Genomic DNA, 57,671 nt, shown 5'->3' with positions numbered 1-57,671 from the left:
CCATGTGGTTCCGGCAAAAAATACAAGCAGTGCCACGGCCGTCTGGCCTGATAAAAAAGGAGCCTTCGGGCTCCTTTTTTTTGCTGACGATTTAGCGTGTTATCGCCATGAGTTTCTCTTCATTTAGGCGCACGCCATGATACGGCAGCGTGACCAGTAAACCATCCGGTAAGCCAGCTCGCTTCAACAGCGCCCGGCTTTGGAACAGTAGCTGATGGTAATTGTTATCGCTGATGCTCGGATAGCTCTCATTCCAAACGGTGGCAATAATCTGACGCTTCGAGGTAATCCGCAGCAACAGACAGGAGAAGAATCGTTTTTGCGCTTCATTCAACGAAATAACTTTGTGTTCAGGCCACCATGTTAAGGTGTTCTTTGCGCTGTCTAACGTCAGGATGTCATGAAATACCAGATGGCGTAGGGCATGTAATTGTTCCGGCGTAGTTTGCGCCAGAAACGTTGTTTCTTTGAATTCCATAGGTAGTCGGGTTTAACAGAAGAAAGTGCTGCGAGTATTCCCAACATTCCCGGTTGCGATCCTTACGACATGTCTTAATCACTGGCTTTTGTAGGGCGTGGGACGTCACTTTCCTCTCAACGGTTAACATCACTCGATGTCTGATTTACACTCAGCGCTCATTTTATTAAAAAAGCGGAATCCAGCTTATGAAACACCTGCAGGTTGCGGTGGGCATCATTCGCAATACAGAACGTCAAATCTTCCTTGCCCAGCGTGCGGCAAGCTCCTATATGGCGAATAAGTGGGAGTTTCCCGGCGGAAAAATTGAACAAGATGAATCTGCCGAGCAGGCGCTCAAGCGTGAGCTGATGGAAGAAACCGGTATTGAAGTCACGTCGGCAAGCGCGATTGGTCAGGCCGATCACAGTTATGAAGATCTGCGCGTTACGCTGCATTTCTTCCTGGTTGAAGGCTGGAACGGCGAACCTTATGGTCGTGAAGGTCAGCCACAGCGTTGGGTGGAACAGCAGGATTTGGTCGCGGATGAATTTCCGCCTGCGAACCATGAATTGATCAGCCGATTAGTGGCTGGCGAGATTTAAGTGAAGGGGCGCTAAGCCCCTTACTTTTTACTGCTGTTCTTCGCTCCAGTCATCGCTGTCCATCTGGTCACCGCTGCTGGGAATACGTTTCTCTTCTGCTGCCCATTCACCTAAATCAATCAGCTGGCAACGTTTGCTGCAGAATGGCCGCCACGGGCTCAACTCATCCCAAATCACATCGCGACGACAATTGGGGCAAGGTACGGTAATTATCTCTTCCGGCATAACTTCCTCTAACAACAAGCTAATTCAAAATTCAGTCGGGCTGGTACTTCTCCGCGTTCGCTGTCTAATGGCAGGAAACGAATCGCATAACGGCTTTTGTGACCCGAGACTTGTGGGTACAGCGCATCTTCCAGAGTTAATTGCAGGCGCAGTAAATCGGATCCTTCGGCGTTATCCTGATAAAAACCGTTGAGGCTGGTTTGATGACGAAATATGCCAGACTGACGCACCAAATCGAGGATCATCGTCAAACTATTACGCAGCGGATTCAGTGATGCCAGCCAGCCATTCACCTGAACATCTCGCACCGCTTGCTCCTGATGCAGCCAGATGTGCAGGCTGGGTAGATCGAAACTGCAGCAGCCGCCGGGAATGCTCAAACGCTGACGTACCAGAGCAACCAGGCGATCTTCACGTAACTGTTGGCCCATGCGCGGTGCCGCCATGAGTTCGCTTGAGCATTGCTTCAGCTGCTGACGCAGATCATTCACGCGCAGTTCATCAATGCCTGGCACATCCAGCCAGGCGCGTAATTTTTGTTGCTGGCGCTCCAGTTCTTTTAACAATTCAGTGCGCATATCTCCGCGCTCAAAAATATCCAGTAAATCGCTAAGAATACGGAAAACGCCGAGTGCTGATACCGAACCGTTAACCGGCACCGTTTCATGCAGCTGATCAATCAGATATTCGACGCGCAGCAAGGTGCGCATCTTCTCATTCAATGGGTGTTCAAACAGAACAATTGTGCTCATGATGTTAATCCTTTCCGGTTGCTGCCAGGCGTAGATAGCGCTGGTGAAGCTCAGCAACGCGCGGTAGCACCTGTTCAGGCGTACCACTGTTATCAATGATGTCATCCGCACAGGCCCGACGCTGTTCGCGACTAGCCTGTGCGGCAAGAATATTTTTCGCCTGACTTAGCGAAATACCATCTCGCTGTTGGGTGCGTTGCAACTGCGTGGCGGTATCCACATCCACGACCAACACGCGATCGGCCTGATGCTGTAAGCCGTTTTCGACCAACAGCGGCACCACCCAAAGCACATAAGGTGAGGTGGCCAATAATTTTAATTGTTGCGTGCGGGCGTTGATGAGTGGATGAAGCAACTGATTGAGCCAGTTTTTCTCTTGTGGCTGTTGGAAAATAATTTCACGAAGCCGCGCACGATAGAGCGTGCCTTCTGCCGTCAAAATGGTATCTCCATGACGCTGAGCAATCGCCTTTAGAGCAGGCGTTCCGGGCTCAACAACTTCTCTGGCAATGACGTCAGCGTCAATAATATCAACGCCTAGCGCTGCGAAAGCGTTGGCAATAGTGGTTTTACCACTGCCAATGCCGCCGGTGAGCGCAACGGTATAAGGCATAGCGTTCTCGCAAAATTTATATCGTGAGCGGCGATTAACCACAGCAAGATGAGAGCATGATCACAATCAATTTTCTCAGCTAAATTTAAGGGATTGTAGCCTAAATAAAGTGAAATTCGCAGTCTTGTCGCGGAACGAATGGCGCGTATGATAACGACACTGGAGCCGTGAGCGCTACCCGAACCGCGGTTCGTCGTCACTAACCAGGATAATCAGCTATGCGCATTGAAGAAGATCTAAAACTGGGCTTTAAAGATGTTTTGATCCGCCCAAAACGTTCCACTTTGAAAAGCCGTTCCGAGGTTGAGCTGGAACGCACCTTCACCTTTAAACACTCAGGCTTGAACTGGAGTGGCATACCGATTATTGCCGCCAACATGGATACCGTCGGTACTTTCACGATGGCTGAAGCCCTGGCGAGTTTTAACGTACTGACCGCAGTGCATAAACATTACAGCGTGCAAGAGTGGCAGGCGTTTGTGCAGCGCGCGCCAGCGGCGGTGCTGAGTCATGTGATGGTCTCATCCGGTACCTCAGAATCAGATTTCACGAAGTTATCCGCCATTCTGGCGTTATCACCGCAGCTCAACTTTATCTGTATCGACGTTGCTAACGGCTACTCTGAGCACTTCGTTCAGTTCCTGCTGCGCGTGCGTGAAAGCTTCCCTGGTAAAACCATCTGCGCAGGCAACGTGGTTACCGGTGAAATGGTGGAAGAACTGATTTTGTCTGGCGCAGACATCGTCAAAGTGGGTATTGGCCCCGGCTCAGTGTGCACTACACGCGTGAAGACCGGCGTTGGTTATCCTCAGCTTTCTGCCGTTATCGAGTGCGCAGATGCGGCACACGGTTTAGGCGGACAGATCGTCAGCGACGGCGGCTGCTCGGTTCCAGGTGACATTGCCAAAGCTTTCGGGGGCGGTGCAGATTTCACCATGCTCGGCGGCATGCTTGCGGCACATGACGAGTGTGAAGGAACCATCGTCGAAGAACAGGGTGAGAAATTTATGCTGTTCTACGGCATGAGCTCCGAATCGGCGATGAAACGCCACGTTGGCGGTGTTGCGCAATACCGTGCGGCGGAAGGCAAAACCGTGCGGTTGCCAGTGCGCGGCCCGGTTGAGGAGACGGTTAAAGATATCCTTGGCGGTTTACGCTCAGCCTGTACCTACGTCGGTGCAGAACGATTGAAAGAGTTGACGAAACGCACCACCTTTATCCGCGTCGCTGAACAAGAGAACCGTGTGTTCACTCGCTGATCTCAGACAACGGGCGCGCATCGAGCGTGCCCGTCATCGAATGGCATCACCAAGACCAAATACCGGCAGATACATTGCAATCACTAAAGTGCCAACTATCCCGCCGATTACCACCATCATCATCGGTTCCAGCGATGCCGCCAGAGCATCAGCGCGCGCTAATGTTTGCGCCTCATGCCACTCCGCCAGCCGTGCCAGCATCACATCTAATGCACCCGCTTCTTCACCCACTCGGATGAGTTGGGCACAAAGAGGTGTAAACAGCAGATGCTGTTGCAGCGCCTGATGCAGCGGCGCACCCGCAGCAATGTGCTGCTGCAACTGAACGATGGCATCGCGCCACAATCGCGATACCAAGGTCACTTCAACCGCCTGCAGGCTTTGCAACAAGGTCAAACCGGATTGTTGTGTAAGTTGCAGGATGGCGTATATCTGGCTGAGCTGCCCGCCGCGCCACAGCGGAGATAACAGTGGCATACGCAGTAACCATTGATGTACGCGCTTTTGCCACGGTACCGAACGTCGATAAGTCTGCTGCACAATCATCAGTAATACGGCACCTACCAGCGACAGCGGCAGCGCGGCCTTCTGCAGCAGTTCTGACAGCGACATCACCGCAGCAGTAAAAGCGGGCAGCGGCGCATCAAAACTGGCATAGACAGAGACAAATTCTGGCAAAACAAACAGCAGCATGCCAGCACTGACCGCGAGCGCTACCAGCAAGATAAACAGGGGATAGCGCAGCGCCTTCACCACTTTTTGCCGTAAGTATTGCTGCTTGCTTTGCTGCTGCGCCAGCTGGCGACAGCACTCGTCGAGTTGGCCGGTTAATTCACCCACTTGCATCAAAGCGGGAAACAGCGGGGGAAAGATTTGCGGCCACTCCTGCAAGGCTTGCGAGAAGGGCTCACCGGCGATGACGCGGCGCTGCAATCCTTTCAGTAATACCCGCCAACCGGCATGAGGATGGCCTTCTGCCAGCAGAATCAGACTTTCCGCCAGCGGTAAGCCGGCCTTGAGCAGCGTCGCCAGTTGCCGCACCAAATCGATTTTTTGCTGCCACTTCCAGTCGCGCGAACGCCAGCATTTTCCACGCTGCCAGTTCACCGGCAGCATGCCGCGATCGGAGAGTTGATTGAGCAACGCATCCTGGCTGGCATTAAGTGATTCGCCCTCCTGCAGCACACCCATGGTATCAAGAGCCTGCCAGCGGAAATGATAGAGATTAGCCATCGCCCAGTCCCACCACGCGCTGCATCTCTTCAAAAGAAGTATCGCCGCGACTTACTGCTTCCAGCCCCGCAGCTAGCAATGTTTTCATTCCCTGTTCATTTGCCAGCGTTAGCAGATGTTCCAGCGGCATATCTGCCGAGATAGCATTCTGCAATTTGCTGGTTAGCGGCAAGACTTCAAACAGTGCCAGCCGCCCGTAATAGCCGGAGAAGCAGTGATCACAGCCCGGCGCTCGCCAGGTTTGCAGTGTGCCCGGCCAGAGTTCGGCCGGCAGATGGGCGATGGCTTGTCCCGGCTGACGGCAATGCACGCACAAGCGTCTGACCAGACGCTGCGCCACCACCAACTGCAAAGCGGGGCCCAGCAGATAACCGGGAATATCCATCTGGCGCAGGCGCGTCAGGGTTTCAGCAGTCGAGTTAGTATGCAGTGTGGAAAGCACCAGATGGCCGGTCTGCGCTGCTTTAACGGCGATGCTGGCCGTCTCGGCATCACGGATTTCCCCCACCATAATCACATCGGGATCCTGGCGCAGTAGTGCGCGCAGCACACGATTGAAATCGAGCCCGCTACGCGGCTGGATCTGCGTTTGATTAATACCATCCAGCGGGATCTCAACCGGATCTTCCACGCTACAAACGTTCTTCTCTGGCACATTAAGCGCGCTTAACCCGCTATAGAGCGTGAAGGTTTTACCGCTGCCGGTCGGTCCGGTGACCAGAATCAAACCCTGCGGTTTCGCTAGCGCGTTTTTCAGTAAACGCAGCTGTGCTGCGGGCATGCCGAGTTTATCGAGGGTGATGGCGCTGTTTTCACTTTGTAGCAGCCGCACCACGGCTTTTTCGCCCTGGCTTACCGGTAGCGTTGAGAGACGAAACGCCGCCAGTTTGTCCTCTATTTCCAGCGTAAACTGTCCGTCCTGCGGCAGACGCCGTTCGGCGATATCCAATCCTCCGAGAATTTTTAGGCGCGCCAGAATCGCAGCGGGTTGTGCTTCAGAAGGCTGCGGTAGTTTGTGCAACACGCCATCGATGCGCAGACGCACCCGCAGTCCATGGCGCTGCGGTTCAAAATGCACATCTGAGGCGCGCCGCTGAATGGCCTGGCGCAAAATCTGATCGACCGCGTTAATCGCTGACTCAGCGCTGGCCTGTTCACGTGGTGCTGCAGCGGCATCCGGCTCGTGCAGCAACTGCTCAAGCCGTGCCGCAGGCCAGCACTCGACCTCCACCTTGCACTGGCTGGCGAACTGTAGCGCTTCCAGCAGCAGCGGATCGGGTGTGTCGGCTACCGCTACGCGCAGTAGTGTGGCGTCATGGTGCAGAATCACCGCCTGATAACGGGCGCACAACGTGTGCAGCGCACTATTAGGGTTGTCCATCAGTTGGCATCCTTGTCGGCAAAGCGAAACTGCTCGAGGCAGCTATCGCGCAGGCTGCTGTTATCGCTGGTACAAGTGCGTTGCCAGCTCAACGTGCCATCCGTTGCGCTCCAAATCGGCAGCATTTCAACCGTTAATCCGCTGAGACTTTCCTGGCCGGTCAGGTTGATGGTTCCGTTGACCACGCTCAGCGTTGCCACATAGCGCGAACCTTTGGCCACCGGAATGCCGCGTTCTCCTGCCTGACACTGCGCCGGTCCGCCGCGCTCAATGGCACAGAGTTCTACTGCTGTTTTGTACGGCACCATGGTTTGCAGCATGTCGGTGAGCGCTGCGCGTTGCAGGTAGTTTTGATAAGCCGGTAAACCGATGGCGCTGAGAATGGCGACGATGCCAATCACAATCATTAATTCGATAAGGGTAAAACCGCGTTGTCTGTCCATAGTGAGGCTCCTTGTTGTGGAGCCGCTACGGTAGAAAAGGGCGAGGGAAAGCGGAAGTCATGGCTGCGCGAGGCTGGAAAGCATCGCGCAGAGAATCGTCAGATTTACAGCGGAGATAACAGCATTTTGGAAGCCAGCTCGCATATTTGCCGCACTAACACGCGTCAGAACGGGGCATTAAAGCTCGCGGAAACGCATCGACAGATCCAGCGCACGTACATGTTTGGTCAGCGCACCAACAGAGACATAATCAACGCCGGTCTGGACAATTTGTGGCAGCGTGGTTTCGGTTATGTTGCCAGAGACTTCCAGCAGCGCGCGTTTGTGGGTTAGCGCAACCGCTGCATGCATCATCTCAAGGCTGAAGTTGTCGAGCATGATGATGTCCGCTCCGGCATCGATGGCATCCTGCAGTTCCGTCAGCGATTCAACTTCAACTTCTACCGGCACATCCGGCGACAGCCACAGCGCTTTTTCTACGGCGTTACGCACCGAGCCGCTGGCGATAATGTGGTTTTCTTTAATCAGGAAAGCATCCGACAGGCCTAAACGGTGGTTATTACCGCCACCGCACAGCACCGCATATTTCAGCGCGGTACGCAGGCCTGGCAAGGTCTTGCGTGTATCAAGCAACTGGGTTTCGCTGCCCGCCAGCAGGGCGACATAACGGCTAACCTCGGTGGCCACGCCAGAGAGCGTCTGCACGAAGTTGAGTGCGGTGCGTTCTGCGGTTAACAGCAGGCGCGCCGGGCCGGTAAGCTCGAACAGCAGCTGATCGGCAACCAGCGCTTGTCCATCTTCTACATGCCAGTTAAGAGTGACTTTATTACCGAGCTGGATAAAAACTTCCTCTACCCAGCGTTTACCACAAAAAACACCGGCTTCACGAGTGATGACTTTTGCCACCGCCTGCTTTTCTGCCGGCAGCAGCAACGCGGTGATATCGCGATCCGCATCCGCTTCGCCGCCTAAATCCTCCTGAAGCGCACGGGCAACGGCTTCCGGGATATCCTGTTCTATACGTTTAATCAGTTCCTGACGGCGATGATCGGGATCGTAACGACGCGTTGCCATGGTTTTGCCACTCCACAAGACGAAATTTCGTGCGCTCACCTTAGCCTGATTTATCGACCATTGCCAGTTGCTGGTGGTGAAATGTTTAGTATCCTGAACTCGGCCGCATCGGCGCATTAAGTCGCAAGTCTGCTGGGTGAAACATGTTATTCTCAGCCTGATTTTGCTTAGGATTTAACAGCATGAAACTGGAAGAGGGCTGGATTACCAGCGCGCGTAAAGTACCTTCACCACACTTCAATCAGCGTCCAAATGATGAAGTGCCCTCGCTGTTGGTGATTCACAACATCAGCTTACCGCCCGGTGAGTTTGGCGGGCCGTGGATTGATCGCTTATTTACCGGCACGTTGCCTGCCGATGCGCATCCCTATTTTGCGGACATCGCCCATTTACGCGTGGCGGCGCACTGTTTAATCCGTCGCGACGGCGAGCTGGTGCAATACGTCTCTTTCGATCAGCGCGCCTGGCACGCCGGCGTGTCGCAGTTTGAAGGACGTGAAAGCTGCAACGATTTTTCCATGGGCATTGAACTGGAAGGCACTGATACGCTGCCCTATACCGATGCCCAGTACGCGACTTTGCAACAGGTGACTCAACTCCTGCTGCAGCACTATCCGTTGACGCCTGCGCGCATCACCGGCCATAGCGATATCGCACCAGAGCGGAAAACCGATCCCGGTTCCTCTTTTGACTGGTTGCGCTATAAAGAATCCATCAGGCAGGAGAATCCCTGAGACAGCAGGAGCGGGTATGACGTTGTTTAGCTTGTTATTGGTTTTAGGTTGGGAACGCCTGTTTAAGTTGGGTGAGCATTGGCAACTGGACCATCGGCTGGAGCCGCTGTTTCGTGGCCGCCAGCGTTTTTCCCTGCTGCGCACGCTGATGATGACAGTGATAGCGATGCTGATCGTCTGGCTGGTGGTGTGGAGCCTGAAAGGCATCTTGTTTGGCGTGGCGCAACTGCTGTTCTGGATTTTGGTGGGATTGCTGTGTATCGGCGCGGGTTCGGTGCGACTGCACTATCACAGCTATCTCAAGGCCGCGAGCCATGACGATGAAGCGGCGCATCAGGCGATGGCGGCTGAACTGACGCTGATTCACGGCGTGCCGGTTGAGTGCAGCGAGCGCGAGTTCCTGCGTGAACTGCAGAACGCGCTGATTTGGATTAACTTCCGCTTCTATCTTGCGCCGCTGTTCTGGTTTGTGGTCGGTGGACCTTACGGCCCGGTGCTGCTGGTGGGTTATGCGTTTCTGCGAGCCTGGCAGAGCTGGCTGGCTAAGCATCAGACGCCGCTGGCGCGCTCGCAGTCTGGCGTTGATCGTCTGCTGCACGTTTTGGACTGGATCCCCGTGCGTTTGGCCGGCGTGGCTTACGCGTTGCTCGGCCACGGCGAACGTGCGCTGCCAGCGTGGTTTGCCGCGCTGGGCGATCTGCATCGCCCGCAATATCAGGTGCTGACCAGCCTGGCGCAGTTCTCGCTGGCGCGCGATCCGCACATGGATAAAGTTGAAACGCCACGTGTTGCAGTGGCGTTGGCGAAACGTATTTCTCTGGTGCTGGTGGTGGTGGTCGCGCTGTTGACGATCTACGGCACGCTGGTGTGATCGGCTGGCGGCACGCCAAAATCCGGTGTGCCGTCTTCACGCCAGTCGAAATATTTCAAGCGCGTATGGCGATTCGGATCCCACAGCGGATCGCCCTCAATTTCGGTGTAATTGCGTGCGTGATACACCAGCACCGCTCTTCCCGCTTCATCCACCGTAAAGCTGTTGTGTCCCGGCCCGTACTGCTGATTATCCCAGCTAGTGGCAAATACCGGTCGCGCGGATTTACGCCAGGCGTTGATGTTGAGCGGATCGGCCAACACATCAATGCTTAATATCCCCAGACAGTAATTTTCATCGGTCGCGCTGGCGGAATAGGTGACAAACAGCTGGTCGCCATGCTGAATCACCGCCGGTCCTTCATTAACGCTAAATCCTGCGCACTCCCATTCATACTCTGGTCGGCTCAGCATCAGCGGGGCGCTTTTTAGCGTCCACGGATTGAGCAACTCGGCAAGATACAGGTTAGAGTTTCCGGGAATCGCCGGATCTTTTTGCGCCCACAGATACCAGTGTTTACCTTGATGGTGGAAGTAGGTGGCGTCCAGTGAGAAGGAGTCGATGGGCGTATGTACGCGGCGGCAGGGCTGCCAGTTACCGCTCAGCGGATCGGCATCATTACACACCAGCGCATACATGCGGTGCTGGAAAAGGCCATCTTTTATCGCCCGCGTCGGTGCGGCGGCGAAATAGATCACCCATTGCCCGTTGATGTGATGCAGTTCTGGCGCCCAGATCAGCGCGCTAAACGGGCCGGTATCCGGTTTGTGCCACACCGTTACCGCTTCTGCCTCAATCAGGCCAGCCAGCGTTGAGGCATAGCGAATCTCCAGTCGGTCATATTCCGGCACCGAGGCGATAAAATAGTAGCCATCGGCATGGCGCAGAATAAAGGGATCGGCGCGTTGCGTAATAAAAGGATTGGGCCAGCTCATTTGATCTCTCCGGGTTGCGCAGTCGCAGAGGACGCGATAGGGGATTCGTGGTGTGAATGGGCACGGCGCAGCGCCAGATCGGCCTGAATCGTACGCATTAAGTTGCGATCCACTTTCATTAAACGCACGACGCCGGCAGTGATCAGATATCCCACGCCCGGAATCACCGTGAACAGCAGCATGATGCCGTTAATCGCGTTGGGAGCCTGCTGTTTTGCGCCGGCATCGTAGCCATAAATCGACAGCAGGAAACCGACCATCGCCCCCGCCACCGCCAGCCCCACTTTGAGGAAGAACAGGTTGCCGGAGAAGCTCATACCAGTGATGCGTTTGCCGGTTTTCCATTCGCCGTAATCATCCACGTCGGCCATCAGCGACCAGTGCAGCGGCGAGGGAATCTGGTGCAGGATATTCAGCAGGAAGTAGGCGATGACCACCGCGACGGTGGCGTGCGGATCAATCCAGTAGAAGCCGCAGGAGAACAGCGCCAGCGCGATGTTGGTCCAGAAGAACACCTTGAGCTTGCACCAGCGATCGGTGAGGATTTTTGCCAGTGTGCTGCCGAACATCATGCCGATGACGCCCAGGCTGATAAACAGCGTGGCAAAGTGCGTTGATTGCCCCATCACCCAGGTGACGTAGTACATGGTGGCGGCCATGCGGATAAAACCGGGGCAGACGTTGCAGAAGGTCAGCAGCAGAATGCGCACCCACTGATCGTTTTTCCACACGTCGCGCAAATCTTGTTTCAAATCATCGTTGCTTGGCGTGGCCGGGCGAATGCGTTCACGCACATTGGCAAAACAGAACAGGAACATCGCCAAACCGATCAGCGCCAGCACGCCCATGGCCATTTGATAACCGCGCGCTTTGTTGTCGCCGCCAAACCATTCGGCCATCGGCAACAGCGAAAGTGAGAGGATCAGCGTGGCAATGCCCACCATCACAAAGCGATAGGACTGACATGACACGCGCTCACCCGGATCGTTGGTGATCACACCGCCCAGCGAGCAGTAAGGAATGTTGATGGCGGTGTAAGTGAGTGACATCAGGAAGTAAGTGACAAATGCCCAAATAACCTTGTTGTCATAGCTCCACTCCGGCGTGGTGAACATCAGCACGCTAAACAGCACGTAAGGCACGGAAACCCACAGCAGCCAGGGGCGGAAACGGCCCCAGCGGCTTTGCGTACGATCGGCAATGGCGCCCATGATCGGATCGGTTACCGCATCAAGTACGCGTACCGACAGTAATAGCGTACCGACCAGCGCCGGGGCTAAACCAAACACATCAGTGTAGAAATAATTGAGGAACAGCATGATGGCACCGCCAATCATGTTGCATCCGGCATCGCCCATGCCATATCCCAGTTTCTCTCTGAACGAGAGGGCTGCTCCTTTCATTGATCGTCTCCAGCGATATGATGAGCAGGAATTATCTGTGCAAAATCAGTAATCTGCTGGGGAGCAAATGGTCGGTTAGATGGACAAAACGCGCGGGCGGGGAAAAGTGTGAGCCAGATCAGAAGTGCTGCCCGGCAACAGCGTGCCGGGCAGGAACAACATTACGCTTTCTGTAGTTTGTTCTTGATGGTGTAACCGATAGCCAGAATCACCAGCCATACCGGAATCAACCATACCGATATCGCCATGCCTGGCGTCATCAGCATAATGACCAACACACCGGCGAGGAACACCAGGCAAATCCAGTTACCCAGCGGATAGAGCACCGCTTTGAAGCGCGTGGTGACGCCTTGCTGGTCTTTCTTTTTACGGAATTTCAGATGCGCGAGGCTGATCATCGCCCAGTTGATCACCAGTGCGGAAACCACTAGCGCCATTAGCAGGCCAAAGGCTTCGCCTGGCATCAGATAGTTGATCAGTACACACAGCAGGGTTGCTACGGCTGAGACCAGAATGGTAGCGACCGGCACGCCGCGACTGTCCACTTTCAGCAATGCTTTCGGCGCGTTACCCTGTTGCGCCAGGCCGAACAGCATGCGGCTGTTGCAGTAAACGCAGCTGTTGTAGACCGAAAGCGCCGCCGTCAGGATTACCACGTTCAGCGCGTTGGCCACAAAGGCATCGCCCAGCTCATGAAAAATCAGCACGAACGGGCTGGTATCGGCAGTGACTCGCGTCCAAGGCAGCAGCGAAAGCAGCACCGCCAGTGAGCCAATATAGAAAATCAGAATACGCCACAACACCTGATTGGTGGCTTTCGGGATGCTCTCTTGTGGATTGTCGGCTTCTGCGGCAGTGATGCCCACCAGCTCCAGACCACCAAACGAGAACATAATGATTGCCATCATCATCACCAATCCGGTCATGCCGTGAGGCAGGAAGCCGCCCTGATCCCACAGGTTGCTGACGCTCGCCTGCGGGCCGCCGTTGCCGCTAAACAGCAACCAGCCACCGAACAGAATCATGCCGATGACCGCGACCACTTTGATAATCGCGAACCAGAACTCCATCTCACCGAACACTTTGACGTTGGTCAGGTTAATGGCGTTGATCAATACAAAGAAGATGGCGGCGGTGGCCCAGGTAGGAAAATCCGGCCACCAAAATTGTACGTACTTGCCCACAGCGGTGAGTTCGGCCATGGCAACCAGCACATACAGCACCCAATAGTTCCAGCCCGAGGCGAAACCGGCGAAGTTGCCCCAATATTTGTAGGCGAAGTGACTGAAGCTGCCGGCAACCGGCTCTTCAACCACCATCTCGCCGAGTTGGCGCATGATCAGAAAGGCAATAAAACCGGCAATCGCATATCCCAGAATCACGGCCGGACCGGCCGATTGAATCACTGATGCGCTACCCAGAAACAGGCCAGTACCTACGGCTCCGCCCAGCGCAATCAGCTGAATATGGCGATTCTTTAAGCCGCGGTGCAGCGTGTCGCCATGCTGTTGTTCCATACAAACCTCGTGATGTTGTTATTGTGCACCTGCAGTGCGCGCACTGTAAGGCTGTTTACCTTAATGTATTCTTTTCTTTACGGTATCTGGCGTGCTGTGTGCATGCATGAGCTACCACGGCGTTCAGAATAGTGATAAGCGCGTCAGTTTGCACCTGCTTTTGCTTTTTGTGCTGAGAGATGACTGAAAAAGCAGCAGCATCCTCTGCGCGCCCGTCGCAGTATTTCTGCCATGAAAAAAGGGTGAACACGAATAGGTTTCCCTTATGGTTGAGCAGTTTTCTGGACGCTAACTCAGTGTAAGGTTAGGTAAAAGTGCAATTCATTAACATTTGCCGTGTGTGTGGGATTTCTCGCTTGATGCCGGTAGGTTAGCGCACCAGCGCTGCGATCATCCCCTGAAGTGTGACCGCACCCATATAGACACAAGGTGAATACTTTGTTACTTTACCGGCACCATTTTTCAATTGGTATTACCAATTTACTCCGGACGTTTGGCTGATAAGAAGGGAAGATGGCCTACAGTAAAATTCGCCAACCCAAGCTCTCCGATGCGATCGAGCAACAGCTGGAATCCCTCATTATGGAAGGGACGCTCCAGCCGGGTGAAAAACTGCTCCCCGAGCGTGAACTGGCGAAACAGTTTGATGTCTCACGTCCATCCCTGCGCGAAGCGATTCAGAGCCTGGAAGCCAAAGGCCTGCTGCTACGTCGTCAGGGCGGCGGCACCTTCGTCCAAAAAAATCTCTGGCAAAGCCTGAGCGACCCGCTGGTCGGTCTGCTTGCCGAACATCCAGAATCTCAGTTTGACCTGCTGGAAACCCGCCACGCGCTGGAAGGCGTTGCTGCCTATTACGCGGCACTACGGGGAACCGATGAAGATCTGCAGCGCATCCGCGACTGCCATGTTCATATTCAGCAGGCACAGGACAGCGGCGATCTCGACGCCGAAGCGGATGCAGTGATGAAGTATCAGATCGCTGTCACAGAAGCCGCCCATAATGTGGTGTTGCTGCATCTGCTGCGTTCCATGGGCCCTATGCTGGAACAAAACGTCCGTCAGAATTTTGAATTGCTCTACGCTCGTCGGGAAATGCTGGCGAAAGTGAGCGGTCACCGCGCCAGTATCTACGAGGCGATTGTGGCTCGTGAGCCAGAACAAGCACGCGAGGCATCTCATCGTCACCTGGCGTTCATTGAGGAAATCTTGCTGGATAGAAGTCGGGAGCAGAGTCGTCGTGAACGCTCCCTGCGTCGTTTACAGCAACGTAAGGAATAACGCACGGCAACGAACGTGCGGAAAACACGACGGGCCTGTCTTCTTGTGCTGTGAACCAGAAGCAAAGCACAAGAAGACAGGCTCCTGATAATTTCAACGTATTAGACACAGATAAGGAATACACCCCATGTCAGAACGTTTACAGAATGACGTGGATCCGATCGAAACTCGTGATTGGCTACAAGCGATCGAATCGGTCATCCGTGAAGAAGGTGTTGAGCGCGCGCAGTATCTGATTGATCAGGTAATGAGTGCAGCACGCAAAGGTGGCGTGAAAGTTGCCGCAGGTTCCTCTGCAATCAGCAACTACATTAACTCTATTGCTGTTGAAGATGAGCCGGACTATCCGGGCAACACCTCTCTTGAACGTCGTATCCGTTCCGCAATTCGTTGGAACGCCATCATGTCGGTGCTGCGTGCGTCGAAGAAAGATCTGGAGCTTGGCGGCCACATGTCCTCCTTCCAGTCTTCCGCGACCATTTATGAAGTGTGCTTTAACCACTTCTTCCGCGCGCGTAGCGACAAAGACGGCGGCGATCTGGTTTTCTTCCAGGGTCACATTTCTCCAGGTATCTACGCCCGCGCCTTCCTTGAAGGTCGCTTGAGCGAAGACCAAATGAACAACTTCCGTCAGGAAGTGCAGGGCAAAGGTCTCTCTTCTTACCCGCACCCGAAACTGATGCCGGACTTCTGGCAGTTCCCAACCGTATCAATGGGCCTGGGTCCGTTGAACGCGATCTATCAGGCGAAATTCCTGAAGTATCTGGAACACCGCGGTCTGAAAGACACCTCAGCACAAACCGTTTACGCCTTCCTCGGTGATGGCGAGATGGATGAGCCGGAATCCAAAGGTGCGATCACCATCGCCACCCGCGAGAAGCTGGACAACCTGGTGTTCATCATCAACTGTAACCTGCAGCGTCTGGACGGCCCGGTCACCGGTAACGGTAAGATCATCAACGAGTTGGAAGGCATCTTTGCCGGTGCTGGCTGGAACGTGATCAAAGTGATTTGGGGCGGTCGTTGGGATGAACTGCTGCGTCAGGACACCAGCGGCAAGCTGATTCAGCTGATGAACGAAACCGTTGATGGCGATTATCAGACCTTCAAATCCCGTAACGGCGCGTACGTACGTGAGCACTTCTTCGGTAAATATCCGGAAACCGCAGCTCTGGTGAAAGACTGGTCAGACGAAGAGATCTTCGCGCTGAACCGCGGCGGCCACGATCCGAAGAAAGTCTACGCTGCACTGAAAAAAGCGCAGGAAACCAAAGGTCAGCCAACGCTGATTCTGGCCCATACCATCAAAGGTTATGGCATGGGTGACACTGCTGAAGGTAAAAACATCGCCCACCAGGTTAAGAAGATGAACATGGATGGCGTTCGCTACATCCGCGATCGCTTCAATGTGCCGGTGGCCGATGACAAAATCGAAGAGCTGCCATACGTCACCTTCGAAAAAGGTTCTGAAGAGTACAACTATCTGCACGGTCAGCGTGAGAAGTTGGGCGGCTACCTGCCAACGCGTCAGGCGGAGTTCAGCGAGAAGCTGGAAATGCCAACGCTGGAAGAGTTCCGTCCACTGCTGGAAGAGCAGAATAAAGAGATCTCCACCACCATCGCCTTCGTGCGTGCATTGAACGTGATGCTGAAGAACAAGTCGATCAAAGATCGTCTGGTTCCAATCCTTGCCGACGAAGCCCGTACCTTCGGTATGGAAGGTCTGTTCCGTCAGATTGGTATCTACAGCCCGAACGGTCAGCAGTACACCCCGCAGGACCGCGAGCAGGTTGCGTACTATAAAGAAGACGAGAAAGGCCAGATTTTGCAGGAAGGGATTAACGAGCTGGGCGCAGGTTCATCCTGGCTGGCGGCGGCGACCTCTTACAGCACCAACAACCTGCCGATGATTCCGTTCTACATCTATTACTCGATGTTCGGCTTCCAGCGCATCGGCGATCTGATGTGGCTGGCCGGCGATATGCAGGCACGCGGCTTCCTGGTGGGCGGTACTTCAGGTCGTACTACGCTGAACGGCGAAGGCTTGCAGCACGAAGATGGTCACAGCCACATTCAGTCGCTGACTATCCCGAACTGTATCTCTTACGATCCGTCTTACGCGTACGAAATCGCGGTCATCATGCAAGATGGCCTGGTGCGTATGTACGGCGAAGCGCAGGAAAACATCTACTACTACATCACCACGCTGAACGAAAACTACCACATGCCTGCGATGCCGCAGGGTGCGGAAGAGGGTATCCGTAAGGGTATCTACAAGCTGGAAACCGTAGAAGGTAGCAAAGGCAAAGTGCAGCTGCTGGGTTCAGGTTCAATTCTGCGTCACGTGCGTGAAGCCGCGCAGATCCTGGCGAAAGATTACGGCATCGCTTCTGACGTCTACAGCGTAACCTCGTTCACCGAGCTGGCGCGTGATGGTCAGGATTGTGAGCGCTGGAACATGCTGCACCCAACCGATGAGCCACGCGTACCTTACATCGCGCAAGTGATGAACGAAGCACCGGCCGTCGCATCGACCGACTACATGAAGCTGTTCGCAGAACAGGTTCGCAGCTACGTGCCTTCCAGCGATTATCGCGTGTTGGGTACCGATGGCTTCGGTCGTTCTGACAGCCGTGAAAACCTGCGTCACCACTTCGAAGTGGATGCATCGTATGTGGTTGTGGCTGCGCTGGGTGAGCTGGCTAAACGCGGTGAAATCGATAAGAAAGTGGTGGCAGAAGCCATCACCAAATTCAATATCGACGCCGATAAAGTTAACCCGCGTCTGGCATAAGAGGTAAGAGAGTAATGGCTATCGAAATTAACGTACCGGACATCGGGGCAGACGAAGTTGAAGTCACCGAAATCCTGGTAAAGGTGGGCGACAAAGTTGAAGCTGAACAGTCGCTGATCACCGTGGAAGGCGATAAAGCCTCCATGGAAGTGCCTTCGCCGCAGGCGGGCGTGGTTAAAGAGATCAAAATCTCGACCGGCGACAAAGTCGAAACCGGCTCGCTGATTATGATTTTTGACGCAGAAGGTGCCGCAGAAGCGGCGCCAGCGCCAGCAGAAGAGAAGAAAGCGGAAGCCGCTCCTGCTCCAGCTGCTGCCGCTGCTGCGGTCAGCAAAGAAGTCAACGTACCGGACATCGGCGGCGACGAAGTTGAAGTCACTGAGATCCTGGTCAAAGTGGGCGACACCGTAACGGCTGAGCAGTCGTTGATCACCGTTGAAGGCGACAAAGCCTCAATGGAAGTCCCGGCACCGTTCGCGGGCGTGGTGAAAGAGATCAAAATATCCACCGGCGACAAAGTGAATACCGGTTCACTGATCATGGTGTTCGAAGCAGAAGGCGCAGCGCCGGCGGCTGCTCCAGCAGCTAAACAGGAAGCGGCTCCAGCAGCAGCACCTGCGGCTTCTGGCGCTAAAGACGTCAACGTCCCAGACATTGGTGGCGACGAAGTTGAAGTCACCGAGATCCTGGTGAAAGTGGGCGACAAAGTCGCTGCTGAGCAATCCCTGATCGTGGTTGAAGGCGACAAAGCCTCAATGGAAGTGCCTGCACCGTTCGCCGGTACCGTGAAAGAGTTGAAAGTGTCGACTGGCGATAAAGTCAGCACCGGTAAACTGATCATGGTGTTCGAAGTGGAAGGCGCGGCACCGGCTGCGGCGCCTGCGGCTAAGCAGGAAGCGGCTCCAGCGGCAGAAGCCGCGAAACCGGCAGCGGCCCCAGTAGCAGCGAAAGCCGATGCGAAAGGCGAGTTCGCTGAGAACGATGCTTACGTACACGCGACGCCGGTGATTCGTCGTCTGGCGCGCGAGTTCGGTGTCAACCTGGCGAAAGTCAAAGGCACTGGCCGTAAAGGTCGCATCCTGAAAGAAGACGTGCAGACTTACGTCAAAGACGCGGTGAAACGCGCTGAAGCGGCTCCGGCTGCAGCAGCCAGCGGCGGAAGCCTGCCAGGTCTGTTGCCTTGGCCGAAAGTGGACTTCAGTAAGTTCGGCGAAATTGAAGAAGTGGAACTGGGCCGTATCCAGAAAATCTCCGGTGCCAACCTGAGCCGTAACTGGGTGGTGATCCCGCACGTTACACACTTCGACAAAACCGATATCACCGATCTGGAAGCGTTCCGCAAACAGCAGAATGCCGAAGCAGAGAAACGCAAACTGGATGTGAAATTCACGCCAGTGGTGTTCATCATGAAAGCCGTTGCCGCTGCTCTTGAGCAGATGCCACGCTTCAACAGTTCACTGTCTGAAGATGCACAGAAACTGACGCTGAAGAAATACATCAACATCGGTGTGGCGGTTGATACGCCAAACGGTCTGGTGGTTCCAGTGTTCAAAGATGTGAACAAGAAAGGCATCACTGAACTGTCCCGCGAGCTGATGGCGATTTCCAAGAAAGCGCGTGATGGCAAGCTGACCGCCGGCGACATGCAGGGCGGTTGCTTCACCATCTCCAGCCTTGGCGGCCTGGGCACCACGCACTTCGCGCCAATCGTCAACGCGCCGGAAGTGGCTATCCTCGGTGTTTCCAAGTCAGCGATGGAGCCGGTGTGGAACGGTAAAGAGTTTGAGCCGCGTCTGATGATGCCGATCTCACTCTCCTTCGACCACCGCGTGATCGACGGTGCTGATGGTGCGCGCTTTATCACCATCATCAACAACACACTGTCCGACATTCGCCGTCTGGTGATGTGAAGTTAATCAAGGCCGGCGAAAGCCGGCCTTGTTGTAAGCATTCAATGTTGCCGCGGTTGGCAGTTTGTTAACAATTCTGTAAACTCTCGCGGTGAAATGTCCCGGCGGATATAGGGCATTAGAGCTTGGGAAAAGCTTTTTCCTGACTGCCGGTAATCAAACAAGAGGTCATGATGAGTACAGAGATTAAAACTCAAGTCGTGGTACTTGGGGCAGGTCCTGCAGGTTACTCTGCAGCCTTCCGTTGCGCTGATTTAGGTCTGGAAACCGTAATCGTTGAGCGTTACAGCACCCTCGGCGGTGTTTGTCTGAACGTAGGCTGTATCCCGTCAAAAGCGCTGCTGCACGTCGCCAAAGTGATCGACGAAGCAAAAGCCCTGGAAGAGCACGGTATCGTGTTTGGCCAGCCGCAAACTGACATCGACAAAATTCGTTCGTGGAAAGAGAAGGTGATCAACCAGCTCACTGGCGGCCTCGCGGGTATGGCGAAAGGTCGTAAAGTGAAAGTGGTGACTGGCCTCGGCAAATTCACCGGTGCTAACACGCTGGTGGTCGAAGGTGAAGGTGGTGCAACCACCATTAACTTCGATAACGCGATCATCGCGGCCGGTTCTCGTCCAATCGAACTGCCATTCATTCCGCACAACGATCCGCGCGTGTGGGATTCAACCGATGCGCTGGAACTGAAAGAAGTGCCGAAGCGTCTGCTGGTTATGGGCGGCGGCATCATCGGTCTGGAAATGGCCACTGTTTATAAAGCGCTGGGTTCAGAGATCGACGTGGTTGAGATGTTCGACCAGGTGATCCCGGCTGCCGATAAAGACGTAGTGAAAGTCTTTACCAAGCGTATCAGCAAGAAATTCAACCTGATGTTGGAAACCAAAGTGACCGCTGTTGAAGCGAAAGACGATGGTATCTACGTATCAATGGAAGGCAAAAAAGCGCCAGCTGACGCACAGCGTTATGATGCGGTGCTGGTGGCGATTGGTCGCGTACCGAACGGTAAAGGTCTTGATGCGGGTAAAGCAGGCGTGGAAGTGGACGATCGCGGCTTTATCCGCGTCGACAAGCAGATGCGCACCAACGTACCGCACATCTACGCTATCGGTGACATCGTGGGTCAGCCAATGCTGGCGCACAAAGGTGTGCACGAAGGCCACGTAGCGGCGGAAGTGATCTCGGGTCTGAAGCACTACTTCGACCCGAAAGTGATCCCATCCATTGCTTACACCGAGCCAGAAGTTGCCTGGGTTGGTCTGACCGAGAAAGAAGCCAAAGAGAAAGGCATCAGCTACGAAGTGTCCACCTTCCCGTGGGCCGCTTCAGGCCGTGCTATCGCGTCTGATTGTGCAGACGGTATGACTAAACTGATTTTCGACAAAGAGACTCACCGTGTTATCGGTGGTGCGATTGTCGGTACCAACGGCGGCGAGCTGCTGGGTGAAATCGGTCTGGCGATTGAAATGGGCTGTGATGCCGAAGATATCGCTCTGACCATTCACGCGCACCCAACGCTGCATGAGTCTGTCGGCCTGGCTGCCGAAGTGTTCGAAGGTAGCATCACGGACCTGCCGAACCCTAAAGCGAAAAAGAAATAAGTTTGCGCTTTGAATAAAAAACGGCTCCTTTAAGGAGCCGTTTTTTATTAGTGGTTCTATTTACATAAACAAATAAAAAAGGCGCGATAGCTAACACATGCGCAATGCCGAAATAGCGGGAGCGAACTCCCGCTAATGAAGTTTTACTGTTGTGGTTCGTAAGCCATAACAGCCGATAATTCAGCAGTGAATATCCGTAATCGTAATTCACAGAGTGAACTGCGATTAACCAGACACAATCCTAATAGAATGAGTCCGCTGATAATCAGCTTGCTGAATATAGACTTCATAGTCACGTTCCTCTTGATTTAGCACGAGCAAGCGACTACCCTGACATTGTCTAGGTGTTAGGGTGTTAAGTCGCTCACCCGTGTGGTTAATGAAAATTAATCTCACGGGTTCACTCTCCACAACCTACCCCAATCTTTTCAGCTTGAAGCAAGTTGCCTCAAGCGCCCGCAGGCAGTGTACGCCAAACTTTTTATATTTCACCTTAATTCTAAAATTATTTATGATTAATGGATTCATATATTATCTAACCATTTAAATAGATCGAGTAATGGATGTTTTTAATTATCTATTAATTTCTTTAAGCCAATCAATAAAATGCCTTAGCGGAGCAGAAAGATATTTACGGCTCGGATAGTAGAGCCAGAATCCTTCTTCTACCTGAGTGAAGTCCGCCAGTATTTCTACTAAGTCACCGCGAATTAAATCTTCCCGCACCGTACCTTGATGCAGAAAGGCAATGCCTACGCCCGCACGGGCTGCGTGTAATATCCGCTCATTGTTATCCAGCACCAGCGCCCCTTTCACCGCCACTTCCTGTTTGCGGCCATCCTGCCAGAATTCCCAGCGATAACGTCGTCCACTGGGAAAGCGTCTTTCTATGCAGGGATATTGCAATAGTTCAGCAGGCTGATGCGGTACGCCATGCTGTGCAATAAAAGCCGGGCTTGCCACCGCCAGCGCCCGCATCGGTGCGCCAAATGGCACCGCCACCATATCCTGCGCCAGCACATCGCCATAGCGCACGCCGGCATCAAATCCGGCCTCTACGATATCCAGCAGTGAATCGTTGCTGTCGATCTCCAGTGTGATCTCGGGATAGCGCAGCAAGAACGGCAAAATGAGCGTATCGAAGAACAGCGCTTCCGCCGAGCGCGGCATGCTAATGCGCAATACGCCGCGTGGATCGTTGCGCCAGTCGTTGAGCTCATCCACCGCTTGCGACAAATCGGCAAGCGCAGGCTGAATGCGCTGTAAAAAGCGTTCACCGGCTTCAGTCAGCGCCACTTTGCGCGTAGTGCGATTGAGCAGCCGCACCCCTAAACGCGCTTCGAAATGGCGCATCGCGTGGCTCAGGCTGGAAGGCGTGACGTTGCGCTCCTCCGCTGCTTTGCGAAAGCTCAGATGCTGCGCGATGGCAGCAAACATCTCCAGTTCCTGCATAGACGCACGATATTTATTCATTGCTGAGTTTTACTCACTAAATCGGCAAGAATGTCTCAATTGTTGCCGTGATTGCTGAGGTTTATAACATTAACACCAACAGCGAAGAGGATTAAACAATGCAACAACGTCAATTAGGCAATCAGGGACTAGTGGTGTCGGCGCTGGGATTAGGCTGCATGGGCATGAGCTTCGCCTATGGGCAAAATGATGAGAAACAGGCGCTGAACACGCTGACGCGGGCATTTGAGCTGGGGGGCGATTTTCTCGATAGCGCCGAAGTATATGGTCCATTCACCAACGAGAGCTTATTGGCAAAAGCAATAAAAGGGCGCAGCGATATCAAAGTCGCCACCAAGTTTGGTTTTCGCATTACCGATCAGGGCGAAGGCTGGCAGCGGATTACCGGGGTGAATAGCGATCCGGCGCATATTCGTCATGCGGTCGAAGGTTCCTTGCAGCGTCTTGGTGTGGAAACTATCGAACTGCTCTATCAGCATCGTCTCGATCCGGCGGTGCCAATCGAGGACGTGGTGGGCGTGATGGCCGATCTGGTGCGGGAAGGGAAGGTGAAATATCTCGGCTTGTCTGAGGTATCATCCGCCACCTTGCGGCGCGCGCATGCGGTGCATCCGATTTCGGCGCTGCAAAGTGAATATTCGCTGTGGTCACGCGATCCGGAGCAAGATGTCCTCGCCACATGTAGTGAACTGAACATCGGTTTTGTGCCTTACAGCCCGCTGGGACGCGGCTTTCTGACCGGCAAATTCCCGGCTGCCGCCACCTTAGCGGAAGATGATTTCCGTCGTTCGCTACCGCGCTTTCAGCAGGGTGCGCAGGCTCATAACCAGAAGTTAGTAAATCAACTTACCGAGATGGCTACAAGTTATGACGCGACGGCTGCCCAGCTAGCGTTAGCGTGGGTGCTGGCAAAAGGCGAGTTTATTGTGCCGATTCCCGGCGCCAGCAAAATCGCCCACCTGGAACAGAACTGCGCCGCCGCCGATTTAGCATTACGTCATGCGGATGTCGCCACGCTGGACGAGTTGTTTAGCGAGAAAAATATTCTGGGCGAACGCTATCACGACAGCGAATTCGTGCTGGTTGATCGTTAACACTCTTCTGCGTACATGAGAACAAGCAGGCTTTCATAGCCTGCTTTTTTATGTGATCCCGCTCAATTTGCAGATGAAGCTGCTAAAAAACGCACGAATGTTGCTTTTTTGTAAACAGATTAACAATCAGGCGAAATGCTGCTATGCTGCCCCACGCGGAACCGGGCACCTCACCCTACTGTTCGACAGCATCAAGGGGTGCACCGGAAAGCTATACAATGAGAGCGAGGAGAACGTCGTGCTAGAAGAATACCGTAAGCACGTTGCCGAGCGTGCTGCCCAGGGAATCGTACCTAAGCCGTTAGATGCTTCCCAAATGGCCGCGCTGGTTGAACTGCTGAAAAACCCGCCAGCGGGTGAAGAAGAATTCCTGACCGACCTGTTGGTCAACCGTGTCCCACCAGGTGTTGATGAAGCGGCGTACGTAAAAGCCGGTTTCCTGGCAGCTGTCACTAAGGGCGAAGCCCACTCTCCTCTGGTTACTCGCGAAAAAGCCGTTGAGCTGCTGGGCACCATGCAGGGAGGTTATAACATCCATGCGCTGATTGAAGCGTTAGAAGATGAAGCCTTAGCGCCGATTGCTGCCGAAGCCCTGTCTCACACGCTGCTGATGTTCGATAACTTCTACGATGTCGAAGAGAAAGCCAAAGCGGGTAACCCACACGCGAAAAAAATTATCCAGTCATGGGCCGATGCCGAATGGTTCCTGAAGCGTCCAAAACTGGCTGAAAAAATTACCACCACCGTGTTCAAAGTGACCGGCGAAACCAACACCGACGACCTCTCTCCGGCGCCGGATGCATGGTCACGTCCGGATATTCCACTGCACGCGCTGGCAATGCTGAAGAACGCCCGTGAAGGCATCGAACCCGACGATGCGGGTAACATTGGCCCGATCGAACAGATCGAAGCACTGCAGACCAAAGGCTTCCCGTTGACCTACGTCGGCGACGTGGTCGGTACCGGTTCTTCACGTAAATCCGCCACCAACTCGGTGCTGTGGTTTATGGGCGATGATATCCCTTACGTGCCAAACAAAAAGGGCGGCGGTCTGTGCCTCGGCGGTAAAATCGCTCCTATCTTCTTCAACACCATGGAAGATGCGGGCGCCTTGCCGATCGAGCTCGACGTTGATCGTCTGAACATGGGCGATGTCATTGACGTTTACCCGTACAAAGGCGAAGTGCGCAATCACGAAACCGACGAATTGTTGGCGACCTTTGAGCTGAAAACCGACGTGCTGCTGGACGAAGTCCGTGCTGGCGGTCGTATTCCGCTGATCATCGGTCGCGGCCTGACCACCAAAGCGCGCGAATCGCTGGGTCTGCCGCATAGCGATGTGTTCGTGCAAGCCAAAGATGTGGCTGTTAGCACCCGCGGTTACTCGCTGGCGCAGAAAATGGTCGGCCGCGCGTGCGGCGTAGAGGGTGTCCGTCCGGGCTCATACTGCGAACCAAAAATGACCTCAGTGGGTTCTCAGGACACCACCGGTCCAATGACCCGTGATGAACTGAAAGACCTGGCGTGCCTCGGCTTCTCGGCTGACCTAGTGATGCAGTCATTCTGCCACACCGCCGCCTATCCGAAGCCGGTCGACGTGACCACGCACCATACGCTGCCAGACTTCATCATGAACCGTGGCGGCGTGTCGCTGCGTCCGGGCGATGGCGTTATCCATAGCTGGCTGAACCGTATGCTGCTGCCAGATACCGTTGGTACCGGCGGTGACTCACACACCCGTTTCCCAATCGGTATTTCCTTCCCGGCAGGCTCTGGTCTGGTGGCGTTTGCTGCTGCGACGGGCGTGATGCCGCTGGATATGCCGGAATCGGTGCTGGTGCGCTTCAAAGGCGAAATGCAGCCGGGTATCACCCTGCGCGATCTGGTACACGCCATTCCGCTGTATGCGATCAAAGCTGGCCTGCTGACCGTTGAGAAGAAAGGGAAGAAAAACATCTTCTCTGGCCGCGTGCTGGAAATCGAAGGTCTACCGAAACTGAAAGTTGAGCAGGCATTTGAGCTGACCGATGCCTCGGCTGAGCGTTCTGCTGCCGGCTGTACCATCAAGCTGGATAAAGAGCCGATCATCGAGTATCTCAACTCGAACATCGTGCTGCTGAAGTGGATGATCTCGGAAGGCTACGGCGATCGTCGTACGCTGGAGCGCCGCATTGAAGGCATGCAGAAATGGCTGGCCGATCCGCAACTGCTGGAAGGCGATGCGGATGCTGAATACGCGGCAGTGATCGATATCGATCTGGCCGAGATCAAAGAGCCAATTCTGTGCGCACCGAACGATCCAGATGACGCGCGTTGGTTGTCTGACGTGCAGGGCGAGAAGATTGACGAAGTGTTCATCGGTTCGTGCATGACCAACATCGGTCACTTCCGCGCGGCCGGTAAACTGCTGGATGCCCATAAAGGCCAGCTGCCAACCCGTCTGTGGGTTGCGCCGCCAACCAAAATGGACGCCGCACAGCTGACCGAGGAGGGCTATTACAGCGTCTTTGGTAAGAGCGGTGCGCGTATCGAAATTCCGGGCTGTTCACTGTGCATGGGTAACCAGGCGCGTGTGGCAGACGGCGCGACGGTGGTTTCCACCTCAACCCGTAACTTCCCGAACCGTCTGGGTACCGGTGCGAACGTCTTCCTGGCGTCAGCAGAGCTGGCGGCGGTCGCTTCGCTGCTTGGCAAGCTGCCAACGCCGGACGAGTATCAGCAGTTCATGCTGCAGGTTGATAAGACCGCGGCTGACACGTATCGCTACCTCAACTTTGATCAGCTGGGACAATACACTGACAAAGCCGACACAGTGATCTTCCAGACTGCCGTTTAATCGGTTATCGGGATGAACAAGGGGACGATGAAAATCGTCCCTTTTTTTATGCCCTTTTTTCCGCTGACATCTCCAGGCATAATGCGAGCGCGATCCCACTTTATTCAGCGTGCTGCGCACAAAATGCACTAACACTGTGCTGCACAGCGCGTCATCAGTATGAGGCAATCATGGAATATGAATTTCTGCGTGATTTGACCGGTCAGGTCAAAGTGCGTATGTCGATGGACCACGAAGCGGTGGGGCACTGGTTCAACGAAGAGGTCAAAGACAATCTGCCGTTGCTGGATGAAGTTGAGGCCGCCGCCCAACAGGTGAAAGGCACCATCAATCAGTGGCAGCGTGTCGGGCATGAATACACGCTGTGGCTGGATGATGAAGAGGTGATGATTCGTGCCAACCAGCTGGCGCTGGAAGATGACGGCATGGAAGAGGGCATGACTTATTACGACGAAGAGAGCCTCTCTTTCTGTGGCGTCGACGATTTTCTTGCAGTGATTGCCGCTTATCGGCTGTTTATTGCCGGTAAATAACTAAACAGTAAGGTCGCCATTGATGGCGACCCAGCCGATTACCGCGCCGCGCCACTTGCCACGGAATGCGCATGCGTCACCTGTTCCTCATCGACGATAGGTTCAACTTTACCCATCAGGAACAGATAGTTAAGAATGCCAATCACCACCAGCACCGCCGAGAACACCAGCGCCCAGGTAAAGTGGCCGGTTGCGCCAACAATCGCGCCGGTAATGATCGGCCCCACCGCGCCGCCCATGTTTGAAACGGTATTCTGCAGCCCCGCCACAATCGACACGCTGTTTTGCGGTGCCACATCGCCCGGCAAGGCCCACACTTGTGATGCCGCCACGGTGGTGCCGGATTTGGCGATACACAGCAGCAGCACGGTCATAAACACCGAATCGGTGAACGGGGCAAATCCGATACACAGCGCCATCAGCAGGCCGATGGTGAGAAACAGTTTTCGTGTAGCGGTCAGCGACAGTACTTTGTTATGCACCATGCGATCCGATGCCCAACCCGCCAGCACTTCAATCACCATGCCACAGATCAGCGGCAGCGCAGCCACCATCCCCATTTTGAGGAAATCCATGCCTTTATCTTTCACCAGATAGGTCGGCAACCAGGTAATAAAGAAATAGGAGGTGTAGTTGATGGTGAAAAAGCCAATGCACATTGCCCAGATATTGCGGTAGCGCAGCAGCTTGTACCACTTCATCGGACGCACGCTTTTGTCGCCGTGCTTTTGCGTCTGGCCATTACGGATGAAGCGCACTTCTTGCTGGCTTATCGACTTATGATCTTCCGGATTCTCGGCGTAGATAAAGTACCAGGCAATCACCCAGAACAAGCCCAGCGCACCTATAGCGAGGAAGGTCAGACGCCAGTCGAACAGGGCGATCATAAAGACGATCAGCGGCATGGCCACCGCACCACCAAATTTGGAGGCACTGTCGAACAGGCCAGAAACCGTGGCGCGTTCGCGATCCGGGAACCAGCGCGCGGTAATGCCCGCGTTGCTGGGATAGGCGGCGGCCTCACCGACGCCGAGTGCTAAACGCAGCGCCAGCAGCGATTTAAAGCCGGTCGCCAGTCCCATCGCCATGGTGGCGATCGACCACCAGCCGACGGCGATACCAAGCCCTTTTTTCTGGCCGAAGCGATCGGCAAACCAGCCCGCCGGGATCTGCAACAGCGCATAAGACCAGAAGAACGCCGCCATGATGAAGCCCATCATTTCAGGATTGATATCGAGTTCTTTGATCAGATGCGGAGCCGCTGCCGAGAGAACGGTGCGGTCAATGTAGTTAATGGCGATGGCCAGCCACATCAGGCCAGCAATCCACCAACGGATACGACTCGAGCGCGCAGAGTTAGTCATAGTAATTATCCACTCGAAAAAGGTTACAGGATAAGGCGGCGTGTTATTCCAGCCCGTTCATCACGTTGATTGGGCGTTCGCCCTGTTGGATGCACTGCACAATTTGCGTCACGCAGCGTTCACCAATCGCGCTGATCGCACCGTCGGTGTAACCGGCGATATGCGAAGTGGGAATGAAGTTGCTAAGCGTAAACAGCGGATGCTCGGTCAGCGGTTCCTGCACAAACACGTCAGCCGCTGCTCCGGCGATCACGTTATCCAGCAGCGCCTGATAAAGATCCTGCTCATTCACTACGCCGCCGCGTGAGGCATTAATCAGGAAGGCATTTTTCTTCATGCGTTTGAGGCGCGCGGCATTAAACAGATTCTGCGTTTTGTCGGTAAGCGGCATGTGCAGAGTGATGAAATCGCTGGTTTCGGTCAGCTGATCCAGCGTGACGAAGTCGATGCCGTGTTCAGCAGCAAACGGCTCATCAGGATAAAAATCAAATGCGATCACCCGCATGTTGAAACCTCTGGCGCGCAGCGCGACCTGCTTGCCAATATTGCCCAGCCCGATGATGCCCAGCGTTTTACCGTACACGTCGGTGGCAAAAATACGCGGCCAGCTGCCCGCTCGGGTTTCGATGGCGGCTTGGGTGATCTGACGCGCGCTGTTAAGGATCAAAGCAAAGGCGAAATCAGCGACAGCATGTTTATTGGCATCCGGCACGTTGGTGACGTAAATCCCGCGTGCACGCGTGGCATCCAGATTGATGTTGTCGACGCCAACGCCGTGCTTACAGACGATTTTCAGCTGCGGTGCTAACGCCAGCAGCTCTTCGTTGATGTCGGTAAAAGCCACGATCAGCGCCACGGTGTCCGCCAGATGCGGCTGGAGTGCGCTCAGCGGCGCATCGGCGGGCAGCGTGATCAGCTCAAAACCGTGCTGTTGCAGCGTGGTTATCGGCGTCGCGTCATATTTTGCAAACGACGGTGAGGTACAGATGACTTTCATAATTCTTCCCGATGTTGAAAATAAATACCGTTCCCGCGGATCGCATGCATCGTAGCGGCGCAATTTATTGCGCGAAAAATCGCGCCGCTACGGCTTGTGCGGCGATTGAAATCGGCTTCACGCTGCTATGGTGATGACTCTAATTACTGCAAATACTGATTCACAATCTGGCGGATCTTCTGCTCTTCTTCGGCTGAGAAACTCACCGCGTAGCGGCTGTCACCAACCTCAAAACCAAGCAGCGTCACTGCTTTTTTCACTGCAGCGGGAGAGAAGCCGACGCTATACAGATCGGTGCGCAGACCGGTCACATTCTCTTGCGCCAGGCGCGAACCTTCGATATCGCCGGCATGGAAGCGCGCCCAAATCGCGTTGATCTCTTTAGGCGCCACGTTAGCAAGGCCAGAAATACAGGCCGAACAGCCGTCGACAAAGCCCTGATGAATCAGCGAATCCGGGCCGTTCAGCACATCAAAACTGTTGATGCCTGCAGCCGCTTGCAGGAAGCCGCTCAGGCTCTCATAGCTGCCGGCGCTGTCTTTGATACCGATGATGTTCGGGTGTGCGGCCAGCGTGCGTACGGTTTCCGGTTGCAGCGTGTTGCCGGTGCGCGCCGGAATGTTGTAAAGGAACAGCGGCACGTCGATGGCGTCAGCCACCGCGCGATAGTGGGCAATCAGCTCTTCCTGCTTTAGCGGCACGAAATAGGGTGTGATGACCGAAACCGCATCCACGCCCAGCTTCGCCACTTGTTTCCCAAGGCGAATGGTTTCACGCGTGGAGATCTCGCCAATGTGCGCCACCACCGGCGCGCTGCCGTTCACTTCATCGACGCAGGTCTGCGTCACCGCCAGCTTCTCCTGTTCGTTCAGCACGAAGAATTCGCCGTTGGTGCCGCCGCAGAAGATACCGTTGCCGGCGCTTAACTGGCGTTGTACCTGCTCGCGCTGGGCGGCTGGGTTGAATGCGCCGTCGCGATCGAAGGTGGTGACGATGGCGGTTAATACGCCCTGAATTTTCTTACTCATGGTGTCCTCAATAATCCTTAGTAATTCAAAGCCGGAAACAGCGTCAGATAGACGTTTCGTACGTCATCGGCGCCCACTTTCATCGGTACATTCTTCATCAGGCGCTGCACGTCGAGCGCGGCTTCCACCAGATACGGCAGATGATCCGGGCCGATACCCAGCTCTTCCAGGCTGGCGGGCAGCTTCAGGCGCTTCACCAGTGCGGCAAAATACGCCACCAGCGCGTGGGATTTGGCTTCGTCGTCCAGCGTGATATCGGCATCCGGCAGCAGATCGTAAACCTGAGCGAATTTGCTCACCGCCGCCGGTCGTACAAAGCGCATGCAGGGCGCAAGGAGAATGGCGTTGGCGACACCGTGCGGCAGGTGATATTTGCCGCCCAGCGGATAAGACATGGCGTGCACCAGATGCGTACCGGCATGCGCAATGGACGCGCCACCATAATAAGATGCCCACAGCATATTCAGGCGCGCTTCGAGATTGTCGGGTTCGGCGATAGTGGTTTCGAGGCTGGCAAACAGCTTTTTCATGCCGATCAGCGCATAGTTATCGCTCACCGGGTTCGCCACGGTCGCGGTAAAGCACTCAATCAAATGGCACAGCGCATCGATACCGGTGGAAGAAGCGATGTGCGGTGGCATGCTGGTGGTGAGTTCTGGCACCAGCGCGACATAATCTGGCAGCATCACCGGCGTGATAATGCCGACTTTGGTCTCTTTCTCAGGGATCGCCAGAATCGCGTTGGGCGTGGCTTCCGAGCCAGTACCTGCGGTGGTCGGAATCAGTAGCGAAGTGGTGCGCGTGTGCGGCTTCTCACCAGCCAGTAACGCCTCCAGTGTCGGCGCATCTTCGACACACAGAATCGACAGCAGCTTAGCGACATCCAGTACGCTGCCACCGCCGATGCCAATCACCAGATCCACATCGGTGCTCGGCAGCGCGGCGACAATGGCCGCCACATCGTGCTGGCTAGGCTCTGGCGGCACCGTGTTGACGATGCTCAGGCTGACAATCTGCTGCGTGAGCTGGGCGATCAGCTTTTGTACCGCCGGAATGCCTTCAATATTCTTATCGGTCACCAGCAGCGCTTTGTCTTTACCTTGCAGTAAATAGCTGAGGTCATTGAGCGCCTGAAAGCCACTGATCACGGTGCTGTTGATATTCATCTCTTACCCTTACGTTTTTGCGCGGAATGATTGATTTTGCTCAGTCGGCGCGAGTTCCATCACTGCAGTGCCTAATTTTATAGGGCAAATTGATTTCGATTAATTTGATCTTGCTCACATATAATCAATCATGATTGAATATAATCATTGCGACCCGGCAGCGGCCGGAAGAGGAGAGAGCATGACTTCACAGCCATGGAAAACGCCAGTCTTAGTGATTGCCGATGACTTTACCGGCGCCAATGACGCGGGCAGCGGGCTGGCACAAGCCGGGGCGCGTGTGCATGTGCTGTTTGAGAGCAGCACGCCACACGACGCTGGTGCTGCCGATGTGCTGGTGATCAGCACCGATAGCCGTGCAACCAGCGCACAAGAAGCGGCCCAACGCACGCAAGCTGCCATTGAGCAACATCAGGCCATCGCTAACGACGGTTGGTTATTTAAGAAGATCGATTCCACGCTGCGCGGCAATCCCGGCGCCGAGATCGAAGCCGCGATGCAGGCCAGCGGTAAAACATTAGCCTTAGTGGTGCCGGCGGTGCCGAAGCTGGGACGCACCACGCGTGCGGGTGACGTGTGGATCCATCAGCAGCGTTTGATCGACAGCGAATTCGCCAGCGATCCCAAAACGCCGGTCACCAGCGGCCATGTGCTGACGTGTCTGCAGATGCAGAGCACATTGCCGGGTGAAACCCTCGATCTCGCCACGCTGCGCAGCGATCAACTGGCGCAGGTGCTGGCCAGCAAGCAAGGTTTGCTGGTGGTGGATATCGAGCAGGACGCCGACATTGCCTTGTTGATGGCCGCGGCAGCCACGCTGGAGACGCGTCCGTTGTTGGCCGGAGCGTCCGGGCTCAGCGATGCGCTCGGCGCGTTGCTGGCGGCACGTCAGTCGCGTCCGGTGCTGGCGGTGGTCGGTTCGATGAGCGCCATTGCGCAGCAGCAGATTACACGCCTCGCTAGCCAGCGTGACATCCGCATTATCGACATTGATATCCGTCAGCTGTTTGCCCAACCGGCCTGGCCGCAGGCTGAACGGTGGCAGCAAGAGATGCAGCAGGCGCTGCACGACGGCGCGCATTGCGTGGTACGCACTACCCAACATGCCGGGCAGCGTCATGAGATTGCGCAGTTGTGTCAACAGCATCAGGTTTCTCGTCAGCTATTGGGCGAACGCATCTGCCAGTTTCTCGCGCAGTTAACCCGCCGCGTGTGCCGCGAGGTGCAGCCTGCTGGGCTTTATCTCTCTGGCGGCGATGTGGCGATTGCCGTGGCCCAGGCATCAGGTGCCCGCGGTTTTCAGATTCAGGGCCTTGTGGCGGGCTGCGTGCCGCACGGGGTTTTGCTTAACAGTGAATTACACCTGCCGGTGATGACCAAAGCAGGTGGCTTTGGTGATGAAAACACCCTGGTAGAAGCCATTCGTTTTATTGAGGAGAAGTCGAGTGAGTAAAATTATTGCGATTACCATGGGCGATCCGGCGGGCATCGGCCCGGAGATCATCATTAAAGCGCTGGCAGAAGGTGAGTTAGCGGGCGTGCCTGCCGTCGTGGTCGGTTGTGCTAACACGCTGCGTCGGGTGATGGGTTTACATGTCACGCCGCAGGCTGAACTGCGCGTGCTCGACCAGGTCAAGGATGCGCATTTCGCGCCCGGCATGATCAACGTAATTGATGTGCCGCTGGCGGATGCCGCCGCGCTGCAGCCTGGCGTGGTGCAAAAAGCAGCAGGTGATTTGGCCTGGCGTTGCGTCAAACGCGCCACCGAACTGGCGCTGGCTGGCGACGTGCAGGCGATCGCCACCGCACCGTTAAATAAAGAGGCGCTGCACTCGGCGGGTCATATCTATCCCGGCCACACCGAACTGCTGGCGCAACTGACCAACACCAAAAATTACGCCATGGTGCTCTACACCGATAAGCTGAAAGTGATTCACGTCACCACGCATATTGCGCTGCGTAAGTTCCTCGATACCTTAAACGGCGAGCGCATTCAAACGGTGATCGGCATGGCCGACAGCTTCCTGCGCCGCGTCGGTTTCGACCAGCCGCGCATCGCGGTGGCAGGCGTTAATCCGCATGCCGGTGAAAACGGTCTGTTTGGTGATGAAGAGATCACCATCGTCGCGCCTGCCATTAACGCCATGAAAGCGCAGGGCATTGATGTCAGCGGCCCGTGTCCGCCCGATACCGTGTTCCTGCAGTGTCAGGAAGGACAGTACGATATGGTGGTAGCGATGTACCACGATCAAGGCCATATCCCGCTGAAATTACTAGGCTTTTACGATGGTGTTAACATCACTGCGGGCCTGCCGTTTATCCGCACCTCGGCGGACCACGGCACCGCGTTTGATATCGCCTGGACAGGTAAAGCGAACTCTGCGAGCATGGCGATCTCCATTAAACTCGCGATGCAGCTTGCATAGGGAAATATGAAGGGACAAAGCCGTCTCGACCAGATTATGGATTATCTGAAGAGCCATAATTTGGTCACTGTTGAACAACTGGTGAGCGCGATTTCTGCCTCGCCAGCGACGATCCGCCGCGATCTGATCAAGCTGGATAAAGAGGGCGTTATCAGCCGCAGCCATGGCGGCGTTACGCTGAATCGCTTTATCCCCAATCAGCCGACCACGCTGGAGAAGATGCAGCGTAATCTCGCCGAGAAGCAGGCCATCGCGCAGTTTGCCGCCAGCTACGTGCAGTCGGGTGATGCGGTGGTGCTGGATGCCGGCACCACCATGCTGGAGCTGGCGCGCCAGCTGACGCACCTCAAGCTGCGGGTCATCACCGCCGATCTGCATATCGCGCTGTTTCTGTCGGAGTTTAAGCAAATCGAAACCACCATTATTGGTGGACGCATCGACGATTCCAGCCAGTCGTGCATTGGCGAACACGGTCGCCGTTTGCTGCGCAGCATCAATCCTGATATTGCCTTTGTCAGCTGCAACTCGTGGAGCATCGAACGCGGGATTACCACGCCAACCGAAGAGAAAGCCGGATTGAAGATGGATCTGCTGGCCAACGCGCGCCGCCGCGTTCTGCTGGCTGACAGCAGTAAATACGGTTCATGGTCGCTGTATTGCGCCGCGCCGATTGATAGCCTGACTGATGTGGTGACGGATGCACGTCTGGATGAAGCGGTGTGCCGCGACCTGCGCGAGCGGGGTATTGGATTGGAGTTGACGGTTTAGATTTAGATTGAGATTGTGCTGGCTGTCCCCCATCCCGGCCTTCCCCCGCCAGCGGGGGAAGGAGACGCTGCCACATGCAACTCTCGAACTGACATATTGCAGCATCTTCCTCCCCCACTTGTGGGGGAGGACCGAGGAGGGGGACAGCGAGCACCAACCAAGGAGGGGGGCAGCAAGCACCAACCGAGGAGGACAGCCAGCACCAACCTGCGGGCAATGATTACTTAACGTAAGCCAGCAAACTCAACGAATCGCGCGCCAGCGACTTACACTTCTTGTCGTTGGTAATGGCGATACCGCTCAAATCCTTGTAGCTCTCTTCGCCCAGCGACTTCATGTTGTAATTGCTGTAGTTGCTTAAATCCCAACGGTTCTGTTGGGCGAAAAACACCAGTGCTTTACGAATCTGCGCGTCTGGCAAATCCTGATAGCCACAATCGTTCTTGAGATAAACGAACACGGCGGTGAGGTCGGCCAGATCTTCTGCTTCGGATTCGCTCAGGGCAAAACTGGTGGAGGAGAAGCCAAGGAGTCCCGCCAGCAGCAGGATCTTGATGCTTTTCGTCATAATCATTCTCAACAAGGGACAATTTATTGACGTTAGCACAGTTATTGCCGCTATTCCGCTAAATTTGCCCTTTCGGGCCATTCCCACCCTTTTTATCAGTGCAATCTGTTTCAGGGCTTGACCCTCCCGCAGGGTAAAGGTTTACGCTGTGCCCTTATTCACGACAAGGATAAGAATATGCAACGTCGTCATTTTCTAAAGTTGACTGCCGCACTCAGCGCCGCCGGTGCGCTGCCGCTGTGGAGCCGCTCACTAATGGCCGCCACGCGCCCATTATTACCGATTCCCTCCATTTTGCAGCCTGATGCCCGCGGGCAATACACCTTGACCGCCATGACCGGTAGCAGCCAATGGAATGGCAAAGCGGTGCCTACCTGGGGATACAACGGTGGATTGCTCGGACCCGCGCTGCGTCTGCAACGCGAAAAAGCCGTCACGGTGAATATCCATAATCAACTGCCGGAAGCCACCACCTTGCACTGGCACGGGCTGGAGATCCCCGGCGATGTTGATGGCGGCCCGCAAGGGATTATTGCGCCCGGCGCGACGCGTCAGGTCAGTTTCACCCCTGATCAACCCGCAGCGACCTGCTGGTTCCATCCGCATCACCACGGCAAAACCGGTTATCAGGTGGCGCAAGGTCTGGCGGGTTTGGTGCTGCTGGAAGATGAAGCGTCCGGCAAGTTGCGTCTGCCGATGCAGTGGGGCGAAGACGATGTGCCGCTGATTTTCCAGGATAAGCAGCTGAATAAAGCGGGAACGCAAATCGATTATCAGCTCGATATCATGCGTGCCGCCGTCGGCTGGTTTGGCGACATGATGCTCACCAACGGCGTGCAGTATCCGCAGCATGCGGTGCCACGCGGCTGGCTGCGTCTGCGTTTGCTTAACGGCTGTAACGCGCGTTCGCTGCACATTGCCACCAGCGATCAACGTCCGCTGTACGTAATTGGCAGCGACGGCGGTTTGCTGGCCGAGCCGGTGAAAGTGGATAGCTTGCCGCTGCTGCCGGGCGAGCGTTTTGAAGTGCTGGTGGATACGTCAGATGGCAAAGCCTTCGACGTAGTGACGCTGCCGGTGACGCAGATGGGCATGACGCTGGCGCCGTTTGACCAACCGCTGCCGCTGGTCAACATTCTGCCGCTGCGCGTGATGGCCAGCGGTACGCTGCCGGACAAGCTGGTGGATCTGCCGCCCATTCCAGCCACCGAAGGCCTGCAAAGCCGCTGGCTGCAGCTGATGATGGATCCGCAGCTTGATCAGCAAGGTATGCAGGCGCTGATGGAGCGTTACGGCGATAAAGCCATGGGCGGCATGAAAATGGATCATGGCGATATGGCGATGGATCACGGCAGCCACGGCAAAACTGCCGCCTATGATTTCCATAATGGCAACAAGATCAACGGTCAGGCATTTAATATGACTAAGCCGATGTTCAACGTGGAATTGGGCAAAGTGGAGAAGTGGACGATTTCCGGTGAAGGCGATCACATGCTGCATCCGTTCCACATTCACGGCACGCAGTTCCGCATCCTGTCAGAAAACGGCAAGCCGCCTGCGGCGCATCGCGCAGGCTGGAAGGACATCGTCAACGTTAACGGCTGGCGCAGCGAAGTGCTGGTGCGCTTCAACTATGTCGCTAACGCCGACAATGCGTACATGGCGCATTGCCATCTGCTGGAGCATGAAGATACCGGCATGATGCTCGGTTTTAGCGTCAGTTAACCGACGCCTCCAGCGCCAGGCGAATATCCTCGATCAGGTCGTCAGGATGTTCGATACCAATCGACAAGCGCACGGTCGCATCGGTGATGCCAATACGCTGTCGTACATCCTGCGGTACGCCCGAATGGGTGGTGCTGGCAGGATGGCTGGCAAGCGATTCGGTGCCGCCGAGGCTCACCGCCAGCTTGAACAGTTCCAGCGTATTAAGGAAACGGAACGCCGCCGCTTGCCCGCCACGAATATCAAACGAGAAGGTTGAACCCGCGCCGCTACACTGGCGCTGATACGTTTTGCCCGCCGGACTTTCTGCCGCCAGATACGGCAGCCAATGCAGTTTTTCCACCTGCGGATGATCGCGTAAAAACGCCGCCACGTTTTCGGCATTGCTGGTGGCTTTCTCCATACGCAGCGACAGCGTTTCCAGCGAGCGGCCAATCATCCAGCTGGAGTGCGGATCCAGCTGCGTGCCGATGGCGCTGCGCAGCGAACGTACCTTGCCGATCAACGCTTTGCTACCCAGCACCGCACCGGCAATCAGGTCCGAGTGGCCGCCGACATATTTGGTCAGTGAATAGAGCGACAAATCTGCGCCATGCTGCAACGGCTGTTGGAACACCGGCCCAAGCAGCGTGTTATCGCAGGCGAGAATCGGCCGCGAACCTTGCTGCTGCGCAATCACATCCGCCACCTGCTGCATCAACTGGATATCCACCAGGCTGTTGGTGGGATTGGCGGGCGTCTCAATCAGAATCAGCGCTACGCGTCCGCGCTGCCACGCCAGCTTCGCCGCTTCATGCACCTTATCTTCATCGGTGCCATCGCTGAAACCCACCGCTTTGATCTCCAAATCGTGCAGCGTTTTGCTCAGCAGCGTTTCGGTGCCGCCGTACAGCGGCTGGGAATGCAGAATCACTTCACCCGGACGCGCAAACGTCAGCAGCGTGGTGGCAATCGCCGACATGCCGGAAGAGAACAGCGCCGCGCTTTCCGCGCCTTCATACACCGCCAGCCGATCTTCTACGATTTCGCTGTTGGGATGGTTGAAGCGTGAATAGACCAGCCCACCAGTTTTGCCTTCCGGCGGCTGCTTGCGCCCGGCGACGAAATCGAAAAAGTCCTGCCCCTCTTCGGCGCTGTTAAACACGAAGGTGGAAGTGAGAAACACCGGCGGTTTCACCGCGCCTTCCGATAACTGCGGATCGTAACCGTAATTCAGCATCTGCGTTTCCGGGTGCAGATCGCGCGTACCAATTTTGGTTTTTTTACTGGATGAAGCGGTCATAGGAACTCCAGAACTCGGCGGTAAAGGGGCGGACGTGTTCCTACAGTTAACGCCAGCGCGATAAATTTCGCCACGGAATCGTTTGCGTTCTGTGCGCGGCGTTAGACGCTGGCTCGTCTATGATAGACTTCGTGGCTTTCCAAAAACCGTAACTGGACGCATGCAATGAAACATACCGTCGACGTGATGATCTCCGAGCAAGAGATCGCAACCCGAATTGCCGAACTGGGCAAGCAGATCAACGAGCACTACCGCAACAGCGGCAGCGAAATGGTGCTGGTGGGTTTGCTGCGCGGCTCCTTTATGTTTATGGCCGATCTGTGCCGCGCCATCGACGTGCCGCATGAAGTCGACTTTATGACGGCGTCAAGCTACGGCAGCGGCATGTCGAGCAGCCGCGATGTGAAAATCCTCAAAGATCTCGATGAAGATATTCGCGGCAAGGATGTGCTGATCGTGGAAGACATCATCGATTCCGGCAATACGCTGAGCAAAGTGCGTGAAATCCTGCGCCTGCGCGAGCCAAAGTCACTGGCGATTTGTACCTTGCTGGATAAGCCAGAGCGTCGTGAAGTGGACGTCACCGTCGAATTTGTTGGCTTTACCATTCCCGATGAGTTCGTGGTCGGCTTTGGTATCGATTATGCCCAGCGCTATCGCCATCTGCCGTATATCGGCAAAGTTATCCCGACCGGTGAATAACCGCACAATCGTCCAAGGCTAAACTTCCCCGCCTGCGATACACTGCGCAGCCCGTAAGCCAACGGTTTATGGGCTGGCTCGACTCTCTGCTAAACTCCATTGATTTCTTAATGTTAATGACCGCGACATCGCTCGTGCGCATTACCATTTTCATAGGCCTTTGATGTCTCTACAACAAGGTATGGATTCGCAATGACATATGCACTGGAAATTTCCGGGCTGACCAAAACCTATCCCGGCGGCGTACAGGCGCTGAAAGGACTCGATCTCAACGTGGAAGCGGGCGACTTTTACGCCCTGCTGGGGCCAAACGGCGCCGGTAAATCCACCACCATCGGTATTATCAGCTCGTTAGTGAATAAAACCGGCGGCAGCGTGCGCGTGTTTGGCTATGACCTGCAAAAAGATGTGGTCAACGCCAAGCGCCAGCTTGGGCTGGTGCCGCAGGAGTTCAACTTCAACCCGTTTGAAACCGTAATGCAGATCGTGGTCAATCAGGCTGGTTATTACGGTGTTGAACGCGCTGAAGCTAATAAACGCGCGGAAAAATACCTCAATCAGCTCGATCTGTGGGGCAAACGCAACGAACGTGCGCGCATGCTTTCGGGCGGTATGAAGCGCCGCCTGATGATCGCGCGTGCGCTGATGCATGAGCCGAAGCTGCTGATCCTCGATGAACCGACCGCCGGCGTAGATATCGAACTGCGTCGTTCGATGTGGAGTTTCCTGAAAGAGCTGAATATTAAAGGCACCACCATCATCCTCACCACGCACTATTTGGAAGAGGCGGAAATGCTGTGCCGCAATATCGGTATTATTCAGAGCGGCGAGCTGGTGGAGAACACCTCGATGAAAGGGTTGCTCTCCAAGCTGCAATCCGAAACCTTTATCCTCGATCTGGCGCCGCGTAGCCCGCTGCCGCAGCTGGAGGGCTTCCAGTATCGACTGGTCGATACCTCGACGCTGGAAGTGGAAGTGATGCGTGAGCAAGGTCTGAACAGCGTGTTCAGCCAGCTGAGCACGCAGGGCGTGCAGGTGCTGAGCATGCGTAACAAAGCTAACCGCCTTGAGGAGCTGTTCGTCAGCCTGACACAGGGAAAAACAGGAGTGAAAGCATGACGCACTTGTATTGGGTGGCGCTCAAGAGCATCTGGAGCAAAGAGATCAACCGCTTCGCCCGCATCTGGATTCAGACGCTGGTGCCGCCGGTGATCACCATGACACTCTACTTCATTATCTTCGGCAATCTGATCGGTTCACGCATCGGCGATATGCACGGTTTCAGCTACATGCAGTTTATCGTGCCAGGCCTGATCATGATGGCGGTGATCACTAACGCTTATGCCAACGTGGCATCGTCGTTCTTTAGCGCCAAATTCCAGCGCAACATTGAAGAGCTGCTGGTGGCACCGGTGCCAACGCACATCATTATTGCCGGTTATGTCGGCGGCGGCGTGGCGCGCGGCGTGTGCGTGGGGATTTTGGTTACCGCGATTTCGTTGTTCTTCGTGCCGTTCCACGTGCATTCGTGGTCGATGGTGGCGCTGACGCTGCTGCTGACGGCGATTCTGTTCTCACTGGCGGGTCTGCTAAATGCGGTATTCGCGCGCACTTTTGACGATATCAGCCTGATTCCCACCTTCGTGCTGACGCCGTTAACCTATCTCGGCGGCGTGTTCTATTCGCTGACGCTGCTGCCGCCGTTCTGGCAAGCGGTGTCGAAGCTGAATCCGGTGGTGTATATGATCAGCGGCTTCCGTTACGGTTTTCTCGGCATCAACGATGTGCCGCTGGTGTTCACGCTATCGGTGCTGATCGCCTTTATCGTGGTGTTTTATGTGCTGGTGTATTCGCTGATTCAGCGTGGGCGCGGGTTACGGACCTAACCTGGCATAGCACCTCTGTCCCCTCCTTTGTAAAGGCCATTTTATGGCCTTTTTTTTCGTCCTGAGTTTGTCGCCTGTGGCATTAACACCTTCTTAACGGGTCAGGTGGGGATTGAGATATGTCTCAAACGCTGCCCTGTTTTGGCGCTTAAGACTGATGCTAACAGCCAATACCTTCTAAAGGTTGGACTTAAAATATTGAAGAAACTGGTCTTATTAAAATTTTAACCGCATCCGCTTTTCTCCTCGCTGCCTTATCCCGAAACGTCTTCCCTGATGTGACTTAATTTCCACAATAGATTGTCGTCATAAAAGGCTATCGGAACAGCATAAGACGTTTAGGCATTATGAAGCAGTTAACAGCAGTATTGAGCGCCATTCTTTTGGGCTTAATGGGGATTCATGCCGCGATGGCCAATATGAGCGTTTATCCCATGGTAATAAACCTGGATGAAAAGCGTAATGAAAACACGCCCATTCAAATCACCTCTAAAAGCGAAAATACCCAATATGTACGTGTGGTGGTTAAAGAGGTTATTCATCCTGCAACGCCAGAGGAACAAGAACGCGAAGTAAAAAGCTGGCAGGGTAAAAATATTGTGGTATCCCCGGTTAAGTTCGCTTTGCCTGCCGGAGCGAATAAACTCGTGCGGATTATAGCGCTGCAGCCGGTGAGTCATGAGCATGTTTACCGTATTTACTTTGAGCCGGTCGCCGCTTTAGACAGTGATGCACCGGCTGTGACCAATAAAATCAATGCTTCGATTGGCATGAGCTTAATTTGGGGTGTGCTGGTGCGCCAGCAACCATTAATCGCTCAGCCTGCCGTGGAATATGATCGACATAAACAGCAGTTGCATAATCGCGGTAATGTTCGCGTGATTCTGCAACGTTATAGTTATTGCAAAAAAGAGATGAAAGAGAATGCATGTCAATGGATCCAGGATCAACGCAGTGTCTATCCCGGTGAACGTTACACGCTGAAAAATCAGCCTAAGCATGGCGCTTTAAGGCTGGTATTTAAATTACAAGGAGAGGATCAAGAGAAAATAAGTGTCTTCCCTTGATTGTCCTGCGTAACGGCTAACATTAGCCAATTCAATAAAAGTGAATAAAGGAATAGGAAATGAAAGTGAAAGTACTCGCGGCAATGGCTTTAATGGGAGGCATTGCCTTCAATGCCTATGCGGTTGATCAGGATATTACCGTCACGGCATCCATTGATCCCATGATGACATTAATGATGGAAGATGGCTCAAATCTACCCTCAGCGATTGAAATGAAGTATCTGGCCGATATGAATAAATTGGCGCCTAAAATTATTAATACCCGCGTGCATACCAATGATGTTGAAAAAGACCTCAACATCAAACTGTATAACGCAGCGCAATTGACGCACACCCTGACGCCAGCAAACACCATTCCGCTGACGGTTAAATTTGATGGGAAAGCGTTGACGACGACTAACACTACTTTTACCGCGACCAGCCTGTTTTCAACGGCAAAAGGTGCCGGTGCGTCGCGTTCCATTCCATTGGAAATCTCCAGCGGCAATGTTACGCCTGCAGCAGGTTTTTATACCGGTCTGGTAAGACTGGCAGTGGTGCAGGCACCTTAATGCTGTTGTGACAATCGTAATATTTCTGGCTTGAGATTTTAATTGTGAAAACGTTCTCCTGGTTAATTCTATTTTTGGTCGGTGCAGCGATTTATCCCTGCCTGGCGCAGAGCCAGGAGAACGTGCCATTAGGTTTTGAAGAGTTATTACTGGGTCAGCATGAATTACTGTCTGTGCGTTTAGCCAGCCATGACTTAGGGCTTTATGATGCGCTGGTAAAACCTGATGAAATCCAGTTTTCGCAACCAGAAAAATTGGTTCAGCGGATCAAAGAAATTTATGGTTTAAGTGACGAACACGAAAAAAAGCTAACAACGGCTTTGCGTCAGCCACTCGCCCGTAATGGGCATAAAGCCTGTTTAAATGATGTTTCCTCAATACGTTGTGGGCAATTGGATACAGAAAGTGCTGCGCTAATTTATAATGAAAGCCGCAATGATGTTGATCTGTTTATTAACGTCACATGGCTGCCACTAGCCCCTGCGGGTACTGGCTATTACGCACCTGCGCTGAACGCGCACAATGCACTTATCCATCAGCAGCAAATCAATATCGCTACGTCTGACACAACTAAAAATATCAGCATTATAGGAAATGGTGCATTGGGATTGGGCGAAAAAAGTTATCTCTCCGGTAGCTGGCAAGCATTGTTCAATCAACAATCACATTACACGGAAAAAACATTTCGCCATGATGATCTGTATGTTCGTCATGATATTGGCACACGCCGCTATGTTCAGGCTGGCGAAATGGATAAGCGCAATCTCTATGGCGCGCTCGGCGGAAATTTTAATTTATCGTTATTACCGCTGCCTAAATTTTATGGAGTACGGCTGGGCACCACCCAAAGTTACGTTAATAACAGTGAAGAGAGCGAAACAACAACACCTATCACCTTATTATTATCGCGAACCACGCGGGTGGATGTTTATCGCGATGATGAACTGTTGGGTACGCAATACCTGCCCGCAGGCGTGGTGAAACTAAATAGTCAGGCATTTCCCCAGGGACGTTATCTTTTAACGTTGAAATTCTATGAAGAGGGCGCATTAAGCCGCGTACAACAATACCCGTTTAGCAAAACGACGCTGCAGCAGGGTCCGGCAGATTTTCAATGGTTCACACAGCTGGGGAAGGTGGCTGAGGCCGTTAATTCGGCGCCAGACGTTAAAAATCCTCCCCCTTTTGCATTGCAGAGTGGCTTCAGAACGCGCCTTGCCGAACCGCTGACGATCACCAGCGCCGTTTCAGTGCTGGCAGGAGAAAGCTTTAATGAAACCCGTCTGGATTGGCAAAACGTCTCATCCCTCGGAATAGTCAATCTGGGAATCGGGGCAATGGCGAACGAACATGGGCTGGCTGGCAATATTCAGCAGCTTGCGATGACTAAAGGCGCAACGCTTTCCTTATATCGTTATCAGCAGCAAGGTAATACCTGCATATCGGCCACGCACGCAGGTCAATATCGTTGTTCACAGAGTCTGAATGCAACGCTTTCTGGTCAGCTTGCGGGCAGCGCGGTGTCGCTGGGATACAGCAAGAGCCGCGCCTCAGTAACACCTGACGTTAGGGTTGATACCGCGCCTTCATATCCGCGCTATACAGATCAGCAGGCCAGCAAACAGACGCGCTGGCAGCTGGATATCAGCCGCAGTTTCACACTTAACACGCTATTAGTGTCGGCGCGTGCGGGCATCTTTCGTAGCATAAGTAGCGGTCAGGAACCCGATCGCGGTGGATACATCGGTATTTCCCTGTCCTATGTGCCGCGCGAGGAAGCCGCTTCGGATCGGCGTCACACTTCGCAGATTGGAGGCGAGTATCGCCGTCAACACAGCCAGGGGGCTGAAATGGGTTGGCAGGCTTCACATGCGGTTTCATGGTTTGCTCCGGAATATCGTGAATTAAGCGTGACCGCGACGGGCAGCCAGGGAGGCGAAATGTATTCTCAGCTCTCGGGGCGACGTGATGGGATGCATGGCAACGTCTATGGAACCTTATCCCATAACCAGGGTGGAACCAGTTTAACCGGAAGCTATAACTCGGCCTTCGCCGCCACGTCTCAGGGATTTTGGTCGGGCAGCAGCGCAGGCAGCACGGATTCTCCGGCGGGTGTGGTGGTAAGCGTGGATGCTGACAGCGCGTTATCGGGTCCAGCGGCAGAAGTCATGGCCAATGGCCATACTTATGCGCTCAATTTTGGCGACAGTGCTTTTCTTCCGGCGGTGGGATATCAATCGGGCACGCACCGCATTCGTGAGAGCACATCGAGTGATAATCAGCAGGCCGCCACGCTCAGTACCGGTGGCAGTGAACAATCATTGTTTTTGCTGCCGGGTAAAATTGTGCAGCGCAAGGTAAAAGCGCGGCTGAATTTAACCTATGTCGGACGGGCGCTCAAAGAAAATGGTATGCCATTGCGCGACGCCAGGGTGATAAATACACCGGCGCAATTAGATAGCGACGGTGGCATGTTATTTGATAGCACACAGCGCATCACCACGCTTTATCTGCAGGAGTCGATGCAGATATACGCCTGCGCGCTACGTGTAAAGCAGCGTAAAAATGCTGTGCAGTTTATTGGTGAAGTGATGTGTCCGCTTATAGATGTGGCGGCGCTACCAGACGCGATGCGCAACAATATAAGCCTCGCTGCGTTTAATAACCCTTAATGGCTTCAAAAGCGAGTGACAAACAATGCACTTTTTAACCCTGAGCTCACGCATATATAAGTGGGTAGGCATAATAATATGCGGCACGATGTTAATCACGCCGGTGGCCCATGCCGATCAGGAAGCGAGTGATATTAATAAAATTGTCACCGCCGCTGTATCCAAACAAAAACTACCGAGCAAAATTGATATTTTTGTACGCGAAATTGCTGGCTGGAAGGTGGATGATGCCCGGCGCTGGGGCTATGGCACCTATTTGTGCGACTCATCAACTGATCCGCAGCACGGGGCATGTGAAACGAGCGCGAAATATTCTGGCGGCGAAGCGGAATCTGAAATCGTATTAACTTTCACCGAGCGTAAAACGAAAAATAGCGTCAATCTGAAATTGATCGCTTACCGGCAGCCTTATGGGCGTGGCGAGGCTGCACGCTGCACCGGAGGCTATTTTACCCATGAACACTATGCCATTAACGATAAGTTCTCGCCCAACTGTGGCGGCTATCTGCGCCAGGGATCGGGCCTGAGCGTCTATATCAGTGCAGATCAGCTCGCGCTGTTGCCCAGCGGCGGCATATGGGAAGCCGATTTAAAAATAAATGTGATGCAGGGAGAGCCGTTTCAAAAAGCCGCGGAATGGCGCGTAAATATCCAATTGAATATCGATGACAATGCGGCGCAACTCTATTTTCCCGCGTTTCATACCGCTACGCCGCGTATGGCGCTTAACTTGCGTGATACGGGAAAAAATATGGCGGGCGCAGGCCACAGCTATCTGGATATGTGCATGTACGATGGTTATGGCGCCAACAGTCAATCTCTGCAATTAACGCTCTCTGATGGCGTAATGTTGCCCGATCGCAGCAGTACCGATTTCACGATTATTAAACAAGGCGCTTTGAACACGGATAAAAGCCAGCGTATCGATTTTCAGGCATTCGTGGAGTGGAATGGCATGACGCGTCAATTCACTAACCAGTCCGCGCTGGTCATTCCCCGTAACGACTACGGTGACTACCGCTTGGTGATGTTGCCGGGAATCAATGTTCCGGTGGCCTGTACGCTGGGACGATTACGCTTATCGACGCCGGCCTTTGATCACGCGACTAAGGCGGCGGGTCAGTACTCAGGCACGCTGAGGCTGGAATTTAAAGTCGAAACCGGCATTCCGTAGCAGGCTGCGGGTTGTGGGAATCGAAAAAGGGCGCCGCTTTGGGCGCCCCTGAATTTAGGCCACCTGAACCGGCAACGCCTTAGCGAGGCGCTTCATTTCGTTATCGCCTTCGAAGTAGGCAACTTTCGGCTGCCAGCTGCGTGCGACTTCATCTTCGACCTGCACGTAAGAGCAGATGATCATGATGTCACCAGCGCAGGCGCAGCGTGCGGCGGCACCGTTGACTGAGATGATCTTCGAGCCACGTTCAGCGGCAATCGCGTAGGTGGAAAAACGCTGGCCGTTGGTGACGTTGTAAATGTCGATGGCTTCGTATTGCAGAATGCCGGAGGCGTCGAGGAAATCCTGGTCAATGGCGCAGGAACCTTCGTAATGCAAATCTGCCTGAGTGACTTTAACGCGATGCAGTTTGCCTTGAAGTACGGTGCGAATCATAACTGTCTAACCTTGTTAAGCTGCCAATAAACAACGGAAAACTACTCCGTCAGATCCACTTGCTGATTATCAATCAGACGCGCATTGCCGAGCCATGCGGCCATCAAAATCACCGCGCGCTGGCTGTCCACGTTCAGCGCTTGTAAGGTTTCGGCATCGCAAATCGCCAGTCCATCCGGACGGAAACCCTTCTCACGCAACGCCACTTCCGCTTGCTCGATAATCTCTTCAACATGGCGCTCGCCGTTGCTCAGACGTTCGGCCATGCTGTTCATCACCTGGCTAAGACCGGCTGCAATATTACGCTCGTCGGCGGTGAGATAGCCATTGCGCGAACTCAACGCCAGGCCATCTTTTGCGCGTACCGTTGGCACGCCCACAATCTCGATATCGAAGCCCATATCCGCCACCATCTTGCGGATAATCGCCAGCTGCTGGAAATCCTTCTCGCCGAAGCAGGCGATGTCTGGCTGCACCAGATTAAACAGTTTGCTGACGATGGTGGAGACGCCGCGGAAGTGTCCCGGACGGCTGGCGCCTTCCAGCAGCGATGATAAACCCGGCACTTCCACAAAGGTTTGGCTATCCAGGCCTTTGGGATAGACATCGGCGGGCGCGGGCGCAAACACCAGATCCACGCTATGACGATTCAGCTTCTCGCAGTCGTCCTGCAGCGTGCGCGGATAGCGCGCTAAATCGTCGGGACGATCAAACTGCATCGGATTGACGAAAATCGAGACCACTACAACGTCAGCGCGCTCGCGCGCTTCATCGACCAACGTCAGATGACCGTCGTGCAGGTTGCCCATGGTGGGCACCAGCGCAATACGTTTACCTGCCTGACGCCAGCGACGAATCTCACGACGCAGCATCGGCAGTGTTTCAATGATCAGCACTGCAAATCTCCTGATTTACTGGAAACTGTGTTCAGCGGCTGGATAGAGGCCCGCTTCAACGTCGGCGATATAGTGGCGAATCGCTGCACGAATGTCGCCGGTTTCTGCGAGGAAATTTTTGGCAAATTTGGGAATGTGACCGCCGGTAATGCCAAAGGCGTCGTGCATCACCAGAATCTGGCCGTCAGTGACGTTGCCCGCGCCGATGCCGATCACCGGCACCGACAGCGCTTTCGTAACGCGTTCCGCCAGCGCCACCGGTACGCACTCCAGCACCAGCAGCTGCATACCGGCGGCTTCCAGCGCCAGCGCATCGGCCAGCAGACGTTCAGCGGCGGCTTCATCGCGGCCCTGCACTTTGTAGCCACCGAAGATGTTCACCGACTGCGGCGTCAGGCCCAAATGGCCGCACACCGGCACGGCGCGCTCGGTTAGCATACGCACGGTTTCCGCCAGCCACTCGCCGCCTTCCAGCTTCACCATATTGGCGCCGGCGCGCATCAGCTGTGCGGCGTTAGTAAACGTCTGTTCTGGCGTGGGGTAACTCATAAACGGCAGATCGGCCATCAGCAGCGCCAGCGGTGCGCCACGGCGCACGGCGGCGGTGTGATAGGCGATATCGTCCACGGTGACCGGCAAGGTCGATTCATGGCCCTGCACGGTCATGCCGAGCGAATCGCCAATCAGCATTACCTGAATGCCTTCATCGGCAAACAGGCGGGCAAAACTGAAGTCGTACGCCGTCAGCGTGGCAAATTTGCGCCCGCTGGTTTTGAGTTGGCGTAAATGGGAGAGGGTTGTTGGTTTCATCACACGCTCCAGAGTTTTCTGATGCGCGCAGTGTACTACGGCTTACTCAGACCACAAACGGATAGCGCTGCGATCCAGGGTGGCAAGAATCACAGATAAGGCTTGTCCATTCGGCAGCGACAATTGCGGGGCAATTTCCAGCAGCGGTACCAGCATAAATGCGCGATTGTGCATGTCGTAGTGCGGCACGGTCAGGCGCGGCGTGTTAATGGTCTGGTTGCCAAACAGCATGATATCGAGATCCAGCGTGCGCGGTCCCCAGCGTTCAGCTTTGCGCACGCGACCCTGTTCCAGCTCAATACGCTGGGTATGATCGAGCAGCGCCTCAGCGTCCAGCGCGGTTTCCAGCGCCACCACCGCATTGAGGTAATCAGGTTGATCCGGCGGGCCGTACGGCGGCGTGCGATACAGGGAAGATGTGGCGATGCGCGAGGTATGCGGAATGGCATCGAGCGCGGCCAACGCTGCATCAACCTGATGCAGCGGATCGGCCAGATTACTGCCTAAAGCGAGGTAAACGCGGGTCATTGCGTACTGTTTGTGCGAGGCCCGGTTGGACGGCGACGCGGACGGCGCGGTTTACGGCGCGGGGCCGGATCGTCGCCCAGCGTGGTCATCATGGTTTTCTGCTGCACCGGTGCCGCCGCCTGGAACTCGCCCCACCAATGCGTCAGCTTTTGCAGCTCAGGATTGTTTTCCACGTCGGCACGCAGCGCCATCAAATCGTAAGCGGCACGGAACTTAGGATGCTCCATCAGCTTCCACGCACGTTTGCCATGACGACGCGACATGCGCAGCTGCAGTTGCCAGATATCACGAATCAGCGTGGTGATACGCTTGGGAATCGCCAGCGCGCGGCAGGCTTCATCAAGCGTTTCGTTCATCGACAAGGCGAAAGCATCGTAATAAGTCAGGCCGCTTTCCTGCGCAATGCGTTCGGCGGATTCCAGCTGCGGATACCAGAACATTGCGGCAAACAGGAAGGCCGGATTGACGCGCATATCATTTTGCAAGCGGGTATCCGTATTTTTCAGAACCTGCGCCAGCATACGCTCCATCAGGCTGTCGCTTTCGGCGGTGAAACCGCGCGTCAGCATCGGGAACAGCGGCTGGAACAGCTGATATTCACGCATCATCTGATAGGTGCGGTAGCCGTAACCGGCCTGCAGCAGCTTGAGCGACTCTTCAAACATGCGCGCCGGCGGAATGTCATTCAGCAGCGTTGCCAGACGCGGAATCGGCTCGGCCGTTTCTGCCGCGATACGCATCTGCAGCTTGGCGGCGAAGCGCACCACACGCAGCATGCGCACCGGATCTTCGCGGTAGCGCGTTTCCGGATCGCCAATCATGCGAATGATGCCTTCGTGCAGATCGTGCAAGCCACCGACGTAATCACGTACGGTGAAATCGGCCACGCTGTAATAGAGGCTGTTGATGGTGAGATCGCGGCGTTGGGCATCGTCTTCAATGCTGCCGAAAATGTTGTCGCGCAGCAGCATGCCGTTTTGGCCGCGCTGCGAGCTGTTGCGATCTTCTTCGCTCTCTTCATGATGATGACCACGGAAGGTGGCGACTTCGATCACTTCCGGACCGAACATCACATGTGCCAGACGAAAACGACGACCCACCAAACGGCAGTTGCGGAACAGCTTACGCATCTGTTCAGGCGTGGCGTTGGTGGTGATATCAAAGTCTTTCGGCTTGCTGCCGAGCAGCAAATCGCGCACGCCGCCGCCAACCAGGTAGGCTTCGAATCCGGCTTTGTTCAGACGATAGAGCACTTTGAGGGCGTTTTCGCTGATATCTTTGCGTGAGATGTTGTGGCTTTCTCGTGGAATGACAGTCATCTGACCAGGACTTTCAGCTTCCACCTCTTCAGGCGCCTCCTCATCACGCTTGAGGACTCTCCGGCAAAAATTAGCGACTCGGGTAAAAATGGGACACCTCGACAGTGAGAAAAAGGGTGTTAATAAAATCAGCGGCTAATCATAGCCTGTTGAGAACCATTTAGGAATGGTGATGTCGTTTCATCCTCTTTAAGACCGTTCTGCAACGGAATCAGGCGGATATTCCACTGCGCGACGGCCTGTTTCAACAGGCTTTCCAGCGATTCATCCTGCCAGCCAGCCGAAACCGGCTGACCAAGAAAGCGTAAAGCCTGCACCAGCAGCGGCCGCGCATCGCCAGCGGGCAGCGCGGGCGCATGATTCTGCTTGGAAAGCTTGTTGCCATCGCGATTGACCGCCAGCGGCAAATGCAGATAATCCGGCACTGGCCAGGCAAACTGCTGATACAGCGCAATCTGGCGCACCGTGGGCTCAATCAAATCCGCGCCGCGCACGATTTCCGTTACGCCCTGAAAATGGTCATCAACCACCACCGCGAGATTGTAGGCAAACAGCCCATCACGGCGATGGATAATAAAATCTTCCTGCGCCAGCTGCGCTTCAGCCTGTAAATGGCCACGCAGGCGATCGTCAAAGCCGCTAACCGGCGCATGCTGACGCAGGCGCAGCGCGGCGTTGTCCGGCGGCAGCTGCAAATCGCGGCAGTGACCATCGTAAAAACCGCCCAGCTGCTGGATGCGGCTACGCGTGCAGGTGCAGAAGTAACTTTGTCGATGCGTTTGCAGCCAGCTTAGCGCGGCGCGATAGGCATCGTGGCGCTGTGACTGCCATAAAACGTCGCCATCCCAGTAAAGACCATAATGTTCCAGCTGCTGCAAAATACGCGTTGCGGCACCGGGAACTTCACGCGGGGGATCGATATCTTCGATGCGCACCAGCCAGCGTCCCTGTTGCGCGCGCGCACTCAGGTAACTGCCTAACGCAGCAATCAGCGAACCAAAATGGAGGTCACCAGAAGGGGAGGGAGCGAAACGCCCAATGCAGTTTGAAGGATTCATAACGAAGTGTACCGCACGTCGGGAAAACAGGGATTTTCCCGGCTGTGCGGTAGCAATTTGCTTACGGCCATTAGCCAGCCATCTGCTTCTCGCGGATTTCTGCCAGCGTTTTGCAGTCAATGCAGAGATCGGCAGTCGGACGCGCTTCAAGGCGGCGAATACCAATTTCTACACCGCAGGAGTCGCAGTAACCGAAATCGTCGTCATCCACTTTCTTGAGCGTTTTCTCAATCTTTTTAATGAGTTTGCGCTCACGATCGCGGTTACGCAATTCCAGGCTGAACTCTTCTTCCTGCGCAGCACGGTCGACCGGATCCGGGAAGTTGGCAGCTTCGTCCTGCATATGTGACACAGTGCGATCTACTTCATCCCGAAGTTGGTTGCGCCAGGCTTCCAGAATCTTACGGAAATGGCCTAGCTGGGCGTCGTTCATATACTCTTCGCCCGGTTTCACCTGATACGGCTCCACTCCAGCGATGGCGAGGATACTCAGGGACGATGTTTTACGGTTTTGCCCTTCTTGCATGTTGTTTCTCCTGGATAACACGCACTTCCCTAGATACGTCAAGTTGCATGTGCGTTGACTGTGTGCCTGCAACCTAAACGATTTAGGGCTTATCGATTCCCATAAAGGGAAAAAAACAGGCCGCTATAAATAGCAGAAGCCATCAAGGTTGGCAATTATTCCTGACCACTACTTGACAAGCCTCTGAACAATCGCGTATTCAGCGCCTCGCCCAGAACATTCCTATCACACCAAATTGCCTTAAATATTACAACGCTACGTTAATCGGTTGCGTAAGTAATATCTTTAACGGTGAAATTTGAGCTTGATACGCCAAAACTTCCACACCACCACGCTGCGCCTGTTCCAGTAGTTCTGCGTAGTGCACGTCGATATGGCGTGCCGGGGAAACGTCCTCAATCCCCGTATGCAGAACTGCGAACAACAAAACGGCTCGATGACCTTCTGCCACGATGGTGCTCAATTCGCGCAGATGTTTCTGTCCACGAGCCGTCACCGCATCCGGAAAATAGCCTTTACCTGCTTGTAAAAGGGTGACGGACTTGACTTCAATATAGCAGTTGGATCGGCCATCCGCTTGCAGCAGGAAGTCAATTCGGCTTTTTTCCGTGCCGTATTTCACTTCAGGCTGGCAGCGGCTGTAAGCGGATAATTCCGGAATCGTGTCGAGCGTCAGCGCCTCGCGCACCAGCTGATTGGCGCGCAGCGTATTCACGCAGATCCAGTGGCCTTGTTGGGTCTCGGTGAGTTCCCAACTGTGCGGATATTTCCGCGTGGCACTGCTGGATGTCGAATACCACACGGTATCGCCCGGCGTGGCGCAGCCGGTCATCGCGCCGGTATTGGCGCAGTGAATGGTCAGCGTTTCACCTTCTGGCGTAACCACATCGGCTAAAAAGCGTTTGTAACGGGCAATCAAGCGGGCGGGTTTAAGCGGCGGATCGAATTCCATTTACTCTCCTGTGGATGATAGTAGCGGCCAGCGGGCCAGCGCCTGATAACGTGTGCGGCCGCGCGTCACGTTCGAAGCGAACAGCGCAAAATGGCGGATATCGGTGCGCCAGTGAAAACCGCGCGGCGGCAGCGCGATCTGTGACGCTGCTTGGCGCAACAGCGTGACGTGCGGATGAAACGGCTGCGGGCTCTGTGCGCAGCCATGACGTGCGGCTTGTGCGCGCAGCAGGCTGGCGAGCTGCAGTAATCCGCGCGGCGCCCGCTGACAACCGAGCCACACCACGCCGGGACGCGGCCAGTGACCGGCGTCATCCAAATCGAGGGCAAAACCGGGCTGTTCGATGCGTGAGGCCAGCAGCTGCAGCTTGCGTGACGTCTCATCGCTGACCTCGCCGAGAAACGCCAGCATCAGGTGCAGGTTAGCCGCCGCCACCGGTTTCCCGGCTTCGGCAGCAAAATTATCCGCGCGCCACTGCACCAACTGTTGCTGGAGCGGAGCGGGCAGTTCAAGAGCAAAAAACAGACGTTGCGTTGCCAGGTTGGCCTCCGGTAATCCGCGCCTCAGAGTGCTACAATGCGCGCCATCTTAGCACAGGCATTTTGGGAGTTGAGTTTGAGTGAGTTACCGGTAAGCGAGGTGCTGCCTGCGTTGCTGGACGCGCTGGCGCAGTCGCCGCAGGTGTTGCTGGCGGCGCCGACCGGCGCAGGTAAATCGACCTGGCTGCCATTACAACTGCTGCAACACGCCCCATTGCCCGGCCGCATCATCATGCTGGAGCCGCGCCGACTGGCGGCACGCAACGTGGCGCAGCGTCTGGCAGAACAGCTTGGCGAGCAGCCGGGCGGCATCGTTGGCTATCGCATGCGCGGTGAAAACTGCTGCGGTGCCAACACGCGCCTCGAAGTGGTCACCGAAGGCATTTTGACGCGCATGTTGCAGCGCGATCCGATGCTGGAAGGCGTCTCGCTGGTGATCCTCGATGAATTCCATGAACGCAGCCTGCAGGCCGATCTCGCGCTGGCGCTGCTGCTCGATGTGCAGCAAGGATTGCGCGACGATCTGAAAATTCTGCTGATGTCTGCCACGCTCGATAATCAGCGTTTGCGTCAGCTGCTGCCGGATGCGCCCTTTGTGGTCTCTGAGGGCCGCAGCTTTCCGGTCACGCGCCGCTATGCCTCACTCAACAGTCAGCAACGTTTTGAAGAAGCGGTAGCGCGCGAGGTGGCGCAACTGCTGCGCGAAGAGTCAGGATCGCTGCTGCTGTTCCTGCCCGGCGTGGCGGAGATCGAACGGGTTAAGCGCGAGCTGGAAGCGCGGGTCAGTGACGAGGTGGATCTTTCTCCTTTATATGGCGCGCTGTCGCTGGAGGCGCAACGCCGCGCCATCCTGCCGTCTCCGGCGGGCCGCCGAAAAGTGGTGCTGGCGACCAACATCGCCGAAACCAGCTTGACCATCGAAGGTATCCGCTTAGTGGTCGATAGCGCGCTGGAGCGCTCGGCGCAGTTTGACGTGCGCAGCGGCGTGACGCGGCTGCAAACGCAGCGTATCAGCCAGGCGTCGATGACGCAGCGCGCCGGTCGTGCTGGTCGACTGGAACCTGGCATCTGCCTGCATTTACTGCCGCAAGAGCAGGCGCTGCGTGCGGCGGCGCAGAGTGAACCGGAAATTCTCAATAGCGATTTGACCTCGCTGCAGATCGATCTGCTGCAATGGGGATGTCAGAATGCGTCGCAGCTTATGTGGCTTGACGCGCCGCCGCCGCGCAACTTGCGTGCGGCGTGCGAGCGGTTAACCCAGCTAGGCGCGCTGGAGAATCACCAGCTCAACGCGCGCGGTCGAAAAATGGCCGCGTTGGGCAGCGATCCGCGCCTGAGCGCGATTCTGGTGGCTGCCGGGCAAAACAACGATGCCATCGCCAGCGCCGCGCTGCTGGTGGCGATTCTGGAAGATCCGCCACGCAGCGGCAGCGCCGATCTTCGTGATGCGCTTAACCATCCGCAGTCGCACTGGCAGCGCCGCGCGCGTCAGTGGCAGAAGCGCCTCAACGCCAGCGGCGGCACCATTAATCCCGACCTGTTCCCGCAGCTGCTGGCCGCCGGTTTTGCCGATCGTCTGGCGCAGCGTCGTGGCGACAGCGCGCGCTATCAGCTGGCGAACGGCATTGGCGCGATGCTTAACGAGCAGGATGGTTTGAGCCGCTATGAGTGGCTGATTGCACCGACACTGCTGCAGGGCGCCAGCGCCGCCGAGGCGCGCATGTTACTGGCGCTGCCGGTGGATATCGACGCGCTGCGCCGCGAATGCCCCACCTTAATTGAGCAGCGTACCGACGTGGAGTGGGATGAAGATAAAGGCACTTTGCGCGCGTGGAAACGCGAACTGATCGGCGCGCTGGTCCTAAAAGCGCAGCCGCAGGCACGCCCGGAGGCGGAAATATTGCATCCGGCGATGCTGCGCTGGATCCGCGAAAAAGGATTATCGGTGCTGGGCTGGAAAGAAGACGCTGAACAGCTACGCTTGCGGGTGCACTGTGCCGCGCAGTGGCTGCCGGAAGAGGCGTGGCCGGCACTGGACGATGAAAGCCTGCTCGATACGCTTGAAAGCTGGCTGCTGCCGGAGATGAGCGCGGTACGCGATCTGAAAGGATTGCAGAGCATCAACCTTGTCAGCGCATTATTACATTTGCTGACATGGTCACAACGTCAGCGGCTGGATACTGTGCTGCCAACTCATTACACTGTGCCGACCGGAAGCCGCCTGCCGATCCGCTACGATGCAGAGAAGCCACCCGCGCTGGCGGTGCGGATTCAGGAGATGTTTGGCGAAGCACAGAATCCGGCGGTGGCCGATGGCCGCGTACCGCTGGTGTTAGAGCTGCTCTCGCCCGCGCACCGTCCGCTGCAGATCACCCGTGACCTCGCGGCGTTCTGGCGTGGTGCGTATCCCGAAGTGCAGAAAGAGATGAAAGGGCGCTATCCAAAGCATCCGTGGCCGGACGATCCGGCCAACGCCTTACCCACAAGGCGGACCAAGAAATTTTCATCGTGAAACGCTGTGGATCGAATTCAGAGGGTTCTGCCATGCGTCGCATGAGAAAGCAGTTAGAGTAACGGCCGCCGCCGTAGCAATACCTGGAGAATAAAAGCATGTCTGGGAACGATCGCGAACCTATCGGGCGCAAAGGAAAAGCGCCAAAGCCGCCGCGCAGCAGTGCGCGGCGGGGTCGCCGCAGGGAACTTGATGATGATATCGATCAGGACGATTTTGACGAAGAAGATGAGGAGAGTGGACCGGTGCCACCAAAAAGTAAAAAACGTCCGCCACGCGGCAAACGTCGCTGGTTGGGCTGGTTGATTAAACTCTTCCTGGTCTTTGTGGTGGTGATGGCCGCCTGGGGCGTCTATCTCGACTCGGAAATCCGCAGCCGCATCGACGGTAAAGTGTGGCAACTGCCGGCCGCCGTTTATGGCCGCATGGTCAGCCTTGAACCGGGCATGTCGTACGACAAAAAAGAGATGATTGCGCTGCTGGAAGGCACGCAGTATCGCGAAGTGTCGCGCATTACCCGTCCGGGCGAGTTTAGCGTCAAAGGCAACACCATTGATCTGCTGCGCCGTCCGTTTGATTTCCCGGACAGCAAAGAGGGGCAGATCAACGCGCGCCTGACCTTTAGCAACAATGAGCTGAGCGAGATTAAAAACCTCGATACCGGCCGCGATTTTGGCTTCTTCCGCCTCGATCCGCGCCTGATCACCATGTTGCAGTCGCCGAACGGTGAACAGCGTCTGTTCGTGCCGCGCGCCGGTTTCCCGGATCTGCTGGTGAGCACCTTGATCGCCACTGAAGACCGCCACTTCTACGAGCACGACGGCATTAGCCCGTATTCGATTGGTCGTGCGTTCCTCGCCAACATCACCGCCGGTAAAGCGGTGCAGGGCGGTAGTACGCTGACGCAGCAGCTGGTGAAAAACCTGTTCCTCACCAACGAGCGTTCGCTGTGGCGTAAAGCGCGCGAAGCCTATATGGCGGTGATCATGGATGCGCGCTACAGCAAAGATCGCATCCTCGAGCTGTATCTCAACGAGGTGTATCTCGGCCAGACCGGTAATGACCAGATCCGCGGTTTCCCGCTGGCAAGCCTTTACTACTTCGGTCGTCCGGTGGATGAGCTGAGCCTCGATCAGCAGGCGATGCTGGTCGGCATGGTGAAAGGCGCATCGCTGTACAATCCATGGCGTAACCCGAAACTTGCGCTGGAGCGACGTAATCTGGTGCTGCGTTTGTTGCAGCAGCAGAACGTCATCGATCAGGAACTGTATGACATGCTGTCGGCGCGTCCGCTTGGCGTGCAGCCAAAAGGCGGCGTGATCACGCCTCAGCCGGCATTTATGCAGATGGTGCGTAACGAGCTGCAGGCTAAGCTCGGCGACAAAATGAAAGATCTCTCCGGCGTGAAGATTTTCACCACGCTGGATGCGATTTCGCAGGATGCCGCAGAGAAAGCGGTGATTGAAGGTATTCCAACGCTGAAAAAACAGCGTGGCCTGAAAGATCTGGAAACCGCGATGGTGGTGGTGGATCGCTTCAGCGGTGAAGTGCGCGCCATGGTCGGCGGTGCCGATCCACAGTTTGCCGGTTACAACCGCGCGCTGCAGGCACGTCGTTCGATTGGCTCGCTGGCAAAACCGGCCACCTATCTCACCGCGCTGAGCCAGCCGAACAGCTATCGCCTCAACAGCTGGATCGCCGA

53 protein-coding genes (2 of these 53 cut by a window edge) are annotated in these 57,671 nt (G+C 55.2%); 25 read left to right on the top strand and 28 right to left on the bottom strand.

The features are described from left to right. Positions 1–51: the 3' end of a preprotein translocase subunit SecA gene (secA, locus tag IB226_RS12315; RefSeq protein WP_192235720.1), read on the top strand. The gene continues 2,655 nt to the left of window position 1, outside the view; only the last 51 of its 2,706 coding nucleotides appear in the window; its start codon lies off the left edge, out of view; it ends in the stop codon at positions 49–51. Between the two features lie 40 nt (positions 52–91). On the opposite strand, the gene IB226_RS12310 is transcribed toward secA, so the two are convergent. Beyond that, entirely contained in the window at positions 92–478 is a 387-nt protein-coding gene (locus tag IB226_RS12310) for a response regulator (protein WP_101762108.1), read from the bottom strand. Positions 479–666: 188 nt separating this feature from the next. Here IB226_RS12310 and mutT point away from each other — a divergent pair, with 188 nt between their 5' ends. Continuing rightward, positions 667–1,062, top strand: a complete 396-nt coding sequence (gene mutT / locus IB226_RS12305) for an 8-oxo-dGTP diphosphatase MutT (RefSeq protein WP_101762107.1) — start codon at positions 667–669, stop codon at positions 1,060–1,062. 27 nt (positions 1,063–1,089) lie between these two features. Here mutT and yacG read toward each other — a convergent pair whose 3' ends face one another. Genes yacG through coaE form a run of 3 tightly spaced genes read right to left on the bottom strand, consistent with a single transcriptional unit; the run spans position 1,090 to position 2,652 of the window. Then, positions 1,090–1,287, bottom strand: coding sequence for a DNA gyrase inhibitor YacG (gene yacG / locus IB226_RS12300; RefSeq protein WP_061718119.1), 198 nt, complete (start codon positions 1,285–1,287; stop codon positions 1,090–1,092). Between the two features lie 8 nt (positions 1,288–1,295). Further along, entirely contained in the window at positions 1,296–2,039 is a 744-nt protein-coding gene (gene zapD / locus IB226_RS12295) for a cell division protein ZapD (RefSeq protein WP_192235718.1), read from the bottom strand. A 4-nt stretch (positions 2,040–2,043) separates the two neighbouring features. Then, positions 2,044–2,652, bottom strand: a complete 609-nt coding sequence (coaE, locus tag IB226_RS12290; protein ID WP_101762105.1) for a dephospho-CoA kinase — start codon at positions 2,650–2,652, stop codon at positions 2,044–2,046. 218 nt (positions 2,653–2,870) lie between these two features. On the opposite strand from coaE, the gene IB226_RS12285 reads away from it, so the two are divergent. Further along, complete coding sequence (locus IB226_RS12285; RefSeq protein ID WP_176970696.1) at positions 2,871–3,911, top strand: GMP reductase; 1,041 nt, start codon at positions 2,871–2,873, stop codon at positions 3,909–3,911. A 33-nt stretch (positions 3,912–3,944) separates the two neighbouring features. On the opposite strand, the gene hofC is transcribed toward IB226_RS12285, so the two are convergent. The 4 genes from hofC to nadC all read right to left on the bottom strand — a co-directional run bounded on the left by hofC (position 3,945) and on the right by nadC (position 8,042). Next, positions 3,945–5,144 carry a protein transport protein HofC gene (hofC, locus tag IB226_RS12280; RefSeq protein WP_192235716.1) on the bottom strand — a complete coding sequence of 400 codons (1,200 nt, stop codon included), beginning with the start codon at positions 5,142–5,144 and terminating at the stop codon, positions 3,945–3,947. Continuing rightward, positions 5,137–6,525, bottom strand: coding sequence for a type II secretion system protein GspE (gspE, locus tag IB226_RS12275; protein ID WP_101762102.1), 1,389 nt, complete (start codon positions 6,523–6,525; stop codon positions 5,137–5,139). The genes hofC and gspE overlap by 8 nt, the downstream gene beginning before the upstream one ends. Beyond that, complete coding sequence (gene ppdD / locus IB226_RS12270) at positions 6,525–6,968, bottom strand: prepilin peptidase-dependent pilin (protein WP_101762101.1); 444 nt, start codon at positions 6,966–6,968, stop codon at positions 6,525–6,527. The genes gspE and ppdD overlap by 1 nt, the downstream gene beginning before the upstream one ends. A gap of 177 nt (positions 6,969–7,145) precedes the next feature. Beyond that, entirely contained in the window at positions 7,146–8,042 is an 897-nt protein-coding gene (gene nadC, locus IB226_RS12265; RefSeq protein WP_192235714.1) for a carboxylating nicotinate-nucleotide diphosphorylase, read from the bottom strand. A 182-nt stretch (positions 8,043–8,224) separates the two neighbouring features. Between nadC and ampD the strand changes: the two genes are divergently transcribed. Next, positions 8,225–8,776 (top strand): 1,6-anhydro-N-acetylmuramyl-L-alanine amidase AmpD, encoded by a 552-nt coding sequence (ampD, locus tag IB226_RS12260; RefSeq protein ID WP_101762099.1) that lies wholly within the window; start codon positions 8,225–8,227, stop codon positions 8,774–8,776. A 16-nt stretch (positions 8,777–8,792) separates the two neighbouring features. Beyond that, complete coding sequence (gene ampE / locus IB226_RS12255; protein ID WP_192235712.1) at positions 8,793–9,647, top strand: beta-lactamase regulator AmpE; 855 nt, start codon at positions 8,793–8,795, stop codon at positions 9,645–9,647. Here ampE and IB226_RS12250 read toward each other — a convergent pair. The 3 genes from IB226_RS12250 to aroP all read right to left on the bottom strand — a co-directional run bounded on the left by IB226_RS12250 (position 9,629) and on the right by aroP (position 13,502). After that, the gene (locus tag IB226_RS12250; protein ID WP_101762097.1) at positions 9,629–10,582 is read right to left on the bottom strand and encodes a family 43 glycosylhydrolase; all 954 of its coding nucleotides are present in this window, start codon (positions 10,580–10,582) and stop codon (positions 9,629–9,631) included. The two genes, ampE and IB226_RS12250, sit on opposite strands and share 19 nt — an antisense overlap. After that, positions 10,579–11,985, bottom strand: coding sequence for a glycoside-pentoside-hexuronide (GPH):cation symporter (locus tag IB226_RS12245; protein ID WP_192235710.1), 1,407 nt, complete (start codon positions 11,983–11,985; stop codon positions 10,579–10,581). The genes IB226_RS12250 and IB226_RS12245 overlap by 4 nt, the downstream gene beginning before the upstream one ends. A 161-nt stretch (positions 11,986–12,146) precedes the next feature. Further along, positions 12,147–13,502 (bottom strand): aromatic amino acid transporter AroP, encoded by a 1,356-nt coding sequence (gene aroP / locus IB226_RS12240; RefSeq protein ID WP_110867537.1) that lies wholly within the window; start codon positions 13,500–13,502, stop codon positions 12,147–12,149. Between the two features lie 513 nt (positions 13,503–14,015). Here aroP and pdhR point away from each other — a divergent pair. The 4 genes from pdhR to lpdA all read left to right on the top strand — a co-directional run bounded on the left by pdhR (position 14,016) and on the right by lpdA (position 21,082). Next, positions 14,016–14,780, top strand: a complete 765-nt coding sequence (gene pdhR, locus IB226_RS12235) for a pyruvate dehydrogenase complex transcriptional repressor PdhR (RefSeq protein ID WP_008108566.1) — start codon at positions 14,016–14,018, stop codon at positions 14,778–14,780. Positions 14,781–14,907: 127 nt separating this feature from the next. After that, positions 14,908–17,574: a pyruvate dehydrogenase (acetyl-transferring), homodimeric type gene (aceE, locus tag IB226_RS12230; RefSeq protein WP_101762093.1), complete on the top strand. Its 2,667-nt coding sequence runs from the start codon at positions 14,908–14,910 to the stop codon at positions 17,572–17,574. A gap of 14 nt (positions 17,575–17,588) precedes the next feature. Continuing rightward, positions 17,589–19,484 carry a pyruvate dehydrogenase complex dihydrolipoyllysine-residue acetyltransferase gene (aceF, locus tag IB226_RS12225; RefSeq protein WP_192235708.1) on the top strand — a complete coding sequence of 632 codons (1,896 nt, stop codon included), beginning with the start codon at positions 17,589–17,591 and terminating at the stop codon, positions 19,482–19,484. Positions 19,485–19,657: 173 nt separating this feature from the next. Then, on the top strand, positions 19,658–21,082 hold the full coding sequence (gene lpdA / locus IB226_RS12220; protein ID WP_008108560.1) for a dihydrolipoyl dehydrogenase: 1,425 nt from the start codon (positions 19,658–19,660) through the stop codon (positions 21,080–21,082). 143 nt (positions 21,083–21,225) lie between these two features. Here the strand turns inward: lpdA and IB226_RS23415 are convergent, their stop codons facing one another. Both IB226_RS23415 and IB226_RS12210 read right to left on the bottom strand, forming a co-directional pair. Continuing rightward, positions 21,226–21,372 (bottom strand): Hok/Gef family protein, encoded by a 147-nt coding sequence (locus IB226_RS23415; protein ID WP_110867540.1) that lies wholly within the window; start codon positions 21,370–21,372, stop codon positions 21,226–21,228. Between the two features lie 283 nt (positions 21,373–21,655). Then, positions 21,656–22,555: a LysR family transcriptional regulator gene (locus IB226_RS12210; protein ID WP_192235706.1), complete on the bottom strand. Its 900-nt coding sequence runs from the start codon at positions 22,553–22,555 to the stop codon at positions 21,656–21,658. A gap of 98 nt (positions 22,556–22,653) precedes the next feature. Between IB226_RS12210 and IB226_RS12205 the strand changes: the two genes are divergently transcribed. The 3 genes from IB226_RS12205 to yacL all read left to right on the top strand — a co-directional run bounded on the left by IB226_RS12205 (position 22,654) and on the right by yacL (position 27,018). After that, the gene (locus IB226_RS12205) at positions 22,654–23,649 is read left to right on the top strand and encodes an aldo/keto reductase (RefSeq protein ID WP_192235704.1); all 996 of its coding nucleotides are present in this window, start codon (positions 22,654–22,656) and stop codon (positions 23,647–23,649) included. A gap of 238 nt (positions 23,650–23,887) precedes the next feature. Continuing rightward, positions 23,888–26,485 carry a bifunctional aconitate hydratase 2/2-methylisocitrate dehydratase gene (gene acnB / locus IB226_RS12200; RefSeq protein ID WP_192235702.1) on the top strand — a complete coding sequence of 866 codons (2,598 nt, stop codon included), beginning with the start codon at positions 23,888–23,890 and terminating at the stop codon, positions 26,483–26,485. A gap of 170 nt (positions 26,486–26,655) precedes the next feature. After that, positions 26,656–27,018, top strand: a complete 363-nt coding sequence (gene yacL, locus IB226_RS12195; RefSeq protein ID WP_101762088.1) for a protein YacL — start codon at positions 26,656–26,658, stop codon at positions 27,016–27,018. A gap of 38 nt (positions 27,019–27,056) precedes the next feature. Here yacL and IB226_RS12190 read toward each other — a convergent pair whose 3' ends face one another. The 4 genes from IB226_RS12190 to IB226_RS12175 form a co-directional block, all read right to left on the bottom strand. Continuing rightward, entirely contained in the window at positions 27,057–28,382 is a 1,326-nt protein-coding gene (locus IB226_RS12190; protein ID WP_101762087.1) for an MFS transporter, read from the bottom strand. 43 nt (positions 28,383–28,425) lie between these two features. Beyond that, complete coding sequence (locus IB226_RS12185) at positions 28,426–29,379, bottom strand: phosphoglycerate dehydrogenase (protein WP_192235700.1); 954 nt, start codon at positions 29,377–29,379, stop codon at positions 28,426–28,428. 143 nt (positions 29,380–29,522) lie between these two features. Beyond that, positions 29,523–30,407, bottom strand: a complete 885-nt coding sequence (locus tag IB226_RS12180) for a dihydrodipicolinate synthase family protein (protein WP_192235698.1) — start codon at positions 30,405–30,407, stop codon at positions 29,523–29,525. A 17-nt stretch (positions 30,408–30,424) separates the two neighbouring features. Then, positions 30,425–31,573, bottom strand: coding sequence for an iron-containing alcohol dehydrogenase (locus IB226_RS12175; protein ID WP_192235696.1), 1,149 nt, complete (start codon positions 31,571–31,573; stop codon positions 30,425–30,427). Positions 31,574–31,754: 181 nt separating this feature from the next. Between IB226_RS12175 and IB226_RS12170 the strand changes: the two genes are divergently transcribed. The 3 genes from IB226_RS12170 to IB226_RS12160 are packed head-to-tail and all read left to right on the top strand — an operon-like array spanning position 31,755 to position 34,767. Next, entirely contained in the window at positions 31,755–33,026 is a 1,272-nt protein-coding gene (locus IB226_RS12170) for a four-carbon acid sugar kinase family protein (protein WP_192235694.1), read from the top strand. Then, positions 33,019–33,999, top strand: a complete 981-nt coding sequence (locus tag IB226_RS12165; protein WP_192235692.1) for a D-threonate 4-phosphate dehydrogenase — start codon at positions 33,019–33,021, stop codon at positions 33,997–33,999. The genes IB226_RS12170 and IB226_RS12165 overlap by 8 nt, the downstream gene beginning before the upstream one ends. A gap of 6 nt (positions 34,000–34,005) precedes the next feature. Continuing rightward, positions 34,006–34,767: a DeoR/GlpR family DNA-binding transcription regulator gene (locus tag IB226_RS12160; RefSeq protein WP_101762081.1), complete on the top strand. Its 762-nt coding sequence runs from the start codon at positions 34,006–34,008 to the stop codon at positions 34,765–34,767. Between the two features lie 220 nt (positions 34,768–34,987). On the opposite strand, the gene IB226_RS12155 is transcribed toward IB226_RS12160, so the two are convergent. Next, a complete protein-coding gene (locus tag IB226_RS12155; RefSeq protein WP_007888732.1) occupies positions 34,988–35,335 on the bottom strand; it encodes a YacC family pilotin-like protein in 348 nt (115 codons plus the stop codon). A gap of 177 nt (positions 35,336–35,512) precedes the next feature. Between IB226_RS12155 and cueO the strand changes: the two genes are divergently transcribed. Next, positions 35,513–37,060: a multicopper oxidase CueO gene (cueO, locus tag IB226_RS12150; RefSeq protein WP_192235690.1), complete on the top strand. Its 1,548-nt coding sequence runs from the start codon at positions 35,513–35,515 to the stop codon at positions 37,058–37,060. Here the strand turns inward: cueO and IB226_RS12145 are convergent. Next, complete coding sequence (locus IB226_RS12145; protein ID WP_101762079.1) at positions 37,053–38,342, bottom strand: cystathionine gamma-synthase family protein; 1,290 nt, start codon at positions 38,340–38,342, stop codon at positions 37,053–37,055. The genes cueO and IB226_RS12145 overlap by 8 nt on opposite strands. A 165-nt stretch (positions 38,343–38,507) precedes the next feature. On the opposite strand from IB226_RS12145, the gene hpt reads away from it, so the two are divergent. The 7 genes from hpt to IB226_RS12110 all read left to right on the top strand — a co-directional run bounded on the left by hpt (position 38,508) and on the right by IB226_RS12110 (position 46,394). Continuing rightward, positions 38,508–39,044 carry a hypoxanthine phosphoribosyltransferase gene (gene hpt, locus IB226_RS12140; protein ID WP_192235688.1) on the top strand — a complete coding sequence of 179 codons (537 nt, stop codon included), beginning with the start codon at positions 38,508–38,510 and terminating at the stop codon, positions 39,042–39,044. Positions 39,045–39,236: 192 nt separating this feature from the next. After that, on the top strand, positions 39,237–40,163 hold the full coding sequence (locus IB226_RS12135; RefSeq protein ID WP_101762077.1) for an ABC transporter ATP-binding protein: 927 nt from the start codon (positions 39,237–39,239) through the stop codon (positions 40,161–40,163). Continuing rightward, positions 40,160–40,930, top strand: coding sequence for an ABC transporter permease (locus tag IB226_RS12130; protein ID WP_101762076.1), 771 nt, complete (start codon positions 40,160–40,162; stop codon positions 40,928–40,930). The genes IB226_RS12135 and IB226_RS12130 overlap by 4 nt, the downstream gene beginning before the upstream one ends. A gap of 347 nt (positions 40,931–41,277) precedes the next feature. Then, entirely contained in the window at positions 41,278–41,997 is a 720-nt protein-coding gene (locus IB226_RS12125; RefSeq protein ID WP_192235686.1) for a fimbrial protein TcfA, read from the top strand. Between the two features lie 59 nt (positions 41,998–42,056). After that, positions 42,057–42,548: a CS1 type fimbrial major subunit gene (locus IB226_RS12120; RefSeq protein WP_192235684.1), complete on the top strand. Its 492-nt coding sequence runs from the start codon at positions 42,057–42,059 to the stop codon at positions 42,546–42,548. A 44-nt stretch (positions 42,549–42,592) separates the two neighbouring features. Continuing rightward, positions 42,593–45,220, top strand: a complete 2,628-nt coding sequence (locus IB226_RS12115; protein WP_192235683.1) for a TcfC E-set like domain-containing protein — start codon at positions 42,593–42,595, stop codon at positions 45,218–45,220. Between the two features lie 88 nt (positions 45,221–45,308). Then, entirely contained in the window at positions 45,309–46,394 is a 1,086-nt protein-coding gene (locus tag IB226_RS12110; protein ID WP_192235681.1) for a CfaE/CblD family pilus tip adhesin, read from the top strand. A 54-nt stretch (positions 46,395–46,448) separates the two neighbouring features. Here the strand turns inward: IB226_RS12110 and panD are convergent, their stop codons facing one another. The 9 genes from panD to thpR all read right to left on the bottom strand — a co-directional run bounded on the left by panD (position 46,449) and on the right by thpR (position 53,458). Continuing rightward, positions 46,449–46,829 carry an aspartate 1-decarboxylase gene (panD, locus tag IB226_RS12105; RefSeq protein ID WP_007888760.1) on the bottom strand — a complete coding sequence of 127 codons (381 nt, stop codon included), beginning with the start codon at positions 46,827–46,829 and terminating at the stop codon, positions 46,449–46,451. 41 nt (positions 46,830–46,870) lie between these two features. After that, complete coding sequence (panC, locus tag IB226_RS12100; protein WP_101762070.1) at positions 46,871–47,725, bottom strand: pantoate--beta-alanine ligase; 855 nt, start codon at positions 47,723–47,725, stop codon at positions 46,871–46,873. Positions 47,726–47,740: 15 nt separating this feature from the next. Further along, positions 47,741–48,535 carry a 3-methyl-2-oxobutanoate hydroxymethyltransferase gene (gene panB, locus IB226_RS12095; RefSeq protein WP_110867552.1) on the bottom strand — a complete coding sequence of 265 codons (795 nt, stop codon included), beginning with the start codon at positions 48,533–48,535 and terminating at the stop codon, positions 47,741–47,743. Positions 48,536–48,577: 42 nt separating this feature from the next. Further along, complete coding sequence (gene folK / locus IB226_RS12090) at positions 48,578–49,063, bottom strand: 2-amino-4-hydroxy-6-hydroxymethyldihydropteridine diphosphokinase (protein ID WP_192235679.1); 486 nt, start codon at positions 49,061–49,063, stop codon at positions 48,578–48,580. Beyond that, positions 49,060–50,472: a polynucleotide adenylyltransferase PcnB gene (gene pcnB / locus IB226_RS12085; RefSeq protein WP_370579798.1), complete on the bottom strand. Its 1,413-nt coding sequence runs from the start codon at positions 50,470–50,472 to the stop codon at positions 49,060–49,062. Before pcnB ends, folK begins: the two co-directional genes overlap by 4 nt. A 38-nt stretch (positions 50,473–50,510) precedes the next feature. Continuing rightward, positions 50,511–51,440, bottom strand: coding sequence for a tRNA glutamyl-Q(34) synthetase GluQRS (gene gluQRS, locus IB226_RS12080; protein WP_101762066.1), 930 nt, complete (start codon positions 51,438–51,440; stop codon positions 50,511–50,513). Between the two features lie 70 nt (positions 51,441–51,510). After that, positions 51,511–51,966 carry an RNA polymerase-binding protein DksA gene (gene dksA / locus IB226_RS12075; RefSeq protein WP_007888770.1) on the bottom strand — a complete coding sequence of 152 codons (456 nt, stop codon included), beginning with the start codon at positions 51,964–51,966 and terminating at the stop codon, positions 51,511–51,513. A gap of 247 nt (positions 51,967–52,213) precedes the next feature. Further along, positions 52,214–52,918 carry a DNA/RNA nuclease SfsA gene (sfsA, locus tag IB226_RS12070; protein WP_101762065.1) on the bottom strand — a complete coding sequence of 235 codons (705 nt, stop codon included), beginning with the start codon at positions 52,916–52,918 and terminating at the stop codon, positions 52,214–52,216. Continuing rightward, entirely contained in the window at positions 52,919–53,458 is a 540-nt protein-coding gene (gene thpR / locus IB226_RS12065; protein ID WP_192236073.1) for an RNA 2',3'-cyclic phosphodiesterase, read from the bottom strand. Between the two features lie 36 nt (positions 53,459–53,494). Between thpR and hrpB the strand changes: the two genes are divergently transcribed. Both hrpB and mrcB read left to right on the top strand, forming a co-directional pair. Continuing rightward, positions 53,495–55,969, top strand: a complete 2,475-nt coding sequence (gene hrpB / locus IB226_RS12060; RefSeq protein WP_192235677.1) for an ATP-dependent helicase HrpB — start codon at positions 53,495–53,497, stop codon at positions 55,967–55,969. Between the two features lie 98 nt (positions 55,970–56,067). Continuing rightward, positions 56,068–57,671 carry the 5' portion of a bifunctional glycosyl transferase/transpeptidase gene (gene mrcB, locus IB226_RS12055; RefSeq protein WP_192235675.1) on the top strand. The gene runs 946 nt beyond the window's last position, so only the first 1,604 of its 2,550 coding nucleotides appear in the window; it begins with the start codon at positions 56,068–56,070; its stop codon lies beyond the right edge, outside the window.

The sequence above is a fragment of the Pantoea sp. PNT03 genome (genome assembly GCF_014852515.1).
Taxonomy (GTDB): Bacteria; Pseudomonadota; Gammaproteobacteria; order Enterobacterales; family Enterobacteriaceae; genus Pantoea; species Pantoea leporis.
The sequence above is the reverse complement of the archived record's forward strand: the minus strand, read 5'-3'. Positions and strand labels throughout refer to the sequence as shown.

What these genes read in the sequence shown, in the direction of transcription:
- IB226_RS12170 (WP_192235694.1), top strand. Translation starts at nt 31,755, where the DNA reads ATGACTTCACAGCCATGGAAAACGCCAGTCTTAGTGATTGCCGATGAC.
- panD (WP_007888760.1), bottom strand. Translation starts at nt 46,829, where the DNA reads ATGATTCGCACCGTACTTCAAGGCAAACTGCATCGCGTTAAAGTCACT.
- ampE (WP_192235712.1), top strand. Translation starts at nt 8,793, where the DNA reads ATGACGTTGTTTAGCTTGTTATTGGTTTTAGGTTGGGAACGCCTGTTT.
- IB226_RS12205 (WP_192235704.1), top strand. Translation starts at nt 22,654, where the DNA reads ATGCAACAACGTCAATTAGGCAATCAGGGACTAGTGGTGTCGGCGCTG.
- aceE (WP_101762093.1), top strand. Translation starts at nt 14,908, where the DNA reads ATGTCAGAACGTTTACAGAATGACGTGGATCCGATCGAAACTCGTGAT.
- IB226_RS12180 (WP_192235698.1), bottom strand. Translation starts at nt 30,407, where the DNA reads ATGAGTAAGAAAATTCAGGGCGTATTAACCGCCATCGTCACCACCTTC.
- IB226_RS12145 (WP_101762079.1), bottom strand. Translation starts at nt 38,342, where the DNA reads ATGACCGCTTCATCCAGTAAAAAAACCAAAATTGGTACGCGCGATCTG.
- IB226_RS12285 (WP_176970696.1), top strand. Translation starts at nt 2,871, where the DNA reads ATGCGCATTGAAGAAGATCTAAAACTGGGCTTTAAAGATGTTTTGATC.
- IB226_RS12190 (WP_101762087.1), bottom strand. Translation starts at nt 28,382, where the DNA reads ATGACTAACTCTGCGCGCTCGAGTCGTATCCGTTGGTGGATTGCTGGC.
- IB226_RS12175 (WP_192235696.1), bottom strand. Translation starts at nt 31,573, where the DNA reads ATGAATATCAACAGCACCGTGATCAGTGGCTTTCAGGCGCTCAATGAC.
- folK (WP_192235679.1), bottom strand. Translation starts at nt 49,063, where the DNA reads ATGACCCGCGTTTACCTCGCTTTAGGCAGTAATCTGGCCGATCCGCTG.
- IB226_RS12310 (WP_101762108.1), bottom strand. Translation starts at nt 478, where the DNA reads ATGGAATTCAAAGAAACAACGTTTCTGGCGCAAACTACGCCGGAACAA.
- ppdD (WP_101762101.1), bottom strand. Translation starts at nt 6,968, where the DNA reads ATGGACAGACAACGCGGTTTTACCCTTATCGAATTAATGATTGTGATT.
- mutT (WP_101762107.1), top strand. Translation starts at nt 667, where the DNA reads ATGAAACACCTGCAGGTTGCGGTGGGCATCATTCGCAATACAGAACGT.
- gluQRS (WP_101762066.1), bottom strand. Translation starts at nt 51,440, where the DNA reads ATGAATCCTTCAAACTGCATTGGGCGTTTCGCTCCCTCCCCTTCTGGT.
- IB226_RS12250 (WP_101762097.1), bottom strand. Translation starts at nt 10,582, where the DNA reads ATGAGCTGGCCCAATCCTTTTATTACGCAACGCGCCGATCCCTTTATT.
- IB226_RS12185 (WP_192235700.1), bottom strand. Translation starts at nt 29,379, where the DNA reads ATGAAAGTCATCTGTACCTCACCGTCGTTTGCAAAATATGACGCGACG.
- nadC (WP_192235714.1), bottom strand. Translation starts at nt 8,042, where the DNA reads ATGGCAACGCGTCGTTACGATCCCGATCATCGCCGTCAGGAACTGATT.
- cueO (WP_192235690.1), top strand. Translation starts at nt 35,513, where the DNA reads ATGCAACGTCGTCATTTTCTAAAGTTGACTGCCGCACTCAGCGCCGCC.
- IB226_RS12130 (WP_101762076.1), top strand. Translation starts at nt 40,160, where the DNA reads ATGACGCACTTGTATTGGGTGGCGCTCAAGAGCATCTGGAGCAAAGAG.
- sfsA (WP_101762065.1), bottom strand. Translation starts at nt 52,918, where the DNA reads ATGGAATTCGATCCGCCGCTTAAACCCGCCCGCTTGATTGCCCGTTAC.
- IB226_RS23415 (WP_110867540.1), bottom strand. Translation starts at nt 21,372, where the DNA reads ATGAAGTCTATATTCAGCAAGCTGATTATCAGCGGACTCATTCTATTA.
- aroP (WP_110867537.1), bottom strand. Translation starts at nt 13,502, where the DNA reads ATGGAACAACAGCATGGCGACACGCTGCACCGCGGCTTAAAGAATCGC.
- IB226_RS12160 (WP_101762081.1), top strand. Translation starts at nt 34,006, where the DNA reads ATGAAGGGACAAAGCCGTCTCGACCAGATTATGGATTATCTGAAGAGC.
- IB226_RS12120 (WP_192235684.1), top strand. Translation starts at nt 42,057, where the DNA reads ATGAAAGTGAAAGTACTCGCGGCAATGGCTTTAATGGGAGGCATTGCC.
- IB226_RS12110 (WP_192235681.1), top strand. Translation starts at nt 45,309, where the DNA reads ATGTTAATCACGCCGGTGGCCCATGCCGATCAGGAAGCGAGTGATATT.
- aceF (WP_192235708.1), top strand. Translation starts at nt 17,589, where the DNA reads ATGGCTATCGAAATTAACGTACCGGACATCGGGGCAGACGAAGTTGAA.
- IB226_RS12210 (WP_192235706.1), bottom strand. Translation starts at nt 22,555, where the DNA reads ATGAATAAATATCGTGCGTCTATGCAGGAACTGGAGATGTTTGCTGCC.
- dksA (WP_007888770.1), bottom strand. Translation starts at nt 51,966, where the DNA reads ATGCAAGAAGGGCAAAACCGTAAAACATCGTCCCTGAGTATCCTCGCC.
- IB226_RS12155 (WP_007888732.1), bottom strand. Translation starts at nt 35,335, where the DNA reads ATGACGAAAAGCATCAAGATCCTGCTGCTGGCGGGACTCCTTGGCTTC.
- IB226_RS12245 (WP_192235710.1), bottom strand. Translation starts at nt 11,985, where the DNA reads ATGAAAGGAGCAGCCCTCTCGTTCAGAGAGAAACTGGGATATGGCATG.
- ampD (WP_101762099.1), top strand. Translation starts at nt 8,225, where the DNA reads ATGAAACTGGAAGAGGGCTGGATTACCAGCGCGCGTAAAGTACCTTCA.
- gspE (WP_101762102.1), bottom strand. Translation starts at nt 6,525, where the DNA reads ATGGACAACCCTAATAGTGCGCTGCACACGTTGTGCGCCCGTTATCAG.
- hofC (WP_192235716.1), bottom strand. Translation starts at nt 5,144, where the DNA reads ATGGCTAATCTCTATCATTTCCGCTGGCAGGCTCTTGATACCATGGGT.
- yacG (WP_061718119.1), bottom strand. Translation starts at nt 1,287, where the DNA reads ATGCCGGAAGAGATAATTACCGTACCTTGCCCCAATTGTCGTCGCGAT.
- lpdA (WP_008108560.1), top strand. Translation starts at nt 19,658, where the DNA reads ATGAGTACAGAGATTAAAACTCAAGTCGTGGTACTTGGGGCAGGTCCT.
- pdhR (WP_008108566.1), top strand. Translation starts at nt 14,016, where the DNA reads ATGGCCTACAGTAAAATTCGCCAACCCAAGCTCTCCGATGCGATCGAG.
- yacL (WP_101762088.1), top strand. Translation starts at nt 26,656, where the DNA reads ATGGAATATGAATTTCTGCGTGATTTGACCGGTCAGGTCAAAGTGCGT.
- IB226_RS12125 (WP_192235686.1), top strand. Translation starts at nt 41,278, where the DNA reads ATGAAGCAGTTAACAGCAGTATTGAGCGCCATTCTTTTGGGCTTAATG.
- zapD (WP_192235718.1), bottom strand. Translation starts at nt 2,039, where the DNA reads ATGAGCACAATTGTTCTGTTTGAACACCCATTGAATGAGAAGATGCGC.
- IB226_RS12135 (WP_101762077.1), top strand. Translation starts at nt 39,237, where the DNA reads ATGACATATGCACTGGAAATTTCCGGGCTGACCAAAACCTATCCCGGC.
- panB (WP_110867552.1), bottom strand. Translation starts at nt 48,535, where the DNA reads ATGAAACCAACAACCCTCTCCCATTTACGCCAACTCAAAACCAGCGGG.
- coaE (WP_101762105.1), bottom strand. Translation starts at nt 2,652, where the DNA reads ATGCCTTATACCGTTGCGCTCACCGGCGGCATTGGCAGTGGTAAAACC.
- hrpB (WP_192235677.1), top strand. Translation starts at nt 53,495, where the DNA reads ATGCGCGCCATCTTAGCACAGGCATTTTGGGAGTTGAGTTTGAGTGAG.
- hpt (WP_192235688.1), top strand. Translation starts at nt 38,508, where the DNA reads ATGAAACATACCGTCGACGTGATGATCTCCGAGCAAGAGATCGCAACC.